The organism is Alistipes sp. HGB5, from assembly GCF_000183485.2.
GTDB classification, from domain to species: domain Bacteria; phylum Bacteroidota; class Bacteroidia; order Bacteroidales; family Rikenellaceae; genus Alistipes; species Alistipes finegoldii.
This window is the reverse complement of sequence record NZ_AENZ01000035.1, coordinates 1-57,671: the sequence shown is the minus strand read 5'-3', so window position 1 is coordinate 57,671 and position 57,671 is coordinate 1. Positions and strand designations below refer to the sequence as shown.

Sequence of the window (57,671 nt, the reverse complement as noted above, 5' to 3'; positions counted from 1 at the left end):
GTTGGGGGCCGGTTCGATGCCCAGCAGCCGGCAGAGGATAAGATACATATTCTGGTTCTGGAACGATCGCTGTCGGTAGCCCTTGCGGAAGGCGGGGCCGGAGCCGTAAAATACCATGTGCATATCCCGGTCGCGGTTGTTGAAGCCGTGCGTGCCGCGCTTGCGTACGGGACGCTCCTGCGGGGCGTAGTCGAGCGTCCAGCCCGTTTCGGGAATGACGATGACGTTCGTCAGGCGGGTGGGGTGGGTGCCGTAGTGGAACCGGCGGGGCATCCGCTCGCGCCGCCATGCCTTCATATGGCCCGTGCGGCGCAGTGTGCGCACGGCTTGGTCCGCATACTCTTCCTTGACTTCGAGACCGAACGGCGTGCCGGGAACGACGCGCACGACCTGCGCCGTGTCGAGCAGCGGCAGCAGGTTGATGTAGCGGTCGGGCGAAAGCTCGGCCATGCCGTGGTCGGCCGTGACGATGAAGTTGATGCGGTCGAAGACGGGCGAGCGGCGTATCTCGCGGAAGAAGTAGCGGAGCACCGAGTCGATATGCTCGGCGCGGCCCACGGCTTCGGGCGATTCGGGACCGTAGGTGTGCATCGCGGCGTCGGGTTCTTCGAAGTACCACATCACCAGCTGCGGGATCTCCGCTTCGGGGCGCGTCATGGCGTCGATCACCCAGTCGGCGCGCTGGTAGTAGTCCGGTTTGGACGAGTAGCGGGTCCAGACGGTCGCCTGACGGCCGCCGATCGGGACTTCGCTGCCCGGCCACATGAAGATGTTGGCCGTAAGCCCCTGCCGTTCCGCCGTATTCCAGATCGGCTCTCCGCCCCAGAATCCCGGCGTGCGGACGTCCAGCGAGTCGAAAACCGAGAGCCGGCGTCCCTGCGTGCGGTCGTAGAAGCCGTTGTTCACGACCCCGTGGTGGTCGGGATGCAGGCCCGTGGCCATGGCGTAATGGCTCGGAAAGGTGTTCGAGGGATAGACTGGGTAGATTTCGGCATAGGTGCCGACGCGGGCGAGCGAATCGAGCGTCGGCGTGTGGCTGCGGCCTGCGAGGTCCCAGCGGAATGCGTCCATCGAAAGAATGACGGCGTATTGTTTCTCCTGCGGAGCGGTTGCGACGGCGCTCCTGCGGGACGTAGCGCATCCGGCGGACAGGAGCGCAAGCAGTATACAGGCGTATCGTTTCATTTCGGGGTGTTTTTGTTGGCGTAAAGATACGAAAAAAGCGCCCGCTGTAACAGGGGCGCTTCTCGATTGCGTAATAATTTATTACTTGCTCATGTAGTTCTTTACGTAGTGGTGGTGCTGGCCGAAACGCTCGAAAGCGGCGCGGTCCAGCTCCTCCTGAGCCGAAGGATCGGCCACCGAGATAATCAGGCGGGCACGCTCCTGCAGCGTCTTGCCGTAGAGGTCTACGGCGCCGTGCTCGGTTACGAACCAGTGGATGTGGTTGCGGGTCGTGACGACGCCTGCGCCCGGCGTGAGCACGGGAGCGATCTTCGAAATGCCCTTGTTGGTGACCGAAGGCATGGCGATGATGGCTTTGCCGCCCTTCGAGAGCGATGCGCCGTATACGAAGTCGATCTGGCCGCCGACGCCCGAATAGAACTTCGTGCCCAGCGAGTCGGCGCATACCTGTCCCGTGATGTCTACCTGCAGGGCCGAGTTGATGGCCGTCACGCGGTCGTTCTTCGAGATGATGTAGGGATCGTTGGTGTAGCCCACGTCCATCATCAATACGGCCGGGTTGTCGTCGATGAAGTCGTAGACGCGCTGCGAACCCATCAGGAACGTCGAGACCATCTTGCCCTTGTCGATATTTTTGGCTTCGCCGTTGATTACGCCGCTCTCCACCAGCGGAAGCACGCCGTCGGCGAACATCTCGGTATGGATGCCGAGGTTCTTGTGGCCGCCCAGCTGCGCCAGCACGGCATTGGGAATGGCGCCGATGCCCATCTGCAGCGTCGCGCCGTCCTCGATCAGGGCTGCGCAGTGCTTGCCGATGGCCGTCTCGGTCTCGTTCGGCTCGGAGAAGTGCGCCTCCATCAGCGGAGTGTCGTCCTGCACGAAGTAGTCGATCTTCGACGAGTGGATCATGGCTTGTCCGAAGGCGCGGGGAACGTGCTTGTTCACCACGGCGAGCACGTAATCGGCGGTCTCCACGGCAGCCAGCGTCGCGTCTACCGAGGTGCCGAGCGATACGAAGCCGTGTTTGTCGGGCGTCGATACCTGAATCATCGCCACGTTGCAGGGAACCGCGCCGCAGCGGTACAGACGCTGCGTCTCGCTCAGGAAAATCGGAATGTAGTCGGCGTAGCCGCTCTGCGTCACTTTGCGGACGTTGCCGCCCACGAAGAACGAGTCGAGCTGGAACACGCCTTCGAATTTCTCGTCGGCATAGGGCGCCGGGCCTTCGGTGTGCAGGTGGTGGATGTGTACATCCTTCAGTTCACCGGCCTCGCCGCGCGCGCACATGGCGTTGATAAGGCACTGGGGAGCCGAAGCCACGGAACTCAGGTGTACGTGGTCGCCCGATTTGATAACCTTGACGGCTTCTTCGGCAGTGGTAAATTTGATCTGGGTAGTCATTTTTACTTTAAGTTTGTATTGGTTTTAGTTAGCTGGTACCTTGTTTGCGTTTTCCTGTACGTAGTTTTTGATGGCTTTGTCGGAGTAGGTCCAGAAGATCGGCACGTTACGCATCGAAATGATGTTCAGCGCGTTGAGCGCCAGACCCATGCTGACGTCCACGCGGTCGAGCCGCTCCACGCCCGGCGCGATGTTGTAGAACGTCACCACGATATGTTCGGGCTGGCCGCTGCGCATCGTGTAGATGCGGCCGTAATGGTCCGACGAAGGGTAGGCGAGACCTTTGGCAAAGGCGTAGGTGCCGTTGCGCTCGCCGCCCATGTAGAGCCGGAAGCCGCCGTAAAGTGGCGTGATGTCGAAATGCAGCATGACGGTGCCGGAGATGTTGTCTCCGGCGCAGATGACGTTCGAGATCCGGAAGTCGTTCACGAACGAAGGGGTGCTGATGTCCGAGGGCTGGTGCTCGCGGGCGAACTGCACGACGGCGTCGTTGCGCAGGCTCTCGAAGCGGCGGGCTTCCTGACGGATCTTCTTCTTCTGAGCCTTCTGCAGCGCCTTCTGCTCCTTCTGCGTGAGGTCGGTCCGGGGCTGAACGGCCGATGCCGCTCCGCACAGGGTGCAGAGCGACATCAGCAAAACAATCAGACGTTTCGGCAGCATAGCGTAGCTATTTGCGTTTCACTTCTACCTGTTCGTATCCCTCGACGATGTCGCCGACGCGGATGTCGTTGAACGATTCGATGTTCAGACCGCAGTCCTGACCGTTGGTGACCTCCTTGACGTCGTCCTTGAAACGTTTGAGCGAGCCGAGCTTGCCCGTGTAGATGACGATACCGTCGCGGATGACGCGGATCGGGGTGTTGCGCTGGAGCCTGCCTTCGCGGACGACGCATCCGGCGACGGTGCCGACCTTCGAGATTTTGAAGATCTCCAGCACTTCGACCGAAGCGACGATCTCCTCCTTCATGACCGGTTCGAGCATGCCCTCGATAGCGTCCTTGATGTCGTTGATGGCGTCGTAGATGATCGAGTAGAGACGGATTTCGATCTCCTCCTTCTCGGCCAGCTTGCGCGCCGAAGCCGACGGACGTACTTGGAAGCCGACGATGATGGCGTTCGAAGCGGCGGCCAGCAGCACGTCCGATTCCGAAATCTGACCCACGGCGGCGTGGATGACGTTGACCTGCACGGTCTCTTTCGAGAGCTTGATGAGCGAACCCGACATGGCCTCGATCGAGCCGTCCACGTCGCCCTTGACGATGATGTTCAGCTCCTTGAACGAGCCGATGGCGATGCGGCGTCCGATCTCGTCGAGCGTCACGTGCTTCTGGGTCATGATGCCCTGCATGCGTTGCAGCTGCTCGCGCTTGTTGGCGATTTCGCGCGCCGAACGGTCGTCCTCCATGACATTGAACGTATCGCCGGCCTGCGGGGCGCCGTTCAGACCCAGCACCTGAACCGGTGTCGAGGGGCCTGCGGACTCCACTTTCTTGCCGTTTTCGTTGAACATGGCCTTCACGCGGCCCGTGTAGGTTCCGGAGAGGATCACGTCGCCCACGTGGAGCGTACCGCTCTGTACGAGGATCGTCGAGACGTATCCGCGGCCCTTGTCGAGCGTCGATTCGATGACGGTGCCCTGCGCCTTCTTGTTGGGGTTGGCCTTCAGGTCGAGCATCTCGGCTTCGAGCAGCACCTTTTCGAGCAGTTTGTCGAGGTTCATGCCCTTCTTGGCCGAAACCTCCTGATCCTGATATTTACCGCCCCACGACTCCACCAGATAGTTCATCTGCGAGAGCTGTTCCTTGATGTGGTCGGGGTTGGCGTTGGGTTTGTCGATCTTGTTGATGGCGAAAACCATCGGCACGCCTGCAGCCTGCGCATGGTTGATGGCCTCGACGGTCTGCGGCATGACGCTGTCGTCGGCCGCCACGATGATGATCGCAACGTCGGTGACGGCGGCGCCGCGGGCGCGCATGGCCGTAAAGGCTTCGTGGCCCGGCGTGTCGAGGAACGTGATCTTCTGGCCGTTCAGCTCGACGCTGTAGGCGCCGATATGCTGGGTGATGCCGCCGGCCTCGCCCTCGATGACGTTGGTCTTGCGGATATTGTCCAGCAGCGAGGTCTTGCCGTGGTCCACGTGGCCCATGACGGTCACGATCGGCGGACGCGGCACGAGGTCCTCCTCCTTGTCTTCGTTGTCGTCGTTGATCGCCTCCTGAATCTCCACCGAGACGAATTCGACCTTGTAGCCGAACTCCTCGGCCACGACCACGAGCGCTTCGGCGTCGAGACGCTGGTTGATCGACACCATCAGTCCCAGATTCATGCAGGCCGTGATGACCTGAGTCGGCGTGACGTTCATCATCGTCGCCAACTCGCTCACGGTCACGAATTCGGTGACTTTGAGCGTCGAACGTTCCATTTCCTCGCGTTCGAACTCCTCGTTCATACGCTCGGCTACGGCGTCGCGCTTGTCCTTGCGGTATTTTGCACTCTTGCTCTTGGCGCCCTTGGCCGTCAGACGGGCAAGGGTGTCCTTTACCTGCTTCGAAACCTCCTCGTCGCTCACTTCGGGGCGTACGATCGGCTTGGGAGCCGCCTTGCCCTTGTTCTTGTTGCGGCGGCCTTCGCCCGGTCTGGGCTGGTTCTGGCCCGGACCTCCGGGACGGTTCTGGCTTCCCTGTCCGCCCTGATTGCCGCCCTGACGGTTGCCGCCCGGCGTGTTGCCTTTCGGGGCCTTGCTCACGTCCACCTTCTCTTTCTGGAGACGTTTGCGTTTATGCTTGCCGCCGGCGACGAATCCCGACACGTCCATCGTGCCGAGCACCTGCGGACCCGTCAGGGTCACGGTTTCGGGGCGGAAGATATTGTCTTTCGGCGCTGCGGGTTCGGGCTTGGGTGCCGGTGCTGCAGCCGCAGCTGGTGCCGCAGCCAGAGTCGTTGCCGGAGTTGCGGCCGGAGCGGGGGCCGCCGCGGGAGCCGGTTTTCCGGTTTCGGTCTGCGCCGCAGTCGCCGCGGCCGCAGCCGGTGCTGCGGGAGCCGCAGGTGCCGTCTTGACTTCGGGAGCTGCCGGTTTCTCTGCGGCGGGTTCGGGCTTCGCCGCGGGTTTCGGCGCTTCGACGGGCGCACCGGCGGGTGCGGGCTGGGCCGCACGGGGCTGTTCGGCCGGTTTCACCGGTTCCGCCTTCGGGGCGGGAGCGGGGGTCGGAGCCGCCTTGGGTTTGGGCGACAGGTCGATCTTGCCGAGGATCTTCGGCTGCTGGATTTCATCCTTGACGCTGATTACGTTGCTTTTGATGACCACCTCTTTTTCCTCCTCGCGCTCCTGCTTTTTAGCTTCTTCGAGAGTGATGGTCGTCTGCTTCAGGGAGATGCGCTCACGGATCGAATCGCGTGCGTTGCCTGCGGCGCGGTTCGCCCCGAACTCCTTCTCCAGAACGGCATAAGTCTCCGAATCGACCAGCGTGTTGGGCGATCCGTCGCTCTTGATACCCTTCTTCTGCAGGAAGTCCGTGATGGTATTCAGTCCCACCTTGAACTCCTTTGCAACCTGAATGAGCCTTAATTTTCTTTCGTTACCCATATCGTGTGTTTTCCTTTCTTTCGCTTGTGATTACTCTTCGAATTCCGCCTTCAGTATCGCTACGACCTTCTGGGCCTGCTCCAGTTCGAGGTCGGCGCGGGCCGCGATCTCCTCTACGGGCAGCTCCAGCACGCTCTTGGCGCTGTCACAGCCGACGCTCTTCAGGGCGTCGATGATCCAGCCGTCGATCTCGTCGGCGAATTCGGTGAGGGCGACGTCCTCTTCCTCCACTTCGCGGTATACGTCGATGTCGTAACCCGTCAGCATCTTCGAGAGACGGATGTTCAGACCTCCCTTGCCGATGGCCAGCGACACCTGATCGGGTTTGAGGTAGACCGAAGCGGTCATCTTCTCCTCGTCGATGGTGATGCTCGAAATCTTGGCGGGATTCAGCGCGCGCTGGATCATCAGCGACGGGTTGGCAGTGTAGTTGACCACGTCGATGTTCTCGTTGCGCAGCTCCTTGACGATCGAATAGATGCGCGAACCCTTCATGCCGACGCATGCGCCTACCGGGTCGATACGCTCGTCGTACGACTCCACGGCGACCTTGGCGCGTTCGCCGGGGATGCGGACGATCTTCTTGATGGTGATCAGTCCGTCGAAGATTTCGGGAACCTCCTGCTCGAACAGGCGTTCGAGGAACTGGTTGGCCGTGCGCGAAAGAATGATGCGGGGCTGGTTGTTGTTCATCTCGACCGACTTGACGATGGCCTTGATGGTATCGCCCTTGCGGTAGAAATCGTTGGGAATCTGCTCCGCCTTGGGCAGAATCAGCTCGTTCTCCTCGTCGTCGAGGATCAGCACCTCTTTTTTCCATACCTGATAAACTTCACCGGTGACGATCTCGCCGACCTTTTCCGAATACTTCTCGTAAAGGCTGGCCTTCTCCAGATCGAGAATGCGCGAGGCGAGGTTCTGGCGCAGCGACAACACGGCGCGGCGGCCGAACGACGAGAGTTTGATCTCGTCGGCGTATTCGTCGCCGATCTCGTAGGTCGGGTCGATGGCCTTGACCTCCGAGACGGCGATCTGCGCATTCGGATCTTCGACCGCGCCGTCTTCGACGACGGTGCGGTTGCGCCAGATTTCGAGGTCGCCCTTTTCGGGGTTGATGATGACGTCGAAATTCTCGTCCGTCTCATACTGTTTTTGCAGTGCGTGGCGGAAAACGTCCTCCAGCACGCCGATCATCGTACTTTTGTCAATGTTTTTCAGCTCTTTGAACTCGGCAAAGTTGCTGATAAGATTGAGATTGTCCATTGTGTCGTTTATCTTGTTTTTAGTTTATGCTTCTGTACCCCGCGGCTTTTTTTCGTCTGCATGCCGGATAGCGTCCCGCTCCGGGGGCTGCTTCTTGTCTGAGGGCCGCTCCAAGCCTGCGTACCGCCCCTCAGCTGCGTTTGCCTCTCATCTGCGTCCTGCTTCCGGTTTTTGTCCTGCTCCCGGTCTGCCTTCTAAGCCTGTGTTTGCTGTCTGCGTTGCCGGACGGCGGCCTATTTGAAATCCAGCCACTCCTTCGTGGACTTGATTTCGTCGAACGCATAGCGGCGCGTGACGGTCACCAGCTGCTTGCGTTTCTTGCCTTCGACGGCCTGCTTCTCCTCGTACGAGATCGTGATGCCCTCGTCGTCGGCAGCATCGAGTTTTGCGAGCATCTTGATCCCTGAATTGAGCAGCACCTCGACCGTGCTGCCGATCAGCTTGCGGTACTGCCGCAGGCTTTTCAGCTCCGAACCGATGCCTGCGGAGGCTACCGTGAGCGAAAAATCCTCTTCGTCGCGGTCGAATTCCGCTTCGACGGCCCGGCTCAGCTCCGCGCACGCTTCGATGGCTACCGACGTGTCGCTGTCGATCAGCAGTTCGATCTCGTTGCCGGGCGTGCAGGTGCAGCCCACGACGAACATATCCGTGCCCTGAAGTTTGCGTTCAGCCGCTTCGATTATCTTTTTCGTGTCGATCATGTTTCTGAAATTCGGTCGTATATGGTATAAAATAAGGGGACTTACCGTCCCCTTACCGCTTCGCTTTGTCTTTCGACACTGCAAATATAATGAAAAATTCCGATATACCAATATTTATACGAAATTTTTACTCCTCTTTGGCCTTGGATTCATAGGGTTTGATGATTCCGCGCTTCGATTCGCGGATGAATTTCACCAGTTCGTCGCGCTCGGCGCTTTGCGGGATCTGCTTTTCGACCTCTTCGCAGCCCGACATGTAGTTCAGTCCGCTCTGGAAGAGGATGCGGCAGGCGTCGTGAATCTCGGCGATGCGTTCGGGCGTGAAGCCGCGGCGCGAAAGCCCGATCTTGTTGATGCCCGCGAAGCGCATCGTGTCGTTGCGCACGATGATGAACGGCGGGACGTCCTGTCCCAGCAGCGCGCCGCCCTGAATCATGACGTGGTCGCCGATATGCGTCCACTGGTGTACGGCCGCATGGCCGCCGATCACCACCCAGTTGCCGACATGCACTTCGCCGGCGAGCGATACGCGGTTGGCGATCACGCAGTTGTCGCCGACGACGCAGTCGTGGCCCACATGGACGTAGGCCATCAGCAGGTTGCGGTTGCCGATGCGGGTCGTGCCCGTCGATGCGGTGCCGCGGCTGATGGTCACGTATTCGCGGATGTCGTTGTAGTCGCCGATCTCGGCCGTGGTCACTTCGCCTGCGAATTTCAGGTCCTGCGGCAGGCAGGAGACCGATGCGGCGGTATGGATCTTGCACCCCTTGCCGATGCGGGCGCCGTCGTGAATCACCGCGCCGGGACCTACCCAGCAGTCGTCGCCGATAACCACGTCGCCCGCGATGCAGGCGAAGGGCTCGACCGTGACGTTGTTCCCGATTTTGGCGTCGGGATGAACATATGCCAGCTTGCTGATCATCTCCTTTACTTTTTATTTTTTACGACCTGCGCCATCAGGACGGCCTCGCATGCGAGCGTTTCGCCCACGAAGGCTTTGGCCTCCACGACGGCCACGCCGCGGCGGATGGGTTCCAGCAGGTGGATTTCGAACTGAAGCGTGTCGCCCGGAACGACTTTGCGCTTGAATTTGACCCCGTCGATCTTCATGAAGTAGGTCGAGTAGTTTTCGGGATCGGGCACGTCGCCCAGCACCAGAATGCCGCTGCACTGCGCCATGGCTTCGACGATCAGCACGCCCGGCATGACGGGTTCGTCGGGGAAGTGTCCCACGAAGAACGGCTCGTTCATCGTGACGTTCTTGATGCCGGCCACGTCGGTGGCGTCGCGGTGGAAAATGCGGTCCACCAGCAGGAACGGCGGGCGGTGGGGCAGCAGGTGGCGGATGTCGTTGATGTCGTAGAGGGGCGGCTTGCGGCAGTCGTACTGGTAGCGGGGCTTCTCGCCGGCCTTGCGGATGGTGTGCTTGAGCTGCTTCATGAACTCCGTGTTGGCGTAATGGCCGGGGCGGGTTGCCCAGACGCGGCCCTTGATGCGTACGCCCAGCAGTGCGAAGTCGCCCAGCAGGTCGAGCAGCTTGTGGCGCGCCAGCTCGTTGTTGCAGCGCAGTTCGAGGTTGTTCAGGTAGCCTGCGTTGATCTCGATGTCGGGCTTGTTGAAGATCTTCTTGAGGTGCTCCAGCTGCTCGTCCGGAACGGGGTTCTCGACCACGACGATGGCGTTGTCCAGATCGCCGCCCTTGATGAGGTTCATCTTCATCAGCGGTTCCAGCTCGTGCAGGAAGACGAACGTGCGGCACGGGGCGATTTTGTCGGCGAAGTTGTCGCCGGGGTTGAAGGTGGCGTATTGGTTGCCGATCACCTTCGAGTTGTAGTCCACGTGCAGCGAGACGGAGAATTCGTCGTCGGGGTAGAGGATGATCGCCACGCCCTTTTCGGGGATCGTGTAGACCATCTTTTCGGTCACGTGGTAGAACTTGCGCTCGGCCGGCTGGTCGGTGATGCCGACTTCGGTGATGGCCTTGGCATAGGCGCAGGCCGAACCGTCCATGATCGGGGTTTCGCCCGCGTCGATGTCGATTACGGCGTTGTCCACGCCCAGCGTCCAGAGCGCCGACATGATGTGTTCGATCGTGCTTACGCGGTGACCGCCGGATTCGATGGTCGTACCGCGCGAAGTGTCTACGACGTTGTCGCACAAGGCGGGAATTATGGGTTGACCCTCGATGTCCGTGCGGCGGAATACGATTCCGGTGTCCGCATCGGCGGGGTTCACGGTCATGGTCACTTTGACACCCGTATGGAGGCCCTTGCCGGAGAAAGAGATCGGGGCCTTCAGCGTTTGTTGTTTTGTCGACATAAGCAGTGTTTCTGAATATTTGCGCCCAAAGATATGAAAAAATCGTTAAAAAACGCTATTTTTGCTCAAAATTATGACAACCTCCGATGGCCGAGAATATACCCGACAATAAACCCAAGACGGTGCGCCGTCCGCGTCTCAAATTGCCGTTCGACAACCGCAAAGAGGATGCCGGCGTGTGGGCCTATGACCACCGCATCGGCTTGTGCGTGACCATTATAGCCTATCTTGTGCTGATGATCGCCTTCGTTTCGTCGAAGATCGTCGTCGGCCGCAGGCCCCACACGCAGGGAATGTTTATCGACCTGCAGACGCTGGCCGAACTGGAGAAGGAGCGCGACCGGCTCGAACAGCAGGTCCGCGAGCGGCAGCAGCAGGACCCGATAGACTGGAAAAGCGTTCAGAATCAGGTCTCCAACGAAAACGCCCTGAACGAGAAACTCCGCGACGACCGCGGCACCAACGCCGCGGCGCTGAACGACGCCGCGGCCGAAGCCGAGCGGCGCATGCAGGCCAACCGCGAAGCCTACGAGCAGGGGCTGGCCGAAGAGCGGGCTATCCGCGAGCGCAACGGCGCGGGGAAGGACGAGGAGCGTCAGGACCGCAAGGTCAAGGGCCGCGTGACGGTCTCCTTTTCGCTGACTGATCCGGTGCGCACCTCGCGCAGCCTCAATATCCCGGCCTACCGCTGCGAGGGCGGGGGCGACGTGGTCGTCGAAATCACGGTCAACCGTGCGGGTGAGGTGGTCAACGCCCGTGTGCAGAGCGGCGGCGACGAGTGCATGCGCGAATCGGCCCTGCGTGCGGCACGGGTTTCGCGCTTCAATATCGACCAGTCGGCCCCTGCGCGCCAGCAGGGGACGATTACGTACATTTTTATCCCGCAATAAGTTCTTTTTGCCCGGCCGGAGTGGGATATTCCGCGGAAATTGTTAACTTTGCCGAAGTAAATTCCGGCTCGGACAGAGCGGTTTCGCCTGCGGCGAACCGATGCGGCCTGCATGCGGCCTGCGCTGTCTCTGTTCCTGCCGCCGACCGAATCGGAGATGCGTAAAATTCTCGTCATACTGTTGGGCCTTTTCGGCTGTCTGCTCTTTTGCGGGGGCGGCGGTCGGACGCTTGCGCATGACGCAGGGCATGTCTCCGTCACGCTTTCGGTCGATCGCGCCTCCGACGCCGTGTGGCTTTGCGAGCGCGAATACAACGCCGACCTGAACCTGCCCCGCGTGCTTGGGGAGGTATCGCCAGCTCCGGCCGCTCCGGTCTTCCAGCGCGGCGGCCATGCCGAATCCGGTCCGGCCGCCGACCGCTATGCCGCGGACCGGCATGCGAGGGGAAGCACGAAAGTAACCTCTGAATTCAAATCGTCTGACCTTTCCGTCGGTCTGCATGCGGTGGATTATTATGTCTACCGTCTGTGCCGGCTCATTATTTAGCCTACGTATTTTTGCCGGTTTCTCTGAAAAAATACTAACGTTAGATAATGAAAAGGATATGGATAAGAATAAAATCTGCGAGGCGTTGTACGCCTTGTCGGGAAATGTTGTGGTAAAACGCCGCAAGTTCCAACTGCTGCCCGCCGTGCTGTTTGTCGCCGGTGCAGCGCTGATCGTAGTGAATAACATGTATGGCGCCGATCTCACGAACAACCTGCGTTCGTCGATCGTGTTCATCGGCGGGATTATGGTCGTCGCAGGCATGATTATGGCTGCGGCCCAGATGTTCGGTTCGGGCGGAGCGCCTTTCCACCGGGAGGAGCGTTGTTTCCTGCTCTACGAGGAGCTCTATTTCGACCGCGGCATCCGCAGCGACGTGATGCAGGCCGTCTCGGACGGAGATGCGGAGCGTCTGCTCGGCATGAAACGTGCGCAGGTTCCGGCGCTGACGGTGGCCCTCTACCGCACGCCCGGCAACCGCTTCGCCGCCATGCAGGCTTTCGAATATGCGGATCTGGAGTACAAGCCGCTGACGGAGCTGAAGATTGCGGATAAGACGGAACTGAAGGTCGCCGATAAAGTGCAAGCGTAAAGAAAAAGATAAGTAATGATAGACATCAGTGGTGAAAATGTAGTATTGGTAGGTGCGTTGCTGCTCTTCGTGGCGGTGATAGCGGGCAAGGTCGCGTATCGTTTCGGCGCCCCCGCATTGTTGCTGTTCCTCGGAGTCGGCATGCTGTTCGGCTTGAATTTCATCTCGTTCCGTTCGGTCGAGATGACCCAGTTCGTCGGTATGATCGCTTTGTGCATCATCCTCTTCACGGGAGGTATGGACACGAAGTTCTCGGAGATAAAACCCATCATCGGACCCGGCGTCGTGCTGGCCACGGCGGGGGTGGTCATGACGGCGTTCATACTGGCCTCGTTCGTGTGGCTGGTGGCTCCGTGGCTGGGTGTCGAGATGCCGTTCGTACTGGCGCTGCTGCTCGCTTCCACGATGTCTTCGACCGACTCGGCGTCGGTTTTCTCGATCCTGCGAAGCAAGAAGCAGGGGTTGAAGCAGAACCTGCGGCCCCTGCTGGAGCTGGAGAGCGGCTCGAACGACCCGATGGCCTATATGATGACCATTCTGCTCATCAGCGTGGTGTCGCACAGTTCTGGCAGCGTGGGGATGGGCATGAGCGTGGTGTTCTTCGTCGTGCAGATGATCGTCGGCGCCCTGTCGGGGTACCTGATCGGCCGTCTGGCCGTCTGGACGATCAACCGCATCAATCTCGCCAACCATTCGCTCTACTCGGTGCTGCTGCTGGCGTTCATCTTTTTCTCGTTCGCCTTCACCGACCTGATCAAGGGCAACGGCTATCTGGCCGTCTACCTTTCGGGTCTGGTCGTCGGAAACTACAAGTTGCAGCAGAAACGTCCGCTGACGGTCTTCTTCGACGGTTTTACGTGGCTCATGCAGATCGTGATGTTCCTCACGCTGGGTCTGTTCGTCAACAGCGACGAACTGCTCGAACCCCGTGTGCTGATTCTGGGCGGACTGGTGGGGGCGTTCATGATTCTGGTGGCGCGCCCGCTGACGGTCTTCATCTGCATGGCCCCGTTCCGCAAATTCACCACCAAGGCGCGGCTCTACGTGTCGTGGGTGGGACTGCGCGGCGCCGTGCCGATTCTCTTCGCCATCTATCCCCTGATGGCGCATGTGGAGAACGCGGGACTGCTGTTCAACGTCGTATTCCTCGGCACGATCATTTCGCTGCTGGTGCAGGGCACCACCGTGAGCGGCATGGCCAACCTGCTGGGGCTGGCTTACGAAGAGCGCGAATCGGCCTTCAGCGTCGATATGCATCAGGATATGAAGTCGGCCCTTACGGAGGTGGAGGTCAACGAGACGATGCTCGAAAGCGGGCACATGCTCAAGGACATCACGCTGCCGGAAAATACGCTGGTGATGATGGTCTGCCGCAACGGCGAGTATTTCGTGCCGCAGGGCAAGACCGAACTGCTGCTGGGCGACAAACTGCTGGTCATTTCGGACCGCAGCGAGGAGCTTGCGACCACTTATAAGGATATGGGTATCGACGACGTGATGAAGCTGGGATAGGCTTCGGCGGCGTCCGGCGCTCCGTATTCCGGAATTATCCTCCCGTGCGTGCAACGCACGGGCAATGTCCGGGATTCAGTGACTTAAACCTTTACGGACATTCTATGGTCCCGGCGGCCTTTCGGTCGCCGGGACTTGTGTTTTCATCGGTTCCGTATGTTCAGGTGTTCCCGGCTGGTTGTTCCCGGCTGGTTGTTCCCGGCTGGTTGTTCCCGGTTGGTTGTTCCCGGCTGGCTGTTCTTGTTCGGCTCCTGTTGTTTCCGCCCGGTTGCCGGCTATTCCCGCCCGGCTTCGGTTGTTCCCGCCCGGCTTCGGTTGCCCTTCCTCGACTTCAGTTGTCCCGCCCCGGCTCTGTTGCCCCCGCCCGGCTTCGGTTGTTCCCGTCCGGTTGTCGGAGCTTCCTGCCGCCGCAGTTTGCAGAAAAAAAGCCGAATGTTTGTGCCGTTCCGTATTTTTTCATATATTTAAGGGTGTCTTTTCGTGCAGGCGGAGACCTGCCGATTTTTGTGCGCCTATGAAAACCAAACGTCGGAAAATTCTATTGTTGTGCATGCAGGTGCTGCTTCCTGTAGTGCCGGGGCTTTGGACCGTGCTGTTCAGGCCCGAAACGGCGGCGCTTTCGCCGCGCATGCTGGTCACTTGGATGCTGTGCCTCAACCTGCTCTTCATCCTCATCTATTGGCGGCGTCTGGGCTGGTCGCGCAGCGAGCGGCTGGACACGGCCCTGCTGCTGGTGCTGTTCTGCTTCTTTCCGCTGCCCGGCCATTGGCTGCTCGACGGTATGCTTGACGGCAGTTTGTGGCTTCAGATCGCATTCTATTGCATGATGCAGGCCGGATTCTATGTGGCGATCGTGCTTGCGCCCGACTGGGTCGGCCGATTCCAGCAGCGCCGCTACGAGGAGCGCGTGTTGTCGGGCCGCGAGAAATTCGAATCCCGCAAGGAGGTGATGAAGGCCCGCGAGGAGCGCGGGAAGTCTGCGAACGGCTCGAAGTCCGGCGAAAAAGATGACTGAGTCCGGTTCTGGATTACCGAGGGGCTGTTAGCCGAGTCCTGACTATATGATTTCACCCGCGCTGCAACACATTGCAGCGCGGGTGAATTGTATTTTCCGGAGGGTAAGCAGCCGTCTCTGCGGGACTGCCTGCCGTGCGGATCGTTTGCCCTTTGCGGCCGTTAGGGAGCGTGTCCGTGCGTGCGGTTTCGGGAAGCGGTTTTGTCTCAGTGTTTCAGCATCCGGCTCGAAAACGGGATGCGCCGGCCTTCGGAGTCGATGATTCCGGCCTCCAGTATGCCGCCGTTGGTGTCGAAGTAGCGCAGCGAGAAGGAGTGCACGCCGCGCCGCAGGGCGGCCTGTCCGCTGCGTTCGGTGCGGGAGTGCAGACCGTCGTTGTCGACGACCGTTCGCCCGTCGATGGCAAGCGTGCTTCCGTCGTCGGAATAGGTGTAAAACGAATAGATGCCGTCGGCCGGAATGTCGATATAGCCGTCGCAGATCAATCCGATGTTGCCCGTCACGCCGTCGGGAATAACGACGCTGTCGGTGATGAAATTCGCCTGCAGGGGCGCTTCGTCGATGTCCGCGCAGTTGTCGCCGTCGTAATCGTACCAGCGCACCAGCAGTCCGTTTTGCAGGTTCCCGGCATCGGCGCTCGGTTCGGCGTAGCGCGTGGGGCGGAACGAGGCCCGGCGAATCTCTGCCGCGACGCCGCGTCGGTTGTAGCAGCGCAGCGTGAGCGTGCAGTAGTCGGTGATGCTGAACGGCGCGGTGTAGCGTTGCGACGCGGTGTCGGGAACCGTTCCGTCGAGCGTGTAGTACAGTTCGGCCGATTCGGGCGGCAGCAGACGTACCGTAGCGGCGCCGATAAAGACGTTGTCGTCGCAGACGCCCTCGACGTCGTCGAGCCGGTAGTTCCAGCCTGCGCGTTCCAGCTGACGCAGGTGCAGGGGGAGACGGCGCCGGAAATCGGCGAAGTCCCGCTTTTCCGGAGCGCTCCATGCCGTCTCGGCCACGGCCAGCAGCCGCGGGAAGAGCCGCTCGCCCGCCGCGTCGGCCGTCGGGACATCCTCGGTCCACATGTTGGCCTGAATGCCGAGCAGGCCCTCTTGCCATGCCCGCAGGGATTCCGGAAGGGGTTCCCAGCCGTAAACCTTGCTGAGCGTGTTGCGGTCGAGTTCGCCGTTGAGGTAGAGAAATTCCGACGGCGACTCAATGACGCGGTGTCCGTTCTGGAGCGCCGCGGTCAGGGTGGAGGGCATCCAGCTGCGCCACCACATCACCGCGCTCTGCGGGGTCAGCCCGTCTTCGGTGATCTCGTCCCAGCCGAGCAGCGTTTTGCCGTGTGCCGCCAGAAACTGCTCCGTTTTACGGGTGAACCATGCCTGCAGTTCGCCTGCGCCTTCCAGCTTCTCGGCCCGGATGCGCCGCTGGCAGTCCGGGCACGTCTCCCACGGCGTGCGCTCCACTTCGTCGCCTCCGATATGTACGTATTGCGACGGAAAGAGATCGAACAGCTCTGTCAGCACGTTTTTGCAGAAGGCGATCGTGCTGTCGCGGCCGATGCAGAGCGGTGTCGAAAAGTGTTTGCCCCAGCCGCCGCGGCCGTCGCACGCCAGCTGCGGATAACAGCCGATGGCTGCCAGCGAGTGCCCCGGCAGGTCGATTTCGGGAATGACCTCGATGCCGCGCTGTGCCGCGTAAGCGACTATCTCGCGGATGTCGTCCTGCGTGTAGTAACCTCCGTAGCGGATTTTGCCCTGTTCGCGGCGTATGTTTTTCTCCGGGAGGAGGAATTTCGGGTCGCGCTCGTCGGCCGCGCGCCGCAGGCAGACACTGTCGTGTTTGTTCGGAGTGCGCCATGCCCCGCGCCGGGTCAGGAGCGGGTAGCGTTTGATTTCGATCCGCCACCCTTGGTCGTCGGTCAGGTGCAGGTGCAGGCGGTTGAACTTGTAGCAGGCCAGCCGGTCCGTCAGCGACATGACCTCCTCCTTGGTGAAGAAGTGGCGCGCGACGTCGAGCATGAAGCCGCGCCATGCGAAGCGCGGGGCGTCGTCGATTTCGAGTGCCGGCAGCGATCCCTTTCCGCTCCACAGGAGCTGGCGCAGTGATGCCGCTGCCGAAACGACGCCCTCGCAGGAGCCGCCGCGCAGTTCGATCCGCGCCGGGGTGATTTTCAGGGTGTAGCCCTGCTGCGGCAGCCGGGGATCGAGTTCGAGCGAAAGATTGGCGTTCCCGGCGTCCTGAGCCGCCGCGACGTCTTCCTCCCGGAGCAGTTGTGCGAGGTAGTCGGCCGCCGGGCGGAGCAGCGGGTCGGCCGGGGCGATGCGGATGCCGCCGCCGAGGTCGAACGTTCCCTGTCCGGCCTTTACGGAGCGGGGCGTCGGGATGATTTCGGTGGCGGGGGAGTCTTTCCGGCAGGCCGCGAAGAGCAGGCAGCAGACCGGAAGCAGGTATGCAAAGTGTTTCATGACGTTATTCGAGTGTTACGGTTGTTTGCAGGCGGATATCTTGCGACGACGAGCCGACGGCGATGACGAAGTCGCCCTTTTCCACCACGCGGCGGCCCTGCGGGTCGATAAGCGCCAGCGCTTCGTCTCCGAGCGTAAAGCTTACCTGCCGCTGTTCGCCCGGTGCGAGCCGGATGCGCCGGAAGCCGCCGAGCTGTCTGGGCGGGCGTACCGTCGAGGCGACCATGTCCGAGATGTAGAGCTGTACGACTTCGTCGCCTTCGCGGTCCGAGGTGTTGCGTATGCGGCAGCTGACTTCGAGGACGTTGTCGCCGCTCTGCCGCGCTTCGAGGCTGCCGTATTCGAATGTCGAGTAACTCAGCCCGTAACCGAACGGATAGAGCGGCGCGGCCGTGAGATCGGTGTAGTCGTGGTTCGCAGGGCGTTTTTTGTTGTAGTAGACGGGAATTTGCCCTTCGGCGCGGGGAATGGTGATGGGCAGACGGCCCGCGGGATTGTTGCGTCCGAGGATCGTCTCGGCGACGGCGTCGCCGCCCCGTGCGCCCGGATACCACGCCATCAGCAGGGCGTCGGCCTGTTCGGAGGCCCTGCGCAGGTCGAGCGGACGGCCTGCGATGCAGACCACGATAAGCGGCGTTCCCGTCGCCTTTATGCGCCGCAGCAGCTCTTCCTGTTCTCCGAGCAGCGCGAGCGTCGCTCGGTCGAAACCTTCGCCGCACTCCATGTCGCGCACCTCGTCGTGCGCGGCTTTGGCCGCGCCCGTTTGCAGGAATTCCGTGTCGAAGTCGCGGGCGCTCGATCCGCCGATGACCACGACCGCCGCATCTGTGCCGCGGGCCGCGGAGACGGCCGCCGCGATTTCCGACCGATCGCCGCCGCGCACCGTACAGCCGCGGCTGTAGACGACGCGGTCGCGCCCCAGCAGTTTTTCCAGCCCGTCCCGGACGGTGTTCGCCGCTGTCTGCTGGGCCGTATAATCCCCTAACTGGTTGTAGATGTTGTCGGCGTTGGGACCGATGACGGCTACCCGCCGCAGGCGCCGGGGATCGAGCGGCAGGGTGCCGCTGCGGTTTTCGAGCAGCGTCACCGACTGCCGAGCCGCTTCGAGCGCCAGCTCCGAGTGGGCGGCGCATCCGACCTCCGCGGCGGCAGCTTCGTCGATATAGGGGTTCTCGAACAGTCCCATTTCGAACTTCAGGGCCAGCACGCGCTCCACGGCCCGGTCGATCTCCGCTTCGGCGACGTCGCCCGCTTCCGCGGCCTCGCGGAGTGAGGCGAAGGCGCCGCCCTTCAGGTCTGCGTCCACGCCCGCCCGCAATGCCTGCACGGCGGCTTCCCGGACGCTTCCGGCCACGCCGTGCGTCTCGTGCAGCCCTTCGATGCTCAGCAGGTCGGAGACCACGAAGCCGTCGAAGCCCCATTCGCCGCGCAGGATGTCGGTCAGCATGCGGCGGTTGGCCGTGCAGGGAATGCCGTCTACCGAGTTGTAGGCCGTCATCACCGAGCGCGCTCCGGCCTTTACGGCTGCTTCGAACGGCGGCAGGTAGGTCTCGCGCAGTTCGCGTTCGCCCAGCAGGTTGCTTCCGCCGTTCTGGCCGCCCTCCGATGCGCCGTAGGCGATGAAGTGCTTGAGTGTCGAGAGGGCGTGCCGCGACTGTGAGAGGTCGCCGGAACCCGTGCCGCGGACATAGGCTTCACCGATGCGCGCCGTCAGGTAACAGTCCTCGCCGTAGCTCTCTTCGGTGCGCGACCAGCGCGGGTCGCGGACGATGTCCAGCACGGGACCGTAACAGATATGTCCGCCCTGCAGGCGGATTTCGGCGGCGATGACCTTGCCCATGCGTTCGATCAGCTCCGGGTTCCATGTCGAAGCCTGTCCCGGCGCCGTGGGGAATGTCGTGGCCCCGATGGCCATGTGGCCGTGGGGGGCTTCCTCAGCGAGGAAGAGGGGAATGCCCAGCCGCGAGTGCTGCACGGCGTAGCGCTGCATTCGGTTGGCCAGCCGCGCCGCCAGCTGCGGGGTCAGCCCCGTCCGCAGGTCTTTCTGCGTCCACGGATCGGCGCGGAACGTACCCCACAACATGCCGATATGTCCGTTTTGCACCGCTTCGCGGAAAGCGTCGGTCAGACGGACCGAGTCGCCGTGCCGTTCGTACATCTCCCAGCCGTAAGGCGACGTCAGCTGTCCGATCTTCTCGTCGAGCGTCATCTCGGCCGTCAGTAGTTCGGCCCGTTTCTGCGGCGGAAGGCTTGTGTCGCGCCAGTCGGCGCTGCATGCCGCGGCGGCCGCGCACGCCATCAGCAGTAAAAGTCGTTTCATAGGGGTTGCTGTTTTGTCCAGTCTGCGGGTTCGGGACCCATTTCGAAGCGGAGTTCCCCGCCTGCGGCGATCTCCGCGTAATCGATGTAATATTTCCGGTACGCTTCGCCGTTGAGCGTAATGCGCTGTATGTAGATGTTCTCCGGCGAGTTGTCCGCAGCCGTGATGCGGAATTCCCCGCCGCGGACCCGCAGCGTCGCGCCGTCTACGGCGGGCGAGCCGAAGAAGTAGCGGCCGCCGGCCGGCTCCGCCTGATACATGCCCAGCGCCGAGAGTACGTACCATGCCGACATCTGCCCGACGTCCTCGTTGCCGCAGAGTCCTTCTGGACGGTCGTGGTAGAGTTCGCCGAGGATGCGGCGCACCTTCTCGGCGCATTTCCACGGTTGCCCGATCATCGTGTAAATATAGGTTATGTGGTGGCTCGGCTCGTTGCCGTGGGCGTACTGGCCGATCAGCCCCGATATGTCGGGCGAAGCGTGCGCGCCCATGTCGCCTTCGGCGAGGAACAGCGAGTCGAGCTTCCCGACGAAGCGTTCCCGGCTGCCGAAGCACTCCATGAGTCCTTCGATGTCGTGCGGCACGAGCCATGTGTACTGCCATGCGTTGCCTTCGGTGTAGTCCTGCTCCATGTGGCGCGAGTGGAACGGATCGAAAGGCGTGCGCCATGCGCCCGACGCCGATCTGCCGCGGATAAACCCGGTCGAGGGGTCGAAATAATGGCGGTAGGCCTTGCTGCGGGCGAGGAAATAGTCGTAATCCTCCCGTTTGCCTTCGCGCTGCGCGGCCTGCGCCAGTGCCCAGTCCGCGATGGCGTATTCGAGACAGTATCCGACCGATTCGTTGAACTCATAGGGAATATATCCGTACCTCTTGTAGAGGTCCAGCCTCCGGTCGTCGCGCATGGCCGAACTCTTCATCGCTTCGTAGGCTTTCGCCCGGTCGAAGCCGCCGAATCCTTTCAGCAGGGCGTCGGCCACCACGGGGATGGCCGGATTGCCGACCATGCAGTCGGTTTCGCAGCCCATCAGGTGCCAGACGGGAAGTTTGCCCTGCTGTTCGTGGATGCGCAGCATCGTATTGATCAGGTCGCCGACCTTTTCGGGATGGATGAGCGTCAGCAGGGGATGCGCCGCGCGGTAGGTGTCCCAAAGCGAGAAGGTGGTGTAATTGGTGAAGGTCGTGTCGCGGCGGACCGCTCCGTCGGCGCCGCGGTAGTCGCCGTTCACGTCGCAGAAGAGCGACGGCGCGATCATGGTGTGGTAAAGCGCTGTGTAGAAGATCCGTCGCACCGCCGGATCGGCTGTTTCGATGCGGATTTTCGACAACTCGCCGTTCCATGCCCTGCGGGTGGCTTCGCGCACGGCTTCGAAATCCCAGCCGGGGCACTCCGCCTGCATGTTCCGCCGGGCATTTTCCGCGGAAACGGCCGAAAGCCCGACCTTGACGGTGATGCGTTCGTTCTCCTCCGTCCGAAAACCGAAGCGTCCGTAGAGTTTCCGCCCGCGGGCCGAGCGGCCGTCGGCGGAGAGCGTATCCGCGCCGGTGAAGACGATCCGTTCGAAGGGCTTCGAGAATTCGGCGTGGAAGTAGACGCGCTGGTCGTCGGCCCAGCCCGTCGAATATCGCCAGCCCTCGACCGTACGGTCGCTGCATGCGGTGATGCCGCAGTCGGTGGAGCGGTCCCAGCCCTGCCCGTTTTCGAGGTCGAGGACGATACCCGCGTCGTCCGATGCGGGGAAGGCGTAGCGGCTCATTCCGACGCGCGGCGAGGCGGTCAGCTCGACGCCGATGCCGTAGCGCAGCAGGCGAGTGGCATAGTAGCCCGGCGCGCACCGTTCGTCGGCGCGGCTGAAACGGGACCACATGCCCGACGACGGATCGCCGGCCGTGCCGCGTCCCGGCGTGACTTTGCCGACGACCGGCATCAGCGAGATGTCGTTCAGGTCGCCGATGCCCGTGCCGCTCAGGTGCGTGTGACCGAACCCGATGACGGTCGTGTCGGCGTAATTGTAGCCGGAGCACCAGTCCCATGTCTGCGGGATGCTCGTCGGACCGAGCTGTACGAATCCGAACGGGACGTTGGCGCCCATGAAGACGTGTCCGTGGTCGCCCGTGCCGATGTAGGGATCGACGTATTGCGTGTAATCCTCCGGCACGGCGGAACTGCATGCGCCGCAGAGCAGCGCGGCGATTGCCGGGAGAAAGATGATGCGTTTCATAATTCGTGTCGTTATACAGCGGATGCGGCGGACGCAGCCGCGCCGGCCTTCGCGGGTCCGGCGGCATACGGCCGCAGTCCGTGTCGTGAGCACGGTCGCGCTGTTATGTTTTTTATTGCCGTCTACCGGCCGACGATCTGTCCCTTGACCTCTACCGGGATCTCTTCGTCCTGCGTGCTGACGGTGCATTTCAGGACGAATTGTCCGTCCGGCATGTTTCGGGGATTGAGCGTGAATTCCAGCACCGCTTCCTTGCCGGGGGCGATTTCGCCGGGACCCGACAGGGCGAGGTGTCCGCTGTCGGTCCGGTAAGCCAGCCGCAAGGTTTTCGCGGAAGTGTTCAGCAGCCGGAGCTGCCGTGTGCGTTTGGGGTCGCTGCGGCTCAGCTGCCGCATGCCGATCGCCTTGTTGTCGGCGCGCAGCGCCGCGGAGAGTGCATAGGGATACCTGATTTCGGCTTCGGGAATCCGGCTGATTACGTAGCCCTTGACGACCAGCGTGTTGAATTTCCGGTAATTGCCGTTGCCCGCGATGACCGTCAGCCCGATGGAAAAATCCCCGTATCGGTCTTTGGGGTCGAAAGTCACTTCGACGATTCCTTTGTCGCCCGGCTTTACCGGCTTGCGGCTGAATGCGGGTTGCGCACAGCCGCATTGGGTATGCACGTCGAGCAGCGTCACCTCCTTGTCGGCGATGTTCGTGTATTCGAAGCGCAGTTGTACCGTTCCGTCCGTTTCGGCTACCTTTCCCAGATTCTTCACCGGCTCTTCGAAGCGCAGCAGGCGCGGATTGGCGGCAGGAGCCACCTGCGGAGCCAGTATTGTCGCGATGAGAGCCATCGCCTTGAGGATGCGCATGGATTTCCTGTTTTTTAAGGGTTGCGGGCGGCCGCTTTTCCGGCGGCCGCCCGACCCGTTGATTCGTTAGCTGTTTAGGTTAGTCTACGACGGGGCACTTGATTTCGCCGGTCCAGATGGGATTCGACGAAGCCTTGCCGTGGTATCCGTTGCCGGAGAGGTCGGTAAACGTCCTACCGTCGTCTTCGACCTGATCCAGACGCCAGTAGCCGATAAGCCCTTCGGCGGTGGCCGGATCGACGTAGCACTGGTTGTTCTTGAGTTCGGTGGGCGTCAGGGCGCGTTTCCACACCCGCGCCTCGCTGACGTAACCGTTGAAGTAACGGACGTCGGCGGCGGACATGCCGATGGCGAACGGACTGTTGTAGTAGAATCCGAGATTGATGGCCTTGCTGCTTGACGAGTCTACGCTGATTTCGGCGTTGCCGTCGATGTAGATCGTCATTTCGGAGCCGTTGTCCACCACGGCGATGTGGTACCAGCGTCCCAGACTCAGGGCGTTCGGAGCCGTGATCGACGTTCCTCGTCCGGCGAGCTGCAACTGCGCGGGATTCTTGATGCTCTCGTCGCCGACGCGCAGCAGGAAGTTCTCCTCGACGCCGATCAGCGACGAGATCATATGTCCCGAAGTTCTCCAGCCGTTGGCATACATGCGGATTTCCATCGTGCAGGCCGGCAGATCTTTCAGCGCGGGATCGTCCACCATGCCGTCCATGGTTATATACCAGCTGTTCTTCAGGTTGATGCCGCGCGTGGTGGTGATCTGGCTGATGAAGATATACTGCGTTCTCGACGCTTCCAGAACGCCCATGCCGTTCGAGGTGCCCGTGATCTTCAGCGGTACGCAGTAGTGTGCGCCTTCGTCGAAATCGTCCATGGAGACGATTTCGAACGAGGAGGGCGTCGAGACGTTGGTGCCTTCGGCGATGGTTACTGCGTCGTCGGAGAGCCGGTAGCTGCCGGCGGGCAGCATCCGGTAGTCCGTGCCGTGCAGGGCGTTATAGGCATCGACGGCCGCGGCATCGACCGCCAGCGCAACCTGCACGTCGGCCGCCATCTTGCACGAGGAGGTGACGGTGACGCCCATGGACGAAGGACCGTCGACGTACATGTTGGTGATGTTCGAATTCTCGGTGCCCGTGAAATAGACCACGTCGGAATATTCCAGCGATTTCTGGCAGCCGGCGGCCAGCACGGCCGCGGTGAGCGCCAATCCGGAAAGAATATGATTGAATTTCATAGCTCTGTTTAGGTTTATTTTGCGTAAATGTTGAAGTCGCCGACGCCCATGTTGCTGCCGTACGATGCCGTGATACGGATGTACTTCATCTTCTGCGAACCGTAGAGCGCGACGTAGGACGAGGGAACGTTTTTCACCAGACTGCCGTCGGCGCTGGTCGCCGTACCGAGTTCGGTGTAAACTTCGCCGTCGAGACTGTATTCGATGGTTATGGCGTTGGGCTGGTAGTTTTGGTAGGAAGCGTTGTCCGTACGGGCCGTGATGCGGAGCCCTGTCATCTCGTACTCTTTGTCGAAGGTTATCGTAAACATGATGGGGCTTCCCCACGGACGCATGAAGGTGTCCGTGCTGTCGTCGATTACCTCCGGCCAGCTTCCGCTGTGGTAATCGCCGCCGGTGATGCTCCAGCCCGAACGGTCGGCCACGAGCGCGCCCGTGATGTCGGCCACGGTGAAGTTCTTGCGGAAAAGCTCTTCCGCCGGGGTGATGACGAGGTAGACCACGCCGCGGCTGCTGCTGGTCACCGCGTCTTGCGCCGAGAGTTTCAGCGGCACGAGATAGCCTTTGGCATTGGTCAGGCCCGTCAGGTCGCCCGTGAGTGAGGCCTTGATTTGTCCGTCGGACTTGTTGTTGTTCGGGCCGATGGCGCAGGGGTTGTTCTCCAGCAGCAGATGCCCGTCGGGAAGTGCGGCGTAAGAGGTGCCGTTGGCCGAGTTGTAGGCTGCGATCAGCGAGTTGTCGGCCGTTGCCGATACCGAATATCCGCTTGCCGAGGATACCGTGCAGTAGACGTTGAACGCCGCGTTGAGTCCGTTGAACGAACCGCCCGGCGTGTGGGCTATGGCGCCCGTCAGCACGTTGTCGCTGCCGCACATGGCGTAGACCGTGGGTTCGTCGCTCTCGATCTCATAGATGTTGAATTCGCTGATGTACTTGCTCCAGCTGCTTGAGAAACTGATGGTCAGGCGCAGGTAGCGGGCTTCGAGGTAGTCGTAGAAGGCGATGTAGCGGTCGGAACCCGACGTCGCGTATTCGTTCGATGCGGGAGTGCCGGCCGTCAGGAAGGTCTGTCCGTCGGTGCTGTATTCGAACGAAACGGACGAGATGCCTGCACTGTTGAGGTCGATGCCGGTCACCATATGCGTCGATTTCATGTCGATGGTCACCACGTTGTCGTTCTGGTCGGTGAAGTTGGTCCGCGTCGAGGCGCTGCCGTCGAACAGGTTGGCGTAATCCGGGCAGTCGGCCGTCCATGCGGTGCGGCCTGCGGCGGGGAATCCGACCATGTCGTCTGCCGACGTGATGGGGCGGATCTTGTTCCGCTCGACCTTCACGGCCAGATAGACCACGCCGCGGCCGGCGCTGGTGCCTGCGCCCGAAGAGGAGAGTTTCAGCGGTGCGAGATAACCGTTTAGGTCGCTCAGTCGTGTCAGGTCGCCCTTGAGCGAAACCCTCACTTCGCCTTCGGATTTGTAAGCCCCGGCGGCGATCGTCAGCGTGCTGTTGTCCAGTTGCAGGTATTCGGCTGAAAGCGCCGCGTACGAAGTGTCGTGGGCCGTGTTGTAAGCGGCGACCAGCGAGTTGTCGGCTGCGACCGACACCGTGTAGCCGCTCGCCGAAGCTACCGTCGCATATGCGCTGAACGAAGCGTTCACGTCGCTGGTCGAACCGGTCTGCCGGTGCGTGATTTTACCCGTGATGAGGTTTTCCGTGCCGGTTACGGCATAGACGGTCGGATCTTCGCTGTCGATCTTGTAGATGTCGATTTCGGAAAGGGTTTTGCTCCAGCTGCTCGAAAAGCCGATGGTCAGCCGCAGGTAGCGGGCTTCGATATGTCCGTAGAATGCGGCGTACATTCGGGAGCCGCTCGTCACGTATTCGCCCGATACGGGAGTTCCGGCCTGCGAGAACGTCTCGCCGTCGGCGCTGTATTCGATCGACACCGAGGGCACGGAGCCGTATCCCAGACAGAGTCCGGTCACCAGTTGCGGCTCTTTCATGTCGATATTGAGCACGTTGCCGTACTGTTCCGGAAAATCGACCGACGTCGAAGTGCTGCCGTCGAACAGATTGGCGTAATTGCCGCAGTCGGCCGTCCACGCGCTGCGGCCCGTGGCGGTGAAGCCGACCATGTCGTCGGTGGATTCGATGGCGCGGATGAGGTTGATCTCGGTCGCTACGGCCACATAGACCGCTCCCATGACTTCGCTGGCGTCGATGCCCTCGGCCTTGATGCGCAGCGGCGCCAAGTAGTTGCGTTCGGTCAGCAGCGAGAGGTCGCCCGTGAGCGTCACCTTGACCGAGTCGGCCGATGCCGTCGCGTTTTCAGGCACGGTCAGCGTCGTGTTTTCGAGCGTCAGGTACTCGGCGGGCAGCGCCGCATACGAGGTCTTGTGCTCGGCATTGTAGCTCTCGACCAGCGAAGCGTCGTAGACGAAGGTCGCCTTGACGCCCGCATGGCGCGTGGTGTTGCAGCGGACGGGGAATTCGGTGAAGAATTCGCCGGTCGAGCCGGTGGGCTTGTGTACGACCCGGATCGTGTAGAGGTTTTCCGTGCCGGTCTGGACGTAAACCAGTCCCGGAGTGCCGTCGATGGTCTTGTCGAAGTCTTCGAACTCCTGACACGCCGTGAGCGACGAGAACGCCGCTGCGGCCGCGAGTATGTATTTCGTGATATTTTTCATGGTTCAGGTTCTGTTTCAGGTTATTTCGTTACGGCAGGGTTCTGCAGCTGAATCGCGCGGCGCAGGTGGCCGTAGGGTATCTCCTTGTCGGCGCCCGAATCGGAAGTGTGGTAGTCGCGCAGGCAGAAGAATGCGCCGAAACCGCCCTTGAAATGGCCTTCCGGGGCCTTGGCCGCCGCCTGCGCCTCCATGCCGCCGCCGGTCTGCCAATAGGCGCCGATGTTCTCCGTGAATACCTGCTTCTCATAGGGGAACGTCGAGGTGAAGGAGACGCTGCTGCTGCCGTAGTTCTGTTTCACATAGTAGTCGAGGTAAGGCTCCGTCTCTGCGGGCGGGGTGTGTCCGTCCACGATCAGCAGTTTTTCGGGGTTGGGCGACATCGGGCCGATGAACTGGCCGAGATACTGCACGAACAGGGTCATGCGATCGCCGTAGATTCCGTAGTTGCGTTCGTCCGAGGATTCCGGCTCGTAGTCGAGATCCAACCCGTCGATGCCGTACTCCCATACGTCTTTGAGCAGGTGGTTGCCGTAGAGCACGCACCAGTCGGGATAAACGCCGTCGGGGTCGATCGTGGTCGTCTGATTGACCATGTCTTCGTATGTGAGTCCGAAGTTGGCGAAGTTGTCGTTCTCCATGATTCGGATGATCGTGGGCATCACCAGCCGGGTGCCCTTCTTGTTGCGCATCTCCCACATCTCCTTGTAGGCCAGCGGATTCTTGACCGGATCGGGGTAGCCGCCCCAGAGCGAGCAGATGTCCACGCTGTCGGGAAGCCCCGCGAAGCGGTAAGCCATCGAGTAGCTCTGGTCGTAGTCCGAGAACCATACGAAGCAGAGCGAGCGTTCCTTGAAGGTATCCTTGTAGGCGCGCAGGTTGGCGTAATATTCTTCCGAGTATTTGTAAGCCGGCTGCAGGTTCAGCGGCTCGGCGTCCGTGTCGCATGCCGTAAATCCGGCGCATACCGCAAATATGACGGCAAGGGTCGTTATTGTCTTTTTCATGGTTGTTCAGGTTTTCGGTTTATAATCTCGGATTCTTGTCCCACCATACGCTCGTGCCGCCGTTGTCGCCCGTGGGGTTCGACGATTCGCTGTTGAGTGTGTGCGTGGCCGTTGCGACGGCTTCGGCGTTGGTGCTGTACTCCGTCGAGGGGTAGTTCAGGCGGCGGATCTGCTTGGAGGTGCTGATCTTGCCGCCACTGTTGTTGACGAGGACCGGCAGGATGCGCGGATAACCCGTGCGGCGGAACTCCGACCAAGCTTCCTGCCCTTCGGGGAACATGGCCAGATACTTCTGGGTGATGATCTGTTCGAGATGGGTCTCGAAGTTGCTGCCCGCTTTCCAGCAGATGGGAATCGAGGCGAGCGGGCTTTGATTCGAGTTGCCGCCGGTGACCATGTCGGTATAACTGCCGGGCGTCAGCTCCTTGTCGGCGATGTAGTCTTCGGCTCCGCTGGCGCCGAGCGTCGAGAACGAAGTGCGGATACCTTCGGCGTAATAGGTTGCCGCGTCCGACTCGGAACCCCAGCGCAACTCGTATTCGGCACGCAGGAACCATGCTTCGGCGGGCGTCATCCACATAATGTTGTCGTTGTTGGTGCAGTTTACGCGCGAAAGGTCTTCCGAATCGGCATAGGACGAAGTCGGCGTGATGCCGGTGCGTACGCCGTGGTACTCACCCTTGGCCGTCGCCACGAAGTACTTGCCGCGGCGCGGGTCCTGATAGCCGTTCATGTAGGCTTCGATCGTGGCGCCGATGCGCGAGTCGTCGAAATTGTACTGGATCATGTAAAGCGGGTATTCCCACGAACCGGTGGCGGGTTTGTGCAGCTCCGCGAGGTCGGCGGCGCCGGTCATCAGGCCGACCGGATTGCCGATGGCGGCCGCAGCCTGCTCTTGGGCCAGCGCCGCGTCGGCATAGACCACGCGCATGGCCAGACGCAGGCGCAGCGTATTGGCGAATTTGATCCAGCCGCTCACGTTGCCCGAAAAGACGTTGTCGTAAGCCTCCAGCAGTTTGGTGCCGGGTTGTGCCTCGTAAAACGCGGTCAGTGTCGTGATGGCGGCGTCCAGCTCCTCGAAGAAGCGTTTGTAAACCGCCTGCTGCGGATCGTAGGCCTTGTTGATGTCCCCGCTGCTGATGTTGAGGTAGGGGATGGGGCCGTAGGTATCGGTTACGCGGTGCATCGCGGCGACCTTCACGATGTCGGCGAGGGCGACCACTTCGGGGAATTCGCCGCGCTGGGGATCGAGCTGGTTCCATGCGCTGATGACGCGGGTGTAGGCGTCGTTGAACATGGCGTTGTACCAGTCCTTGCCCGTGACGTTGTAGAGGTTGTTGCCCGTGAAGCTGGTGTTGATGACTCCGGTGTAGCCGGCGAAGATGTTGCCCGCGAGGTCCTCGATGACCTGATAGTTGGCGCTGCCGTACTCCTTGTCGCCGACCAGCTGGAAGGAGGGGATGACGTTCTTGGTCATCTGCGCGAAGGCCGAACCCGTTGAGAGGTTGTCCCACGACAGCATCTCGTCGGTCGCTTGGTCGGGGTTGGTGTTTTTATTCAGAAAATCGCCCGTGCAGGCCGCGGTCGCCATAAGACCGGCCAGCGTCAGGAGTTTTATGCCGTTAGCTTTTTTCATAAGACTGTAATGTTGAAGTTAGAAGGTCACTTTTACCGAGAATCCGAGGTTGCGCGTACTCGGCTGCATGAAGTAGTCGATGCCGGAGGAGAAGGTGCCCGTACCGGCGACCGTTTCGGGATCGAACGGCGCTTTGCAGTAGAGCATCCAGAGGTTGCGGCCGATGAACGAGACGTTGAGTCCCTTGATCCACTTGCACCACTTCTGGACGGGGATGTCGTAGCCGAGGGTCAGCTCGCCCAGCCGGACGTTGGTCATCGAGTAGACATAGCAGGCGCCGATGGCGTCGGCACCGTTGCCGCCGATGGTCTGGTAGTAGTTTTCGGCCGGAATGCGCTGGCCGTTTACGAGCGCGCCGCCGTTCAGACGGTCGGTGGCCGTGCGTTCCGAGACGCCGAAGTAGTCCATCGCGGCCTGCGTGAGCGATACGCCTACGCCGCCTACGCGGGCGTTGAACATGAAGCCCAGCGAGAGACCTTTCCAGTTGAATTCGTTGCGCCACGAAAGCGTGTAGCTCGGATTGCTGTTGCCGGCGTATATCCATGTGTCCTTGGCCGGGGCGACGTTGCTGCCGGTGGGCGATACCCAGATTGCGCCGTGCTCGTCGGTCTTGAGCGTATTGACGTAGATGTCGCCGATCTGGCCGCCTTCGCGCAGCACCATCTTGACGCCCGTCGTACCGCCCATGACCATCGAATCCTGCGAAATCACCGTGCCGTTCGACAGTTTGTAGGAGTCGAGCATGTCGACCACCTTGTTGCGGTTGCGCGAGTAGACGAGGTTCGAAGACCACTTCACGGGACCGAGGTTCTGGTTCAGCTCGGCCGACACCTCGACGCCCTTGTTGTCCACGCGGCCGGCGTTGACGTAGAGGCTGCTGTAGGTCGATGTCGATGAGATGTCGGGGTTGAAAACCTGATTGTAGGTGCGCGAACTGTAGTAGGTTGCGTTGAGTATGAGCTTGTTGCCCCACAGACGGACGTCGGCGCCGACCTCCCACGATTTGGTGCGTTCGGGTTTGAAGTCGTCCGAGGTGAGGTAGGTCGATGTCTGCGGCGTGCCGTCCGATACGGGGTAGGTCGGAATGGTGATCCAGCGCATCGGGGCGTTGCCCACTTCGGCGTACGATGCGCGGATCTTGGCGAACGACAGTACGCGCGAATCGACCTTGAAGATGTCGGTCAGCACGGCCGAAAGACCTACCGACGGGTAGAACATCGACGTCTTGGAGGTATTGGCCAGCGCCGTCACCCAGTCGTTGCGCGCCGTCACGTCGAGGAATACCATATTCTTATAACCCAGCTGCAGTGTGGCGAAAAGCGACTGCGTCTGGTCGTTGATGGTCTCCTTCGCCTGACTCTTGTTGGTGGTCATGTTGGCCAGCGTGAAGAGGTTGGGCACGCCCGTCAGGTCGCCGCCGAGCAGTATCGCGCGGTGCTTGTAGTCCTCGATCGAGGCGCCGAGGGTGGCGTTGAGCGAGAACGCTCCGTCGGCGAAGGTCTTGTGGACGTTGGCCAGCACGTCGGCGTAACGTTGCGAGGTGGTGTAGGTGTTGTTGTAATAGCGGCCCTTGTCGCCGGCGAAGAGTCCCAGCGTCGAAGCGTAGTTCTTCTGCTCGGCCGTGATGTGCGTGTAGTCGATGCGGGCGCGTCCCGTGATGTCGAGCCAGTCGGTCACGTCGTATTTGAGCGAGGCGCCGAACAGGAAACGGTCCTTGCCCGTGTTGAACATGTTGCGGTTGGTGATCCAGTAGGGGTTCTGCATCTGCAGGCTCTGCGATCCCCACGGCCAGTACTGCACCGGGAAGTTGCGCGAAGCGTTGTAACGCTCGTAGACGGCGTATTTGCGGATGTCGTCGCTCGGCGACATGAGGTAAACCGGTATCATCGGGTTGTAGTACTGGCCCGACGAGAGCATGTTCTGCTCATTGACGTTCATGTACATGCCCAGCACGCTCAGGTGCATGCGCTCGTCGAGGAACGACGAGCTGTGGTTGGCCGTGAAGTTGTAACGGTTGTATTCGTTGTTCGGAATGATGCCCTCGGCCGTCACCACGCCCGCCGAAACATAGGTCTGGCTCTTCTTACCGCCGAAGGAGAGTCCCACCGAGTTCGAAGTGTTGTATCCCGTCTGGTAGAAGTCGGTCGGCGTCCACGACTGCTTGGTGACGAGCTTCGAACCCCACGAAGCGTAATAACCGTCCTTGGCTCCGTAGGTGTTCTGGAAGGCCGGGGTTAGGAACGGCGACATGAAGGTCGTGTTGTTGCTGTAATTGACCGAGACGCCCTCTTCTCCGCTGCGTGTGGTGAGCATCAGCACGCCGTTGGCAGCCTGCGAACCGTAAAGCGCGGCGGCCGAAGGGCCGGTCAGCGCGGCCATCGACGCGATGTCGTCGGGATTGAAGTTGGAGATGCCGTCGCCCGTGAGGTTGTTCTCGCGCATGATGGTGAACTCGTCGCCGGGGTTGGTCAGCGAGAGCGACGGCAGCGGAATGCCGTCGAGCACGTAAAGGGCGTTGTTGCTGCCGGCGATGGATTTCGAACCGCGCATCACGACCTTCGTTTCGCCGCCGACGCCTGCGGCGCTGGCGTTGATGGTTACACCGGCGATCTTGCCCGCGAGGCTGTTGACCATATTGGCGTCGCGCGTCAGGAATACTTCGTCCGATATGTTCTGCACGTTGTAGGATACGGCGCGCTCCTGCCGTTTGATGCCCAGCGCCGTCACCACGACCGCTTCGATCTGCTGGTCGTCCTCTTCGAGCGTGACGGAGAGCGACGTGCGGTTGTTCACGGAGATGCGCTGCGGCTTGTAGCCGATGAATGAAACGTCGAGGACCATGCCGGCCGGCGAGACGTTGGACTGGAGTGCGAACGTTCCGTCGACGCCGGAGGTCGTACCCTGCGTGGTGCCCGAAATCATGATCGTGGCGCCGATGACGGGCACGCCGTTCTTATCGACGATCCTGCCGGTGATCTGGCTGGCCTGCTGTGGCTGCGCGCCCCCGCGGGCCGAGAGGATGATGCTCTTGTTGTCGATCGAATAGCTGACGTTGGTGTTGCGGAACAGTTCGTCGAGTGCGGCGCGGATGTCCTTGTTCGCGACCGAAAGGGTGACGTTCCGGTCAAGCGGAATATCCTTGGTGTTGTAGAAGAAGGTGTAGCCGCTCTGCTCCTCGATCTGCTGCATCACCGTCGAAACGGGGGTGTTCGAAGCCTTGAGCGTGATGTTTTTTACCTGAGCCTGTACGGGGACGGCGGCGATTGCGAACGCCATGCACAACGCCAGTGCATACGACCGGACCGAGCGGCTGACTCCGGCTGCCGGGGTACGGTGTAAATTTCCCCCCCCCATAATTTGGGTGGAAAAGATTTTTTTCATAAGTTTGTAAGAATTGAGTTTTAGGTTAGTCCGGCCGTTTCATGCGGCCGGGTGATCTTAACGATTCGGCATACGGGAGGACGTGCAGGTCTTTCCGTATGTTTTTTTGTGTCAGGTCGGTGTCATGGTGTCATTCGGTTTTTTGGTTTATGGTTGTAGGCAAATCGGTTCGTGCGGTTTTTCAGTAGACTTCGAATACGGCCCGGCCCGCCGAGGCTTTGTCGCCGGCCGTCTGGTCGATCCGTCGGAATTTGATCTTCGACGAAATGGAGAAGTGTTTGAGGATCAGGTCGAGACTCTGGTTCGAGAACGTACCCGTGAAGGTGTTTCCGAGCAGTTCGTCGTTGCGGATGTTGAACGAGACGTTGTATTTGTTGCCGATCATGCGCAGGGCGTCCTTGAGTGGGGTGTTGCTGAGGACGATCTTGCCCTCTTTCCACGAGGTGTTGCACGGAATGTTGGCCGTGTTGAGGTAGATTACCCCCGTGCGGGCGTTGTAGGTTATCTGCTGGTCGGGCATCATCTGCACCAATTGGCTGCGGTGGTTGGCATCGTCGTACTTCATGCCGATGCGCCCCGACACGAGCGTCGCGCGGATGTATTCGTCGTCATAGGCTTCCACGTTGAACTCCGTGCCGTAAACCTCTATCTCGGTCGATTGCGCTTCGACCACGAATTTGCGTTCGGGGTCTTTGGTCACGTCGAAGTAGCCTTCGCCGTAGAGCACCACGCGGCGCTCCTTGCCGGTGAATTTGGCGGGGTAGCGCAGGTAGGAGTTGGAGTTGAGCCATACGCGCGTGTCGTCGGGAAGGGTGACGGAGCTGACCATACCCGTTGTGGAGCGGATTTCGACCATGCTGTTGTATTTGTATCCCACCTGCATCAGCAGATAGGCCGACAGGCCGACCAAGGGCAGCAGCATGACGGCGGCCGCGCGCTCGACCTGCCGGAGTGTCCGGCGCCATTTTTCGGCCCGGATGCGGCCTTTGACCTTCCGCAGTGCGCCGGCGGTGTCGAGGGCGGCTTTCGCCTCCTGCGTTTCGGCGGCGAAACAGATGTAATAGACTTGTTCGGCGATTTTGCGGTTCTCCTCGCTGGCGGCGATCCACGCCGCGACGCGGGCCGTCTGGTCGAACGGCAGTTCATCGTTGTAATATCTGACAAGGAGTTTTTCTATGTTCGGGGTGTTCATGTTTTTTCTGCTTTTTATATTACAGACTATTCAAAAACAAAAGTTCCTAAACGAAAACCACAAAATTTCAATTTTTTTTATTCCGGGGAATCTAAATCCGAATTTTTATTAATTTCGCATCATGCCCGAACGGAAAAAGATATCCGACACCTGCTTGCTGAACCGGTTGGTCGACGGTGAGATGAAGGCGTATGAAGAGATTTTCGTACGTTATTATCCGACGCTCTGCACCTATGCCCGCATGTATGTCAAGCGGGAGGAGACCGCCGAGAATATCGTGCAGGACCTGATGCTGTGGCTGTGGGAAAACCGCACGGTATTGTGTATCAGCACTTCGCTCCCAAAATATCTGTTCGGCGCCGTGCGCAATAACTGCCTGACCTATCTGGGGCACGAGTCCATCGAGCGGCGCGTGCTGGGCAATATCCGCAATAAGATGTGCGAGCAGTTCGAAGTCCCCGACTTCGACGTCGTCGAGGAACTGCGCGAAAATATCCGGGCGGCCGTGGCCGATCTCCCGGCCTCCTACCGTGAAGCGTTCGAAATGAGCCGTTTCCAGCGCAAAACCTATGAAGAAATCGCCGCCGTGCTGGAAGTTTCGCCCAAAACGGTGGATTACCGCATCCAGCAGTGTCTGAAAATCCTTCGTGTCAAACTCAAGGATTACCTGCCTTTGCTGACGATGCTGCTGGTCGTGAACGAATAGGCGGTTTTACGGTCTCACCTTGGCTGAAAAAAACTTGTCGGACTATTTCGATCTCACCCGGCGCGATCAATTCGGACCGGATGCTTGTGTCTGACGCGGAAAATTGCTAATTTTGAAGATTGGAGCGCAAAACGGCTCCCGGCTGTTTTTATGATTAGAACTTTTCTGCTGATTGCTTGTCTATTGACCTCCGTTGCCTGCAGGCAGCGGGGTGGAACTCCGGCCGATGCCAATATCGTTGCCAATGCCGGAAATCACTCCGCGGAGACGATCCGGCCCGATACGGTGGCACGTCCGCCTTTGGCGTTCGGCCATGAAACGTGGGATTTCGGGACGATTCCCGAAACGGGCGGTCCTGTCGTGCATGTGTTCCGCTTCACGAACAGCGGTACGAAACCCGTCGTCGTCGAGCGTGTCGGCGTGACCTGCGGATGTATGAAACCGACCTTTTCGCAGGCGCCGGTCCTTCCCGGCGGCAGCGGCGAAATCGGGATAGCTTACGATCCGGCGGACCGTCCGGGAGCTTTCGACAAGGCGGTATACGTCTATACCGACGGCAGCCGCATGATGCCGCTCCGTATCCGCGGCAGTGTGGCGGCGCGTCCCGAAACGGCTGCCGACCGCTTTCCCGTGGAGTTTGGCGGCGGAATCCGCCTTAGCGTTAAGGAGGTCAACTTCCGCATGGTGGAGCAGCGGCATGACCGGCGTCTGACGTTGCGCTGTCTCAATACGTCACCGTACGAGGTGCGGCTGAGGGCGGAATTCGCTGAACCGCTTCCCTTTCTGCGGGCCGAAGCTCCTGCCGTACTGGCGCCCGGTGCGGAGGGAGAGATCGCTTTCATCTGTGACTTGTCCGCTGCCGAGGTGTGGGGAACGTTCGTTGATTCGTGTTATCTGACCGTTTCCGGACGGCGGCTCGAAGGGGCGGTCGTGGTGCGCGGAACCGGTATCGGTGACTTGGCCGAATTGCGCGAAATGCCGCGCGGGAAACGTCCGCAGGCGGAAATTGCCGAATCGTTGCTGGATTTCGGAACGTGCGCCGCCGACGGCACGGCCGAGTGCCGGTTTACGTTGGAAAACAAGGGCGGTTCGCCGCTTAGGATCTATGCGGTGAAATATCCCGAAGGGGTGACGGGGCAGATTGCGGCGGGCGAAGAGATTGCGGCGGGCCGGGCGAAAACGTTCGTATTGCGCGTGGACGGCCGCACGGCCGGGAGCGGGAATTACTTCGTGCATGTCGAACTGCTGGTGAGCGATGCGCTCAGTCCGTTGTGCGACCTCCGGGTGCGCGGCCGCTTCGAGTAATCCGAAGCCGGAAATCGGAAAAATAAACAAGCTGCCCGAAAAGGCAGCTTGTTTGTTGTTCGTATTACGTCGGTCGTCATTCGGGACAGCGGACGTTGTCCACCCATTTCATGGCCGAGCTGGAGTAGGTTGCCTTGTATCCGTGTCCGGTCAGGTCGTCTTCCACCTTTTTGCCGTCGGCTTTTTCGTTGAAGCGCCAGTATGCCAGCAGGCCGTCCGTCGCCGGGTCTACATAGCACATGTTGTTCTTCAGGTCGTTGCCGTTGAGAGCCTTGGCCCATACGCGGGCTTCGCTGATGTAACCCTTCAGCTGGCGGCCGTCGTTGCACGAATTGGCGATGCGGAACGAGTCGTCCTGATATACCTGCGTGAGGTCCAGCGAAGTCTTGTTGGTGTCGGCCGAGCAGGCGAGTACGCCGTCGATGTAGATGCTCACCTTCTTGTTCGGACCGTCGAATACGGCCGCCACATGCGTCCACTTGTTGAGGCTCACGGCGATTCCGCCCGTAGGAACCATCAGTGTGCCGCCCCATCCGGAGAGCTGCAGCTGACCTTTGAAGTCGTCCTGTACGAAACGCAGGCAGAAGTTCTCTTCGAGGCCCATCACCGTATTGCACCAGCCGCCCCAGCGCTGCAGGTTGATGCGGGCTTCGTAAGTGACTTCGCCCAAGTTGTAGATGTCGTATTTGTCCTGCTCGCCCTCGGCGAAATCGACCTTGAAATAGGTGCTGCCCGAACAGTCGGCAGCCGGGCCGATGATGATACGGCCGATTTCGACGAATACCGTCCGGAATCCCTCCTTGACTTTCAGATCGCCGTCCACGCTTTCGATACTCAGCGGAATGACATAGCTGACGCCCTCCTTAAGCCCTTCGTCTTTGGTTACGCTCACTACGAGCGGTTCGGCTGCGGAAAACGAACCTGCTGGAATGGTCAGTTCGGTGTTCTTGAGCACGAAGTTCGTTTCGGGGAGCATTACGCCCTTCTTACCGTACTGTGTGTTGTACTCTTCGATTTTCGAAGGGTCGGTTACGAGCCGGACTTTGGTGTCGTGTCCGACGACGATCGACGACGAGACCTTTACGCTCAGCTCTTTGGGAAACTGGTCGTCGAGTGTGAGCGACAGGGTGGGGACTTCGCCTTCGGCTCCGGCGATGTAGACCACATCGTCGTAAACCGGAGCTTTCTGGCAGCCTGAGACCGCCAATGCGATCAGTGCGAATAAACTATATTTCAGTTTCATGGCAATTTCTTTTTTTGTCCGTTAAACGATTACTTCCGGGCGGGATTCTGAATCTGTATCGCCTCGATCAGGAACTTGTAAGGTTCGGGATTGCGGTATTCGTACTCCATATGATAGGTTCCGCAGCCGCCTTTCATCACCTTTTCTCCGTCTATGATCGGCTGCCACTGCGCCATGCCGGCCACCGATTTCATCGACTCGCCGTCGCGGGTCGTGTAGTTGGCACCGCCGTTGGTGCGGTAGGTGATGTTCTCGAAATTCTCGGTAACGATAAACCTGCGGGCAACGTCCTTGAACGGAACCTCCGAGAAGTAGTTGGCACAGCTCTGCAGACGTCCGTCGAGGTTCGAATCGCCGCTGCATCCGTACGCCTGCGAGATGAAGTAGTCGAAACACTTGCCGAATTCGCGGGGCATGTTGGCGTTCAGCTCGCCGTCGATGGCCAGTATGCGTCCCGTGCCCGAAGTGCGGCCGAAATAGGTGACTACGACATCCATGAAGACTTTGTAGCGGTTGGGGAAGCCCGATATGCCGTAGGGTTTCTTGCCGGTGCCGATGTTCGGCTCGTTGTCGATATCAAGTCCGTCGTATCCGTTGTCGATGATGCGTTGGCAGAAAGCATGCGCAAAACGCTGGATAGCCGCGATATTGCCTTCCGTGAGGTTGTCGTTGCCGTATGAGCGGTAGGGACCTTCCCAGCCCCAGTAGGCCAGCATCTCCTCTTCGGTGGCCGCCGTCGCGCCGTCGGGCGCCACGCCCATTTCGAATCCGTCGAAAAGCGAAGTGGCGATCACTTTCAGACCGCGCTTGTGCTGGGAATCCTCCATATCCTTACGCTGGGCTTCGGTGATTGTCTGCCAGCCGCCCCACAGACCGACCATGTCGATGCTGTCGGGGAGGGATTTCATGTAGTTGGACGCCGAGGCTCCCGTGGCGCTCCAGTTTCCGAACCAGCCGAAGACGATTTCATGGTCGCTGTTCTTATAGTCGCGCAGATCGGCGTAGTACTGATCCGACTTGGGGTAGGGCTTGACAATCTCCAGTTTTTCGGGATCGGTCTCACACGAGAACAACAGGGTGCCTGCCAATGCGATACATCCTAATTTTATGAGTTTGTTCATGGTTTTCAGACTTTTTGAGGTTCGTAATTTATTTGGCATCCCACCAGAGTTTCTGCGCGCAGTTGTCGTTGCCGCCGAGGAATTCATTTACAGCTTTGGCCACCTGCTCGGCATTGCCGTCGTACTCCTGCTGCGGCAGGGGCACGCGGCGGATCGTCGCGCCGGAGGGCAGTACGCCGCCGCTGCGGTTGGTCTGCGAGGGGAATACCTTCGGGTAACCCGTACGGCGGATTTCGCTCCACGCCTCCTGTCCGTTGGGGTAGAGTGCGATCCATTTCTGCACCATGATGCGTTCGAGTTCACGGCCGTCGGCGGCCCACTTGACGGTGACGCTGCTCGGACTCTCGATCGAGCCGACCTGCCCCAAGCCGGGATATTTCATCGGAGTGCTTTTGCTGTCGGACAGATATTTGTCGGCATTTGGCGCGCCCCATTGGGAGAACGACGTGCGGATACCTTCGTTGTAGAGGTTTTCGGCCGTGCCGCCCATGTTCCAGCCGAGGAGTGCACCCTCGGCCCGCAGGAAGCAGACTTCGGCGGCGCACATCCATGTCAGCGGCGAGGTGAAGCCCACTTTGGGACAGCTGGCCAGCGACTGGTAGTCCTTGGGGTTGGAGATGATGCCGTTGGGGATTCCGTGGTAGGCGCCGTCCTTTTCGGCGGGCGAGAAGTAGCTTTCCAGACGCGGATCGCCGTATCCCGACAGGTAGCTCTCCATGGTTGCGCCCATGCGGCATTCGTTATATTCGCCCCATAGGTATTCGAGCGGGTGTTTGTACGAGAAGCCGATGCCCGTGCGGGTGAGCAGCTGGGCCGAGTGGGTATTGTCGGTCATCACGCCGATGTTGTAGGCTCCGAACTGGAAATTTACGGCCTCCTCGGCCCAAGTCTGGGCATCGCCGGGAGCGGCGAAGCGTGCGCGCATGGCCAGACGCAGCTTGAGCGAGTTGGCGAAGCGGATCCACTTTTCCAGATCCGAATCGAACACCACGTCGAAGTCGGCGATGGGCTTCGCGCCCGAATCGGCTTCGTATGCGGCCTTGAGCGTTTTCAGCGCATGGTCCAGCTCCTTGATGAAGGTGCGGTAGACGGTCTCCTGCGAGTCGTAGGGCAGGCCGCTCGACATTTTGCCGAAGGCGGTGTAGGGCAGCGGACCGTAGATGTCGGTCACACGGTGCATGGCCTGCACCTTGACCACCTCTCCCAGCGCGAAGACCACCGATGCGGAATCGACCTTCTGGCGCAGGATGTTCCATGAACTCATCACGTTATTGTAGGCCTGCTTGTAGGGTTCGTCCTTCCATTTGGCCGTGGGAAAGGCGTAGCAGGTCGAGTTGCTGCCGCTGTCCCAGTCCTGCGCCTGCCCGAAATATCCGGCATAGCTGTCGCCCAGCAGGTTGTCGGCCAGCTGGTAGGCGTTGGCGCCCTCGGCGAAGACGTTACGCTGCATGGTTTGGATGAACGCCGCCCATGCGTTGTCGCGGTCCACGTCTTCGGGGGTGGGTTTGTCTTTGCTGGTGTTGATATTGTCGAAGTCGCCCGTACACGAAGTCAGGCCCGTTGCCAAGAGTGCGAGTGCCGCAACTCCGCAAGCGATCGTATTGCGTAATTTTTTCATAACCTGTCTCTCCTGATTTAGAAATTAACTTTTACGCCGAAACCCCATGAACGCAGCGACGGCGGCATGAAATAGTCGAAGCCCTGATAGTACGTCCCGGTGTTAGAGGTCAGTTCTGGATCGAACGGCGCCTCGTTGTGGAGCATCAGCACGTTGTTGGCAATGAGCGAAAGGGTGATGCGCAGGCGTTCGCGGGCCAGTGCCGGGAGCGTGTAGCTCAGCGACAGTTCGCGCAGGCGGACGTTGGTCGCGCTGTAGACGTAGTTCGAAAGTACGCCCGTGGTGCCGCTGGCGGCTACCGAATAGAACGTCTTGGCGTCCATGCGTCCGCCGTTGACGATCGCGCCGCCGTTGTCGCGGTCGCGGGCCGTCGATTTCGATACGCCGTACTGGTCCATCATCGCCTCGGTGCCCGACACGACCACGCCGCCGACGCGGGCGTCGATCAAAAATCCGAGGTTCAGCCCCTTCCATGAGAAGGAGTTGTGCCATCCCAGCGTGTATTTGGGGTCTATCGAGCCGACCTTGACATAGGAGTTAGGCTCGATTTCGATGCCGTTGGTCATTGGGTTCACATAGATGTAGCCGTTGGGGTCCTGCTTGAGGTGTGTGGCGTAGATGTCGCCCATCGTGCCGCCCTTGGTCAGCACCATGCGGTACGACTCGGCCGTCGAAACGATGAATTCCTGCGGCGCCTTGACCGTGGTGCCCGTTACGGGGTCGGTCACATATTCGTCGAGCAGTTCCTTGATCTCGTTGCGGTTGCGCGTGTAGGTCAGCGTCGTCTCCCATTTTACGGGACCGATGTTCTGGTTGAAGCCCGCTTTCAGCTCGATACCGCGGTTATTGACCTTGCCGGCGTTGGCGTAGGCATAGGAGTAACCCGACGACGAGGGAATCTCATACTTGAAGAGCTGGTTGTGGGTGTTGGTGTTGTAGTAGGTGAATTCGAGACTCAGCTTGTTGTTGAACATGCGCAGCTCCGTACCGATCTCGAACGATTTGGTAAGCTCCGGCTTGAGGTGCGAAGCGGCAGCGAAACCGTCGGTGCTGATGTTTTGGTCCTCCAGCGGAATGTAGGTGTAGGTCAGGTAGGGCGACGGGGGATTGCCCACGCCGGCGTACGAGCCGCGGATTTTCCAATAGTTGAGGATCTTGTTCTGCGGAATCAGCTCCGAGAGGATCAGCGATGCACCGACCGAAGGATAGACCGACGACATGGAGGGCGTGCCGGCCAGCGTCGAGAACCAGTCCGAGCGGACCGACGCATCGACGTAAACGAAATTCCGGAAGCCTACCTGCACCGATCCGTAGACGGCCTGCGTCTGCTGGCGGATGTGTTCACGGGTCATTTCGGTCGTCGGGTCCGACATGTTGATGTTGCTGACGTGGAAGAAGTTGGCAAGACGCAGCAGGTTGCCGCTTTGTCCCATCATGTCGTATTTTTCGTCGTAGAGGCTGGCGCCGATGTTGGCCGTCAGGCGGAAATCGTCGCTGAGCTGTTTGTCGATGTTGAGCAGTACGTCGGCGTAGAGCGCGTTATTGGTCATCTTCTGCTCGCGGTAATGGCCTTTCGACTGGCAGAACAGTCCCGGCGTCGATGCGTAGAGTTTACGCTCGTAGTCGGTGTCGGCATGGTCCATGCGGATACGGCCCGAAAGGTTGATCCAGTCGGTGATCTTCCACTTGAGCGAGCCGCTGACGATATAGCGGTTCTGCGTGGTGTTGAACATGTTGCGGTTGGTGATCCAATAGGGGTTCTGGCTCAGGGCGTCGAGTCCCGTATTGCTGTAGGGCCAATACATCGTGGCGAAGTTGCGGCCTGAATCGTAGATTTCGTAGGTCTTCAGACGCTCGAAATTCTCCGAAGGCGGGAATAGGTAAACGGGCAGCAGCGGATTGTAGTAGAGTCCCTGCGCCACGCCGTTCTGCGACTCGCTCTTGGTGAAGAAGAAGTCGGTGTCGAGTTCGAGTTTGTCCTTGACCAGCTCGCGTCCGTGGCGGATCGTGAAGTTGTAACGCGAATATTCGTTGTTGGGAATGATACCGCGCGAATTGACCGAACCGGCCGAAACGAACGACTGGCTGCGCTCCGAACTCGATGCCACGCTGACGGTGTTCTGCGTGTTGTAACCCGTCTGGAAGAAATCGTTGGGGTCGTACGACGAGGGCTTGCCGAGCTTCTCGCCCCAGCTTTTGAAATCGCCCGACTGACGGCCGTAGGTGTTCTGGAACTGATGGGTGACGAACGGATTCGAAAAGGTCGTGTTGTTGGAGTAGGAGACGTGCGTCGAGTGGTCCGCACTGCCTTTCTTGGTAGTGATGAGGATCACGCCGTTGGCGCCGCGGTTGCCGTAGAGCGCTGCGGCCGAAGCCCCCGTCAGCACCGACAGCGACTCGATGTCGTCGGGATTGATGCTCGAAATGCCGTCGCTGTCGCCGACGCCCGCACCTTCGTAATAGTTGTCCGACTGGGTCGAGCGGAGCGACATCATCGGAATGCCGTTGAGTACGTAGAGCACGTTGTTGTCGCCGAAGAGCGATTTGGCGCCGCGCATTACCACGCGGGTTGAACCGCCGGTACCCGACGACGACTGGTTGATGCGCACGCCGGCCACCTTGCCGACCAGACTGTTCACTACGCTTACGTCCTTGACGATGCTGATGTCGTCGCCCGCAATCTGCTGTACGTTGTATGTCAGTGATTTCTGATCGCGCTTGATGCCGAGCGCCGTTACCACGACCGCGCCGATCTCTGCGGTGCTTTCCTGCAGCGCAAGGTTGATGACCGTCTGCGAGCCGACGATCCGCTGCTGGCTCTGATAGCCGATATAGGAGTAGACGATTTCGGCTCCGCTGCCCGGAACTCGGACCGTATAGCCGCCGTTGACGTCGGTCACGGCGGCGAAATTGGTGCCGGTGACCAGAACCGTCACGCCGACCAGCGGCAGCCCGGCCGCGTCGGTGACTTTGCCGGAGATCGAACGCTCCTGATCGTCTGCGGCGTCACCCCCCCCCACGAACAGGACTACCCGGTTGTCCGTAATCCTATGGGCGATGTCGGTTCCCTTGAGGACGGCCGTGACGACCGAATTGATGTCGCTGCTGGCGATGTGCGCCGAAACGCTCTGCGTTACGTCGATGTCGTTGTTGTAGAAGAAGGTGTAGCGGCTTTGCGTTTCGATGCTTTTCAGCACCTGCGACAACGCCGCATCGTTGAAGTCGAGCCGTATTTCCTGCGGATTATTCTGCGCGGCGGCTTGTGTGGCGAAAGTTGTTATTGCTGTAATTGACAGGCTGATGCGAACAGCGAGTCGGGTCTGAACGCAAAATTTTCGGCAATAAGTCTTGAACTTATCAAAATTTGTCATACCTTTACTGATTGATGGATTGATAGATCCGTGCGGGTAGCGGCCCGCCGGGTTTGTGTTTGATTCATTAAGGGAGCGGGAACTTCGGCAGAGGTTCCCGTGTTTTTTTTATGACAGGCTTATTTCATAGGCAGGTTCGGGTTTTAGGTTGTTTGCAGTAGGTTCGGTTTTTATTTGAGGATGATCGTATCCTCCTCGCGTTCGTAAGTGAACGGTGTGGTTATTCGGATGACTTCGAGGATCGATTCCAGCGAATCCCCGAAACGGAACTCTCCGGTAAATTTCTTCCCGATGAACTTGTCGTTCATAATCACGATCTTGACATTGAACATCTGTTCCAGCCGGTGGCATACTTGTGTGAACGGCGTCTGGTGCAGCACCCAGACGTTGTCTTTCCAGCGTACGGGCTCTTTCGAGTCGGAGATCGTGCTGAGTTTCATTTCGCCGCTCTGAATATCATACGAGAGCTGCTGGCTGGGAACCATGCGGATACACTCTCGGCTGAGCCGGCTCTCCACTTCGACGGAACCCTCCAGCAGCGTGGTGGTGATGGTCTCCGAATCGGGGTAGGCCTCGATATTGAATTTCGTACCCAGCACCTTGATCTTCAGATCCCCGGCCCGAACGATAAAAGGATGTTTTTTGTCGTGTGCCACGTCGAAATAGGCTTCTCCCGACAGGAATATCTCGCGGGTCCGGCCGGCGAATTTTTCGGGATAGATCAGTTGTGCGCCGCGGTTGAGCGTAAGCTGCGTGCCGTCGGCAAGCGTCAGGTTCTCCACCTTTTCCCATGCGTTGTTGCGGATGAGCATTTCGGGTGCGGGACGCAGGGCGGTCGCCAGCCAGCCGGAAGTGAGGAAAACGATCATGAGCGATGCCGCGGCCAGCCAGATGCGGTAGGCTTTGGTGTAGTTGCGCTCCGGCCGAGCCTTATTGACTGCGTCGGCGTGGATGCGCGTCATCAGGCGCGCGAAGGAATTCCCTGCGCTGTAACGCTCGTCTGCACAAGGACTTTTTACCTGAATACGGGTGAATAATGAATTGTTGTCGTTCGTATGTTTCGAATCAGTCATTGGGTTCCGTCTATTGTCCGTTTACAAATAAGACAAGACGGACCTGAGAAACCACTAAGCCGATTTGCGATTTTTTCAGATTTTTTTCAGGAAAGGGGCTGCGGCGGCCTTCAGACGGCGCATGGCGATGGCTAGCTGTCCTTCGACGGTGCTTGGGGAGATGTCGAGTGCCGCGGCGATCTCTCGGTGGCTCATGCCGTCCTCCTTGGCCAGCTTGAAGATGATGCGGCAGCGTTCGGGGAGCTGTTCCACAGCGTCGGTCAGCGCGCTGTTCAGCAGTTGGAAGTCAACCGCCTCGTCCGCCGGGACCGCAGGATCGATGCAGACCTGCAGTTGTACCTGTGTAAAGCCGGACATACGGTTCCGGTAGCCGCTCAGCAGGTAGTTGGTACAACTGTTGCGCACGGCGCGGTAGATATAGGCATTGAAGTTTTCGATGCCGCCGAGCATTCCGCGGCTTTTCCACAGTTGAAAAAAGAGATCGGCAACGACGTCTTCGGCCGCCTGCTGCTGGTGCAGATACATGCGTGCGAATTGGAAAAGCCGGTCGTGATAGTGCAGGTAGAGTTGCTGGAATGCCTCTTCGTTCCCTTCGGTGACTTGCCGGAGAACGTCGTCGAACGCTATTTGTGCTCTTTTTTTTGTCATGGATCGGCCCTTAGATCGCATAAGGGTAATTACAAATTTAATTATTTTATTCCGGTTCGCAAATTTTTTACAGATGTAGGCTTCCGTCTGCAGCCGCATATCGTTTTCTCCGGTATTCCGGCCGCAGCGTTTTTTCATCGGCAGAATCCGGGCCTATAGCCGGTATTTTGCAGTTGACTGCGGATTGCCGCAGCTTTTTTTCGCCGGACGAACCGGAAGCGGTTATCATATATATAAGAATGGGACGGGGAAGGGGACGGACGCATGCCATTCAGCGATTTCAGGCGGAAATCAGGAACCTTCCGTGCCGCTTTATCCAGTCGGGGAGGGGGCCGGCGGAGATTCTTGGGGGCAACTTTTTCGGAACCGGGTTTTCTAGTCTGAAAATAATAAGCTATTTTTACTCCATTGAATTTTGCAATCCCACGATGAAAGACCGCAACGTCATTACCCCCCCCCTGCATAAGGAGGCCGAGTTCGGCGAGCTTTATAAACGCTACAAAGCCCGTTTCGAAAGTTTTGCCGTCGGATATGTGCAGGACCGGCTCATCGCCGAGGATGTCGTCACGGATGCTTTCATCTACTATTGGGAAAACCGCTCCCGGCTCGATGCGGACTGCAATGCCGCGGCCTATATCCTCACGACCATACGCCACAAATGCCTGAATTACCTGCGGGCCCTGCAGGTGCGGATGCGGGTCCACAACGAAGTGGGGGACCTTCAGCGTCGCGTGGTGAGCGAGAATATCCGCTCGCTGGAGCTTTGTGATCCTCAACACCTTTTTGCCGGCGAGATCGAGAAACTGGTGCGTGATTGCATGGCTGAAATGCCGGAACTGACGCGGCAGGTTTTTACGGCCCGGCGCATCCACGGCAAGTCCTACCGCGAAATCGCGGCCGAGTGCGGGATCACCGAGCGCCGTGTGGAGACCGAGCTTGAGAAAGCGCTCGGAAAACTGCGCGAAGTCCTGCGTGATTACCTGCCACTGGTGCTTGCCGCAGGCGTTCTGGAGCGCATTCTGCGATAAAATCAAAAAAAATGTTCTTTTTTCCGGGAAACCGGGCCGCCGGGGTGCTTTATTAATGTAAAGCCCCGGAACGGGCGTGTCGTAATATGGAAAAAGAAACCTTATATCGTTTTTATAAAGGCGAAGCCACCTCCGACGAACAGCGGCGTCTGATGGAGTGGCTCGATGCCGATCAGGAAAACCGGCGTATCTTCGACCGCGAACGCGGAATGTACAATGCATTGCTGCTGTTCGCTCCGGAGGAAAAGGCCGCGCGCGGCCGTCTGCTGAATTGGCGCCGTGTAACGAGGTATGCCGTACAGGCGGCGGCCGTCGTTATATTGGCCGTCGGCATCGGTTGGGGATATGTTTCCTATAAGGAGCGGAGCTGGGCGAATCTTATGACCCGCGTGGCTGCGCCCGAAGGACAGCGCATCAATCTCACGCTGCAGGACGGTACCAATGTGTGGCTCAATTCGGGGGCCGAGATCGAATATCCGTCGCTTTTCGCAGGAAATTCCCGGCAGGTACGGCTTTCGGGCGAGGCGCTGTTCGATGTCAGCCGTGACACCCGCCGGCCGTTCGTGGTTGAGACGTTCGCCTGTAAGGTTGAGGTGCTCGGCACGCGCTTCAACGTCAATGCTGACGAGCGGCACGATGTATTCTCTACGGCGCTCATGCGCGGCAGCGTCCGGGTGAGTTCCATTGCCGACCCGCAGCAGCAGGTCGTGCTCAAACCCCACGAAAAAGTGCAGTTGAGCGGCGGGCAACTGTCGCTCCGTACGTCGGACGATCCCAACGAATATCTCTGGGCCGAGGGCCTTATTTCGGTGAGCGGTCGCAGTTTTGCAGATATACTCCACCGGTTCGAACACTGTTACGGCGTGCGTTTCGATGTGAAGCTCGACCGTATGCCCGATATTGAAGCGATGGGTAAGATCCGTATTTCGGACGGCATCGAACACGCCCTGCGCATCCTGCAGCGCAGTTGCTCTTTCCACTACGCATACGACCAAGAAACCAGCACGATAACCATATACTGACCGAACGTATAACTTTAAAACTTTGCCTGCCTATGAGATAATCCCGCATTCTATCTTTTGCCGTTATCCCGGAAAAGGAAGCCCGAAACTGTTGGAGCAGTTCCGGGCGGAAAGGACAACGGTCTCTCGCATGATTTGCGACTAACCAAAACTATTATCCTTTAATCTACAAAGATATGAAGAAAAAAAGTATCAGGCAATCAAAGAACCTGATAATCTCCCTTTTTGCTGCGTTTTTGTGCCTTGCCGCCGGGACCGTCCGGGCGCAGGCAGGCCGTGTGACTATTGATATGCAACAGGTGAAAATGACGCAGATAATGGATGAGATCGAAAAACAAACCAAATTTCTGTTTATTTACGACAAGAATATCAGCGTTGACCGCACGGCCAGCGTGCAGGTGCGCGAACAGCCGGTTGCCGAGGCTCTCGCGCAAATGCTCGCAGGCACCGATCTGACGTATGAGATCAACAGTTCGAACATCATTCTTTCGAAGCGTTCGGCGGATGCGGCGGCATCCTCATCCCTGCGCAATGTCGCGGGTGTGGTGCTCGATGCACACGGACAACCCATTATCGGCGCGTCGGTCGTTATCAAAGGTACGACGATCGGTATCAGCACCAATGTCGACGGCAGTTTCGGACTGCAGATTCCCGCTTCGGTGAAGGACCCGGTGCTCGTGGTCAATTATTTGGGCTGCGAACCGCAGGAGATCGCTGTGGGAAGCCGCGCCGATTTCCGTATCACGATGGTCGAATCGGCCGTCGCGCTGGATAACGTGGTGGTGACGGCCCTCGGTATCAAACGTCAGGAAAAGGCGCTCTCGTACAACGTCCAGCAGGTGAAATCCGAGGACATCGTTACGGTTAAGGACGCCAACTTCATGAACGCCCTCAACGGCAAGGTCGCCGGTGTGCAGATCAACTCCTCGGCGGCGGGCGTCGGCGGCGCGGCCCGCGTGGTGATGCGCGGTGCCAAATCGCTTTACAAGGACAACAACGCCCTCTATGTGATTGACGGTATTCCGATGTCGAACGTCAGCTTCGGCTCGAATGACGACGGCCTGCAGGGCAATTACATGGGGTCGGACGGCGTGGCGGACATCAACCCCGACGACATCGAGTCGATTTCGGTACTGACCGGCCCTTCAGCCGCGGCTCTCTACGGTTCGGACGCTGCCAACGGCGTGGTGCTCATCAACACCAAGAAGGGACAGGCCGACAAAACGTCGGTGACCTTCTCCAACAGCACCACCTTCTCGTCGCCTTTCGTGATGCCCCGCTTCCAGAATACCTACGGCAATGTTTCCGGGTCCTACCAGAGCTGGGGCGACAAAACCTTGCGCCGCTTCGATCCCGAAGGATTCTTCAACACGGAGTCGAACGTCAACAACTCCCTGACCTTCTCGACGGGTACGCAGAAGCATCAGACCTATTTTTCGGCCGCGACGACCAATGCCCGCAACATCCTGCCCAACAGCGGCTACAACCGCTACAACTTCACGTTCCGCGACGTCACCAAGTTCCTCAAAGACAAGCTGACCGTCGATCTGAGTGCGAGCTACATCCTGCAGGACAACAAGAACATGATCGCAGCGGGCAAATACTTCAACCCGTTGCCGGCGCTCTATCTCTTTCCGCGCGGCGACGACTTTGACAACGTGCGTCTCTACCAGCGTTGGGACGAATCGCGCAACCTCTATACGCAGGCATGGGATTACGGTTCGGGCGACATGTCGTTCCAGAACCCCTACTGGATCATGAATAAGATGATTAACCAGACTAAAAAGCGTCGTTATATGCTCAGTGCCAACCTCAAGTACGACGTAACCGATTGGCTCGACGTGACGGGCCGCGTCAAGGTCGATAACGCCGATATGGACATTACCGAGAAGCGCTATGCCGGCACCGACACCAACTTCGCAGGCGAGAAGGGTATGTATTCGATCATCAAGCGTAACGACCGTCAGATCTATGCCGATGCCATCGCCAACATCGATCTTACCTTCGCCGGGGACTACCACCTGAGCGCCAATGTCGGTGCGTCGCTCAAGGACGTCCGCATGGATTTCATGGGCTGGGGTGGCGACCTGCGCAAGATTCCCAACTTCTTCTCGATTACCAATATATCGACCACCAACTACAAGGAGCGTGAGGACGGTTCGCACATTCAGTCGCAGAGCATCTTCGCCAACGTCGAGCTGGCGTGGAAGAGTATGCTTTACCTGACCGTCACCGGCCGCAACGACTGGGAATCGGCTCTCGCCTTCTCGAAATACAAGTCGTTCTTCTATCCTTCGGTCGGACTTTCGGCCGTCGTTTCCGAGATGGTCGATATGCCGGAATGGTTCTCCTTCCTCAAGGTGCGCGGTTCCTATTCGGCCGTAGGCTCTTCCTATGCGGCCTACCTGACCAAACCCTACTATGATTACAAGGGACAGACGCACGAATGGGACTCGCTTCACCGCTTCCCCAACGAGAACCTCAAGCCGGAGAAGACCAAATCGTGGGAAGTAGGTCTCAATGCCCGTTTCTTCGGCGGCAAGCTCAACTTCGACGCTACATGGTATCGTTCGGATACCTTCAACCAGACCTTCGAATCGACCCCTTCGTCCACGTCGGGTTATTCGTCGGTACTCGTGCAGGCCGGTCAGGTCCGCAATTCGGGTCTCGAAATGCTGCTGAACTACCATAATACGTGGCGTGACTTCACATGGAACACGAGCGTGACCTACACGATGAACCGCAACAAGATCATCAGGCTCGCCAACGGCGTCATCAGCCCCGTCGACGGACAGCCTATCGATATGCCCTATCTGGAGAAGGCGACCCTCGGCGACGCCGGTTCGCCGCAGGTCATCCTCTACGAAGGCGGCACGATGGGCGACCTTTACATCAACCGCGAACTGCGCACCGACCTCAACGGAAACATTTATGTCGATCCGCAGACCAACAAGGTAGAACTGACCACCACCGAGCGCCGCAAGGTCGCCAGCCTGCTGCCCAAGGGCAATATCGGCTGGAGCAACAGCTTCGCATGGAAGGGGCTGAACCTGAATGTGATGTTCGCGGCCCGTCTGGGCGGTTCTGTCGTTTCGAATACCGAGGCGTTCCTCGATTACTACGGCGTTTCGGAACGTTCGGCGGCAGCCCGTGAGGCCGGCGGCGTGCGGATAAACAACGGCATGGTCGACGCTCAGAATTACTATCAGACCATCGGTGCCGGCACGGGTGCCGGCGCATACTACATTTACGATGCGACCAACGTACGTATGCAGGAGCTGTCGCTGGCCTATACGCTGCCCAAGCGCTGGTTCCGTCAGAAGATGGCAATGACCATTTCTCTCGTGGGCCGTAATCTGTGGATGATTTACAACAAGGCTCCGTTCGACCCCGAACTGACGCCCTCGACGGCCGACAACTTCCTGCAGGGCGTGGACTACTTCATGCTGCCCAGCTTGCGGAACATCGGATTTACTGTGAAGTTACAATTCTAAAATCCTGACCAAGATGAAAGCAAACACTATAATTCGTCGGTTCGGCCGTTTTGCGGCTTGTGTGGCCATGCTCGCCGCCGCGGCCTGCACCGGTAATTTCGAAGATTACAATACCAAACCTTTCCGCCCGTCGGACGACGACCTGAATGGCGACAACGTCGGCGTGGGCATTCTTTTTCCCGCGATGATGGAGTTCGTCACCCATTTTCAGGTCAATGCTTCGCAGATGCACGATGTGCTTGTGGCCGACGAACTGGGCGGTTACGCCTCTGCCGTGAAGTCCTACCAAGGACAGAACATCGCTACCTACAATCCGTCGGACAAATTCAACGACTATATTTTCGAGCAGACATTCGCCAATTTCTACGGCAATTACTTCAAGGTCGAGACCCAGACCGGCGGCGAGGGTCCCGTTTACCAGCTGGCCCGTATCCTGCGCGTGGCGGCCATGCTGCGCGTGACCGACGCCTACGGTCCGATTCCCTATTCGAAGATGCAGAACGGCACCTTCTCGGTGCCTTACGACAGCCAGCGCGATGTCTACATGGCGATGATCGACGATCTGGATGCGGCGATGGAGACGCTCTACACGTTCGCGTCGGCCGGAGACGGCATTCTGATGCGCGATTTCGATATCAGCTCTTTCAAGGGCGATTCGCGGCTGTGGGTGAGCTTCGCCAATACACTCAAACTGCGGATGGCCATTCGCATGAGCGGTGTGGAGCCGGAAGCGCGCCGCATCGCCGAAGAGGCTGTGCGCGATATGGCTACATACGGTCTGATAGACGCCAATGCCGAGAACCTGAGCTTCTCGTCCGATTCCCGTCAGAATCCGTTCTACACGCAGGCGACCAGTACTTCGTGGCAGGACCTGCGGTCGAACGCCAGCATCGTGATGTACATGAACGCCTACGAGGATCCGCGCCGGGCTTCCTATTTTTCGAAGTCGGGCTACGACGGGATCTACGTCGGTGTGCGTGCGGGCATTCAGAATGTGACGCCGACCGACTATGCGACCTACTCTTATCCGCTCTTCGCCGAAAAGGACCCCGTGCCGGTGATGTACGCTTCGGAAAGCTGGTTCCTGCGCGCCGAGGGCGCTCTGCTGGGCTGGACGATGGGCGACACGGCCGAAAACCTCTATAACACGGGTGTCAAAACCTCGCTCGAACTTTGGGGAAACGGCTCTTCGTACGAGACTTATATCGCTTCCGAAACGGCTCCCGCGCTCTCCTATGCGGATCCGCGCAACAAGCATAACGTTTCGGATTTCGGTACGGCCGTATCGGTCAAATGGGCTGACGACGGCAACGAACTGGTGCGCATCATCACCCAGAAATGGATCGCCAACCATATGATCGGCCACGAAGCATGGGCTGACGTGCGCCGGACGGGCTATCCCCGCCTGTTGCAGGTGGTCAACAACCTGAGCGGCGGCATGTGGGGCAATGTAGACAGCAGCAAGGGGATGCGCCGCCTGCACTATCCCCAGTCGGAGTACGACAACAACCGCGAGAACGTACTCAAGGGCGTCGAATTGCTCGGCGGCAGTGACCTGCACGGCACCGATGTGTGGTGGGCGAAGAAATAAGACCTTAAAATGAAAATACCAAGTGTGATATGAAAAAGAAGATAATTTCCCTGATGATAGCGGTCCTCGCGGCCGGGGCCTTTGTCTCGTGCAGCGACTGGACCGAACCCGAAGCGCGGGACTTCACGCAGCACAAGCCCGCATCCTATTACGAGAACCTGCGTGCATGGAAAGCCGACAAGAGCCATCCAATCGCCTTCGGCTGGTTCGGCGGCTGGGACCCCACGGGGGCCACGACGGCGACCAGCCTGATGGGGATTCCCGACAGCGTTTCGCTGGTGGCCAACTGGGCGACTTTTTCCCTTACGCCCGAACAGATGGAAGAGGTTGTTCAGGTCAAGAAGCTGAAAGGTACCGACGTGGTCGTGACCATCCTGCTGACCAACGTCGGCGCCAAGGCGACGCCCGAAGAGGTGACCGCCGGTGTCGAGGATACATGGGAGCAGGTGCGCCTGATGCGCGAGTATTGGGGCTGGACGGACGATGCAGATGCCGCCCAGATCGAGGCGGCCATCCGCAAATACGCCAACGGGTTGGTCGACGAGGTGCTCAAATACGGTTATACGGGTCTCGACCTCGACTATGAACCCGGTTTGGGGTCTTACCACAACGGCAATATCGTGATGAATCAGTCCCAGCAGGGCGATATCTATGCCGGCACCTCCCCCTCGCAGCGTACGACGTGGTTCGTCGATGAATGCTCCAAACGTCTCGGTCCGAAATCGGGAAGCGGCAAACTGCTGATCGTTGACGGACTGGTGTCGTCGATGCCTAAGGAGACAATCGAATGCTTTGATTACTATATTCTGCAGACATACGCTTTGACAGCCCAGTCTTCGCTGGATTCCTACCGTTTGGCCGGGCTGGTCAACGCCTTCGGTGACATAATCGACGAGGAGACCATCACCAACCGCACTCTTGTTACCGAGAATTTCGAACCCGAAGCGATGTGGAAATACGGTGGAACGAGCTGTCGCCTTCCGGACGGGACCTACACCAATTCGCTGCAGGCCATGGCGCTCTGGCAGCCGGCCAACGGATTTCGCAAGGGCGGCATCGGCGCTTACCAGATGCAGAACGACTTCAAGAATGACTGTTACAAATATTTCCGCGCCGCCATCAACGCCATGGACAAGTTGGAAAAGGGCGGAACGGAAGCTGACGACCAGCAATAATAAAACCGAATGAGATTATGAAAAATATGCTGAATATCCGCATCTGCCGGGCCTTATTCGCAGGTGCGCTGCTGACCGGGCTCGTTACCGGCTGCGACAATGCCGATCTCGGTGCGCTCGACAATGCCGCCTATATCAAAGAGGCTCAGAAAGCGTCGAGTACGACCGTCAAGGTCGAGGATGACGGCGGTAAGACTTCGCTTACCGTTCGTCTGGGCGGTAAGGGCGATACAGAGACCGCTTTCCGCTTCGAGATGAATCCCGACGTGCTGGAGCGTTATAATGCACTTAACGGAACTTCGTACGTACAGTTGCCGGAAACCTGTTTTGAACTGCCTGCCGATCCTGTCATAGTTCCGGCCGGCGAAGTGGCTGCCGCACCTGCGCAAATCGACATCCTGCCCTTCTCCGAAGAGATGGATGATTCGGGTTCTGTCTACGCTCTGCCCGTGACGCTGCGCTGTGTAAGCGGCGGTATGAAGATGTTGGGCGATGCGTCCGATTTCCTGATCGTCTGCGAGCGAAAGAAGATCATTCCCGTTCCGATCTTCAATAGCGAATACCGGACCGGAGGCTCCAGCAAACTGAACCGTGTGATGCTGAACATGAAGGATGCGCCCATCACCTTCAATGCCTATACCATCGAGTTCAAGATGTACAAAGAGGAGTTCACGGCCCGTAACTACATGATCGTCGGTTTCGACAACGGCGAGGGAAATATCAACAACCGTATGTGGGTCCGCTTCGAGGCTTCGTCCACCACTTCGGATGTGGTGAACCGTTGGATGCAGATGAACACCATGGCCCAGCCCGGCCAAACTGCCGTGACGCCCTGCGAGGCGAAGAAGTGGCAGCATGTGGCCATCGTCTTCGACGGCGCTGCGACGAGCCTTTACCTCGATGGTGAGCAGGTCGTACAGAAATCGGCTCCGCGCAATACCGTTACGTTCAAGTATTTTGCCCTGCTGCCGCAGCCCAGCTACTGCAATACGACCATCTCGTTCAGCGAAGTGCGCCTGTGGAACGTGGCCCGCACCTCCACTCAGCTCAAGAACAACGTGAATAACGTCGATCCCAAGAGCGAAGGCCTGCTGGGCTACTGGAAGATGAACGAAGGCCATGGGTACACGTTTGAGGACGCCACTGGCAACGGCAATACCGCCGAATGCGAATATTCGCGTGCCGGCGACTTGTGGGACCCGCAGTCTTACGGCCCTGCGACCGGATTGGAATGGGCGCCCGACATGGACAATATGTAACTCTTGTTCCGTTCGCTCTTTTTTGCTAATTTAGAACCGAGTTAATGGAGCGCAGGGGCCCTGCAATACGCCCCTGCGCTTTTTCAGCGATAAAAACTACTGGAATATGGAAAAAAGACTCTTTCTGCTCGGCGGACTGGCCGCCGTCGCTGCGACGGGATGCGCCCGGCAGTCCGAAGCGCCGGCCCGTCCAATGAACATCCTCTATATCATGACCGACGACCATACGGCGCAAATGATGAGCTGTTACGATACGCGTTACGCTTCGACGCCCAATCTCGACCGCATCGCCGCCGAGGGCGTGCGTTTCACCAACAGTTTCGTCGCCAATTCCTTGAGCGGTCCCAGTCGCGCCTGTATGCTTACGGGCAAGCATTCCCACAAAAACGGTTTTTACGACAACACGACCTGCGTCTTTGACAATACGCAGCAGACTTTCCCCAAGCTGTTGCAACAGGCCGGATACGAAACGGCCGTCGTCGGCAAATGGCATCTCGAAAGTCTGCCCACCGGGTTCGACCATTGGGAGATCGTTCCCGGACAGGGCGATTACTACAATCCCGATTTTATCCGCCAGACAGGTGATACGGTGCGTTCCGAAGGGTACATTACCAACCTTATTACCGACAAGAGTCTCGATTGGCTGCGTTCGGGGCGTGATCCGGAGAAACCTTTCTGCCTGCTGGTGCATCATAAGGCCCAGCACCGCAATTGGATGGCCGACACCTGCAATCTGGCGCTTTACGAAGAGCTGGACTTTCCGCTTCCCGATACTTTTTTCGATGATTACGAGGGGCGTCCGGCCGCCGCAGCGCAGGAGATGAGCATTATGAAGGACATGGACCTGATCTATGACCTCAAAATGTGGCGGCCCGATAAGCGGAGTCGCCTGAAAGGCACCTACGAAGCGTTTGTCGGGCGGATGAATCCCGAACAGCGGGCGGCGTGGGACCGATTCTATACGTCGTTGATCGAGGATTTCTACCGCCGCAATCCGCAGGGCCGAGAACTGGCTCAATGGAAATTCACGCGTTATATGCGTGACTATATGAAAGTACTGAAATCGCTCGATGACAATGTCGGTCGCCTGCTGGATTATCTCGACGAGTCGGGGCTGGCCGAAAACACGCTGGTGGTCTACACTTCCGATCAAGGTTTCTACATGGGTGAGCACGGCTGGTTTGACAAGCGTTTCATGTACGAGGAGTCGTTCCGCACGCCGTTGGTGATGCGTCTGCCGGGCGGTGTCCGCGGCGACATCGCCGAAATGGTGCAGAATATCGACTATGCGCCGACATTCCTCGAACTGGCCGGAGTCGCCGTGCCCGACGACATACAGGGTGTTTCGCTGCTGCCGTTGCTGCGGGGCGAACATCCTGCTGGCTGGCGGCGCTCGTTGTACTACCATTTCTACGAATATCCGGCCGAACACATGGTCAGGCGCCATTACGGCGTGCGTAACGACCGCTGGAAGCTGATCCATTTCTACAATGACATCGACCAATGGGAGCTTTACGACCTGCAGGAAGATCCGCACGAACTGCGGAACCTTTACGGCCTGCCGGAATATGCTGCGCCCCGGCGGGAAATGACGGATGAGCTGGTGCGCCTGCAGACTCAGTACGGCGATACGCTGGCTCTGCGCAGGAACGGACGTGTAACGGCCGCAAACGGCAATTGATCGTGACCGGGCGCATGACACTTGTTCGCATTTATGCTGCGTTGGCTGTGGGAATGTGGCTCATGGCCTGCACCGGGCCTGCGCCGGATGAACGGCCCGTGCTGATTCCCGCTCCGCAGAAAACGATATGGGGCGACGGGACCTACCGGCTCCCTGAACGGTTGCAGTTGGGCATCGCCGATACGGTTCTCATCGCCGCGGCCGGCTACGTGAACGAGGTGCTGGCGCCTTATGGCACTGTCGCCGTAGATCGGTGCGACCGGGGAGATATCGTGTTGGAACTCGATTCGGCCGCCTTGCCGCCTGAAGGGTACCGCCTGTCGGTGACGCACGCCGGCGTACGGATCGGGGGCGGTTCCTACCGGGGCGTCGTCAATGGCATCGCCACGCTGCGGCAGCTGTTGCCAGCGAAAGCCGGAAGCGGAGCGAAGATTCCTTATGCGGAGATCGCCGATCGGCCGGCGTTCGGATGGCGCGGCGTGATGCTCGACGTGAGCCGGCACTTTTTCGACAAAGAGGAGATTTTTACGCTGCTGGACCAGATGGCCCGGCTCAAGCTCAACAAATTTCATTGGCATCTGACCGACGATCAGGGCTGGCGGATTGAGATTCCGTGTTATCCCGAACTCACGCAAGAGGGGGCATGGCGGCTTTTCAACCGGCAGGACACGTTGTGTATGGGCCGCGCGGCGCGGGAACAAAACGACGATTTCCTGCTTCCCGTCCGGCGGCTGCGGACCGATGGCGCCGACACGCTTTACGGGGGATATTATACACGGAAGGATATCCGCGAGGTGGTGGCCTATGCCGCGGTTCGGGGTATCGACGTGATTCCCGAAATCGACATGCCCGGCCATTGCTTGCAGGCCATCGACAGCTATCCGTGGCTGGCCTGTTTCGGACGCGGTTCGTGGGGGCAATCCTTCTCCTCGCCGCTGTGCGTGGGCAAGGACCGGACGCTGGCGTTCTGCGAAAGTGTCTGGGAAGAGCTTTTCGAACTTTTCCCCTATGAATATGTTCACATGGGCGGCGACGAGGTCGATAAGAGCAACTGGAAACGTTGTCCCGACTGTCAGACCCGTATGCGTGCCGAAGGGCTGCCCGACGAAGCGGCTCTGCAGGCGTGGTTCATGCATCGTATGCAGCGCTTTTGCGAAGCCCGCGGACGCCGCATGATCGGCTGGGACGAGATACTGGAAGGCGGAGCCGTTCCCGGTGCTACGGTCATGTGGTGGCGGCCGTGGGAACCGCAGTCCGTGAGTGCGGCCACCCGGCAGGGCTGTGAGGTCGTCCTCTGTCCGCAGTCGTGGTTCTATTTCTCGCTGGAAGAGGACGCAAAC

The 57,671-nt window shown here is 59.4% G+C and carries 39 protein-coding genes (1 of these 39 running past the window's edge); 15 read left to right on the top strand and 24 right to left on the bottom strand.

The window, feature by feature from the left end; genetic code table 11:
- From HMPREF9720_RS05760 to HMPREF9720_RS05725, 8 genes are all read right to left on the bottom strand, one after another.
- Positions 1–1,185, bottom strand: the 5' portion of a protein-coding gene (locus HMPREF9720_RS05760; protein WP_009597281.1) for an alkaline phosphatase family protein. 45 nt of this gene lie to the left of the window's left edge; 1,185 of the gene's 1,230 nt are visible here — the first part of the coding sequence; its start codon is at positions 1,183–1,185; the stop codon falls past the left edge of the window.
- An 81-nt stretch (positions 1,186–1,266) separates the two neighbouring features.
- Positions 1,267–2,586, bottom strand: a complete 1,320-nt coding sequence (locus tag HMPREF9720_RS05755; protein ID WP_009597260.1) for an acetyl-CoA hydrolase/transferase family protein — start codon at positions 2,584–2,586, stop codon at positions 1,267–1,269.
- A 24-nt stretch (positions 2,587–2,610) separates the two neighbouring features.
- Entirely contained in the window at positions 2,611–3,246 is a 636-nt protein-coding gene (locus HMPREF9720_RS05750) for a hypothetical protein (protein ID WP_009597301.1), read from the bottom strand.
- 7 nt (positions 3,247–3,253) lie between these two features.
- Positions 3,254–6,169: a translation initiation factor IF-2 gene (infB, locus tag HMPREF9720_RS05745; protein WP_009597292.1), complete on the bottom strand. Its 2,916-nt coding sequence runs from the start codon at positions 6,167–6,169 to the stop codon at positions 3,254–3,256.
- A gap of 30 nt (positions 6,170–6,199) precedes the next feature.
- Positions 6,200–7,432, bottom strand: a complete 1,233-nt coding sequence (gene nusA / locus HMPREF9720_RS05740; protein ID WP_009597272.1) for a transcription termination factor NusA — start codon at positions 7,430–7,432, stop codon at positions 6,200–6,202.
- Between the two features lie 233 nt (positions 7,433–7,665).
- Positions 7,666–8,133, bottom strand: coding sequence for a ribosome assembly cofactor RimP (gene rimP / locus HMPREF9720_RS05735; RefSeq protein ID WP_009597264.1), 468 nt, complete (start codon positions 8,131–8,133; stop codon positions 7,666–7,668).
- Between the two features lie 127 nt (positions 8,134–8,260).
- The gene (gene lpxA, locus HMPREF9720_RS05730; RefSeq protein ID WP_009597261.1) at positions 8,261–9,055 is read right to left on the bottom strand and encodes an acyl-ACP--UDP-N-acetylglucosamine O-acyltransferase; all 795 of its coding nucleotides are present in this window, start codon (positions 9,053–9,055) and stop codon (positions 8,261–8,263) included.
- A gap of 5 nt (positions 9,056–9,060) precedes the next feature.
- A complete protein-coding gene (locus HMPREF9720_RS05725) occupies positions 9,061–10,452 on the bottom strand; it encodes a bifunctional UDP-3-O-[3-hydroxymyristoyl] N-acetylglucosamine deacetylase/3-hydroxyacyl-ACP dehydratase (protein WP_009597269.1) in 1,392 nt (463 codons plus the stop codon).
- Between the two features lie 86 nt (positions 10,453–10,538).
- Between HMPREF9720_RS05725 and HMPREF9720_RS05720 the strand changes: the two genes are divergently transcribed.
- From HMPREF9720_RS05720 to HMPREF9720_RS05700, 5 genes are all read left to right on the top strand, one after another.
- Positions 10,539–11,342 carry an energy transducer TonB family protein gene (locus HMPREF9720_RS05720; protein WP_009597254.1) on the top strand — a complete coding sequence of 268 codons (804 nt, stop codon included), beginning with the start codon at positions 10,539–10,541 and terminating at the stop codon, positions 11,340–11,342.
- 156 nt (positions 11,343–11,498) lie between these two features.
- Complete coding sequence (locus HMPREF9720_RS05715) at positions 11,499–11,888, top strand: hypothetical protein (RefSeq protein ID WP_039940000.1); 390 nt, start codon at positions 11,499–11,501, stop codon at positions 11,886–11,888.
- A 58-nt stretch (positions 11,889–11,946) separates the two neighbouring features.
- Complete coding sequence (locus HMPREF9720_RS05710; protein WP_009597294.1) at positions 11,947–12,480, top strand: hypothetical protein; 534 nt, start codon at positions 11,947–11,949, stop codon at positions 12,478–12,480.
- 15 nt (positions 12,481–12,495) lie between these two features.
- On the top strand, positions 12,496–13,992 hold the full coding sequence (locus HMPREF9720_RS05705; RefSeq protein WP_009597256.1) for a potassium/proton antiporter: 1,497 nt from the start codon (positions 12,496–12,498) through the stop codon (positions 13,990–13,992).
- A gap of 514 nt (positions 13,993–14,506) precedes the next feature.
- Positions 14,507–15,007: a hypothetical protein gene (locus HMPREF9720_RS05700; RefSeq protein WP_009597276.1), complete on the top strand. Its 501-nt coding sequence runs from the start codon at positions 14,507–14,509 to the stop codon at positions 15,005–15,007.
- Between the two features lie 206 nt (positions 15,008–15,213).
- Here the strand turns inward: HMPREF9720_RS05700 and HMPREF9720_RS05695 are convergent, their stop codons facing one another.
- From HMPREF9720_RS05695 to HMPREF9720_RS05650, 10 genes are all read right to left on the bottom strand, one after another.
- Entirely contained in the window at positions 15,214–17,460 is a 2,247-nt protein-coding gene (locus tag HMPREF9720_RS05695; protein WP_009597278.1) for a family 20 glycosylhydrolase, read from the bottom strand.
- Between the two features lie 4 nt (positions 17,461–17,464).
- On the bottom strand, positions 17,465–19,780 hold the full coding sequence (locus tag HMPREF9720_RS05690; RefSeq protein WP_009597284.1) for a glycoside hydrolase family 3 N-terminal domain-containing protein: 2,316 nt from the start codon (positions 19,778–19,780) through the stop codon (positions 17,465–17,467).
- Positions 19,777–22,002: a GH92 family glycosyl hydrolase gene (locus HMPREF9720_RS05685; RefSeq protein ID WP_229100441.1), complete on the bottom strand. Its 2,226-nt coding sequence runs from the start codon at positions 22,000–22,002 to the stop codon at positions 19,777–19,779. Before HMPREF9720_RS05685 ends, HMPREF9720_RS05690 begins: the two co-directional genes overlap by 4 nt.
- A 122-nt stretch (positions 22,003–22,124) precedes the next feature.
- Positions 22,125–22,859, bottom strand: coding sequence for a DUF1573 domain-containing protein (locus HMPREF9720_RS05680; protein ID WP_009597259.1), 735 nt, complete (start codon positions 22,857–22,859; stop codon positions 22,125–22,127).
- 79 nt (positions 22,860–22,938) lie between these two features.
- Complete coding sequence (locus HMPREF9720_RS05675; RefSeq protein WP_009597265.1) at positions 22,939–24,099, bottom strand: DUF1735 and LamG domain-containing protein; 1,161 nt, start codon at positions 24,097–24,099, stop codon at positions 22,939–22,941.
- A gap of 14 nt (positions 24,100–24,113) precedes the next feature.
- The gene (locus HMPREF9720_RS05670; RefSeq protein ID WP_009597285.1) at positions 24,114–26,783 is read right to left on the bottom strand and encodes a BT_3987 domain-containing protein; all 2,670 of its coding nucleotides are present in this window, start codon (positions 26,781–26,783) and stop codon (positions 24,114–24,116) included.
- Positions 26,784–26,803: 20 nt separating this feature from the next.
- Positions 26,804–27,787: a glycoside hydrolase family 18 gene (locus HMPREF9720_RS05665; protein WP_009597267.1), complete on the bottom strand. Its 984-nt coding sequence runs from the start codon at positions 27,785–27,787 to the stop codon at positions 26,804–26,806.
- 19 nt (positions 27,788–27,806) lie between these two features.
- Positions 27,807–29,423: a SusD/RagB family nutrient-binding outer membrane lipoprotein gene (locus HMPREF9720_RS05660; protein WP_009597263.1), complete on the bottom strand. Its 1,617-nt coding sequence runs from the start codon at positions 29,421–29,423 to the stop codon at positions 27,807–27,809.
- Positions 29,424–29,441: 18 nt separating this feature from the next.
- Positions 29,442–32,804, bottom strand: coding sequence for a SusC/RagA family TonB-linked outer membrane protein (locus HMPREF9720_RS05655; protein ID WP_139022466.1), 3,363 nt, complete (start codon positions 32,802–32,804; stop codon positions 29,442–29,444).
- A gap of 181 nt (positions 32,805–32,985) precedes the next feature.
- Positions 32,986–33,996 carry a FecR domain-containing protein gene (locus HMPREF9720_RS05650; protein WP_009597271.1) on the bottom strand — a complete coding sequence of 337 codons (1,011 nt, stop codon included), beginning with the start codon at positions 33,994–33,996 and terminating at the stop codon, positions 32,986–32,988.
- Positions 33,997–34,117: 121 nt separating this feature from the next.
- On the opposite strand from HMPREF9720_RS05650, the gene HMPREF9720_RS05645 reads away from it, so the two are divergent.
- Entirely contained in the window at positions 34,118–34,702 is a 585-nt protein-coding gene (locus HMPREF9720_RS05645) for an RNA polymerase sigma-70 factor (RefSeq protein WP_009597302.1), read from the top strand.
- A 150-nt stretch (positions 34,703–34,852) separates the two neighbouring features.
- Positions 34,853–36,007, top strand: a complete 1,155-nt coding sequence (locus HMPREF9720_RS05640) for a DUF1573 domain-containing protein (protein ID WP_014774324.1) — start codon at positions 34,853–34,855, stop codon at positions 36,005–36,007.
- 76 nt (positions 36,008–36,083) lie between these two features.
- Here the strand turns inward: HMPREF9720_RS05640 and HMPREF9720_RS05635 are convergent, their stop codons facing one another.
- The 6 genes from HMPREF9720_RS05635 to HMPREF9720_RS05610 all read right to left on the bottom strand — a co-directional run bounded on the left by HMPREF9720_RS05635 (position 36,084) and on the right by HMPREF9720_RS05610 (position 45,081).
- The gene (locus HMPREF9720_RS05635) at positions 36,084–37,250 is read right to left on the bottom strand and encodes a DUF1735 and LamG domain-containing protein (protein ID WP_009597286.1); all 1,167 of its coding nucleotides are present in this window, start codon (positions 37,248–37,250) and stop codon (positions 36,084–36,086) included.
- A 29-nt stretch (positions 37,251–37,279) separates the two neighbouring features.
- Positions 37,280–38,371, bottom strand: a complete 1,092-nt coding sequence (locus HMPREF9720_RS05630) for a glycoside hydrolase family 18 (protein ID WP_009597289.1) — start codon at positions 38,369–38,371, stop codon at positions 37,280–37,282.
- Between the two features lie 28 nt (positions 38,372–38,399).
- Positions 38,400–39,989, bottom strand: a complete 1,590-nt coding sequence (locus HMPREF9720_RS05625; RefSeq protein ID WP_009597279.1) for a RagB/SusD family nutrient uptake outer membrane protein — start codon at positions 39,987–39,989, stop codon at positions 38,400–38,402.
- Between the two features lie 17 nt (positions 39,990–40,006).
- Positions 40,007–43,360, bottom strand: a complete 3,354-nt coding sequence (locus HMPREF9720_RS05620) for a SusC/RagA family TonB-linked outer membrane protein (protein WP_009597282.1) — start codon at positions 43,358–43,360, stop codon at positions 40,007–40,009.
- A 170-nt stretch (positions 43,361–43,530) separates the two neighbouring features.
- Complete coding sequence (locus HMPREF9720_RS05615) at positions 43,531–44,433, bottom strand: FecR family protein (protein ID WP_009597280.1); 903 nt, start codon at positions 44,431–44,433, stop codon at positions 43,531–43,533.
- A gap of 75 nt (positions 44,434–44,508) precedes the next feature.
- On the bottom strand, positions 44,509–45,081 hold the full coding sequence (locus tag HMPREF9720_RS05610; protein WP_227042738.1) for an RNA polymerase sigma-70 factor: 573 nt from the start codon (positions 45,079–45,081) through the stop codon (positions 44,509–44,511).
- Positions 45,082–45,509: 428 nt separating this feature from the next.
- On the opposite strand from HMPREF9720_RS05610, the gene HMPREF9720_RS05605 reads away from it, so the two are divergent.
- The 8 genes from HMPREF9720_RS05605 to HMPREF9720_RS05570 all read left to right on the top strand — a co-directional run.
- On the top strand, positions 45,510–46,109 hold the full coding sequence (locus HMPREF9720_RS05605; protein ID WP_009597299.1) for an RNA polymerase sigma-70 factor: 600 nt from the start codon (positions 45,510–45,512) through the stop codon (positions 46,107–46,109).
- An 86-nt stretch (positions 46,110–46,195) separates the two neighbouring features.
- Positions 46,196–47,131 carry a FecR family protein gene (locus HMPREF9720_RS05600; protein WP_009597287.1) on the top strand — a complete coding sequence of 312 codons (936 nt, stop codon included), beginning with the start codon at positions 46,196–46,198 and terminating at the stop codon, positions 47,129–47,131.
- A 176-nt stretch (positions 47,132–47,307) separates the two neighbouring features.
- Positions 47,308–50,625 (top strand): SusC/RagA family TonB-linked outer membrane protein, encoded by a 3,318-nt coding sequence (locus HMPREF9720_RS05595; protein WP_009597257.1) that lies wholly within the window; start codon positions 47,308–47,310, stop codon positions 50,623–50,625.
- Positions 50,626–50,638: 13 nt separating this feature from the next.
- The gene (locus HMPREF9720_RS05590) at positions 50,639–52,216 is read left to right on the top strand and encodes a SusD/RagB family nutrient-binding outer membrane lipoprotein (RefSeq protein WP_009597266.1); all 1,578 of its coding nucleotides are present in this window, start codon (positions 50,639–50,641) and stop codon (positions 52,214–52,216) included.
- A gap of 29 nt (positions 52,217–52,245) precedes the next feature.
- The gene (locus HMPREF9720_RS05585) at positions 52,246–53,391 is read left to right on the top strand and encodes a glycoside hydrolase family 18 (protein WP_009597295.1); all 1,146 of its coding nucleotides are present in this window, start codon (positions 52,246–52,248) and stop codon (positions 53,389–53,391) included.
- Positions 53,392–53,408: 17 nt separating this feature from the next.
- Positions 53,409–54,650: a BT_3987 domain-containing protein gene (locus HMPREF9720_RS05580; RefSeq protein WP_009597291.1), complete on the top strand. Its 1,242-nt coding sequence runs from the start codon at positions 53,409–53,411 to the stop codon at positions 54,648–54,650.
- A gap of 106 nt (positions 54,651–54,756) precedes the next feature.
- Positions 54,757–56,331 (top strand): sulfatase family protein, encoded by a 1,575-nt coding sequence (locus tag HMPREF9720_RS05575; protein ID WP_009597274.1) that lies wholly within the window; start codon positions 54,757–54,759, stop codon positions 56,329–56,331.
- Positions 56,332–56,345: 14 nt separating this feature from the next.
- A partial coding sequence (locus HMPREF9720_RS05570) for a beta-N-acetylhexosaminidase (protein ID WP_039939995.1) occupies positions 56,346–57,671 on the top strand: 1,326 nt, incomplete at its 3' end.

Coding starts and splice junctions, on each gene's coding strand:
- HMPREF9720_RS05670 (WP_009597285.1), bottom strand. CDS start 26,783: ATGAAAAATATCACGAAATACATACTCGCGGCCGCAGCGGCGTTCTCG.
- HMPREF9720_RS05700 (WP_009597276.1), top strand. CDS start 14,507: ATGAAAACCAAACGTCGGAAAATTCTATTGTTGTGCATGCAGGTGCTG.
- HMPREF9720_RS05660 (WP_009597263.1), bottom strand. CDS start 29,423: ATGAAAAAAGCTAACGGCATAAAACTCCTGACGCTGGCCGGTCTTATG.
- HMPREF9720_RS05635 (WP_009597286.1), bottom strand. CDS start 37,250: ATGAAACTGAAATATAGTTTATTCGCACTGATCGCATTGGCGGTCTCA.
- HMPREF9720_RS05625 (WP_009597279.1), bottom strand. CDS start 39,989: ATGAAAAAATTACGCAATACGATCGCTTGCGGAGTTGCGGCACTCGCA.
- HMPREF9720_RS05595 (WP_009597257.1), top strand. CDS start 47,308: ATGAAGAAAAAAAGTATCAGGCAATCAAAGAACCTGATAATCTCCCTT.
- infB (WP_009597292.1), bottom strand. CDS start 6,169: ATGGGTAACGAAAGAAAATTAAGGCTCATTCAGGTTGCAAAGGAGTTC.
- HMPREF9720_RS05680 (WP_009597259.1), bottom strand. CDS start 22,859: ATGCGCATCCTCAAGGCGATGGCTCTCATCGCGACAATACTGGCTCCG.
- HMPREF9720_RS05620 (WP_009597282.1), bottom strand. CDS start 43,360: ATGACAAATTTTGATAAGTTCAAGACTTATTGCCGAAAATTTTGCGTT.
- HMPREF9720_RS05705 (WP_009597256.1), top strand. CDS start 12,496: ATGATAGACATCAGTGGTGAAAATGTAGTATTGGTAGGTGCGTTGCTG.
- nusA (WP_009597272.1), bottom strand. CDS start 7,432: ATGGACAATCTCAATCTTATCAGCAACTTTGCCGAGTTCAAAGAGCTG.
- HMPREF9720_RS05650 (WP_009597271.1), bottom strand. CDS start 33,996: ATGAACACCCCGAACATAGAAAAACTCCTTGTCAGATATTACAACGAT.
- HMPREF9720_RS05615 (WP_009597280.1), bottom strand. CDS start 44,433: ATGACTGATTCGAAACATACGAACGACAACAATTCATTATTCACCCGT.
- HMPREF9720_RS05675 (WP_009597265.1), bottom strand. CDS start 24,099: ATGAAATTCAATCATATTCTTTCCGGATTGGCGCTCACCGCGGCCGTG.
- rimP (WP_009597264.1), bottom strand. CDS start 8,133: ATGATCGACACGAAAAAGATAATCGAAGCGGCTGAACGCAAACTTCAG.
- HMPREF9720_RS05655 (WP_139022466.1), bottom strand. CDS start 32,804: ATGAAAAAAATCTTTTCCACCCAAATTATGGGGGGGGGAAATTTACAC.
- HMPREF9720_RS05575 (WP_009597274.1), top strand. CDS start 54,757: ATGGAAAAAAGACTCTTTCTGCTCGGCGGACTGGCCGCCGTCGCTGCG.
- HMPREF9720_RS05585 (WP_009597295.1), top strand. CDS start 52,246: ATGAAAAAGAAGATAATTTCCCTGATGATAGCGGTCCTCGCGGCCGGG.
- HMPREF9720_RS05755 (WP_009597260.1), bottom strand. CDS start 2,586: ATGACTACCCAGATCAAATTTACCACTGCCGAAGAAGCCGTCAAGGTT.
- HMPREF9720_RS05710 (WP_009597294.1), top strand. CDS start 11,947: ATGGATAAGAATAAAATCTGCGAGGCGTTGTACGCCTTGTCGGGAAAT.
- HMPREF9720_RS05720 (WP_009597254.1), top strand. CDS start 10,539: ATGGCCGAGAATATACCCGACAATAAACCCAAGACGGTGCGCCGTCCG.
- HMPREF9720_RS05590 (WP_009597266.1), top strand. CDS start 50,639: ATGAAAGCAAACACTATAATTCGTCGGTTCGGCCGTTTTGCGGCTTGT.
- HMPREF9720_RS05605 (WP_009597299.1), top strand. CDS start 45,510: ATGAAAGACCGCAACGTCATTACCCCCCCCCTGCATAAGGAGGCCGAG.
- HMPREF9720_RS05715 (WP_039940000.1), top strand. CDS start 11,499: ATGCGTAAAATTCTCGTCATACTGTTGGGCCTTTTCGGCTGTCTGCTC.
- HMPREF9720_RS05665 (WP_009597267.1), bottom strand. CDS start 27,787: ATGAAAAAGACAATAACGACCCTTGCCGTCATATTTGCGGTATGCGCC.
- HMPREF9720_RS05640 (WP_014774324.1), top strand. CDS start 34,853: ATGATTAGAACTTTTCTGCTGATTGCTTGTCTATTGACCTCCGTTGCC.
- lpxA (WP_009597261.1), bottom strand. CDS start 9,055: ATGATCAGCAAGCTGGCATATGTTCATCCCGACGCCAAAATCGGGAAC.
- HMPREF9720_RS05600 (WP_009597287.1), top strand. CDS start 46,196: ATGGAAAAAGAAACCTTATATCGTTTTTATAAAGGCGAAGCCACCTCC.
- HMPREF9720_RS05690 (WP_009597284.1), bottom strand. CDS start 19,780: ATGAAACGACTTTTACTGCTGATGGCGTGCGCGGCCGCCGCGGCATGC.
- HMPREF9720_RS05610 (WP_227042738.1), bottom strand. CDS start 45,081: ATGACAAAAAAAAGAGCACAAATAGCGTTCGACGACGTTCTCCGGCAA.
- HMPREF9720_RS05695 (WP_009597278.1), bottom strand. CDS start 17,460: ATGAAACACTTTGCATACCTGCTTCCGGTCTGCTGCCTGCTCTTCGCG.
- HMPREF9720_RS05630 (WP_009597289.1), bottom strand. CDS start 38,371: ATGAACAAACTCATAAAATTAGGATGTATCGCATTGGCAGGCACCCTG.
- HMPREF9720_RS05645 (WP_009597302.1), top strand. CDS start 34,118: ATGCCCGAACGGAAAAAGATATCCGACACCTGCTTGCTGAACCGGTTG.
- HMPREF9720_RS05750 (WP_009597301.1), bottom strand. CDS start 3,246: ATGCTGCCGAAACGTCTGATTGTTTTGCTGATGTCGCTCTGCACCCTG.
- HMPREF9720_RS05725 (WP_009597269.1), bottom strand. CDS start 10,452: ATGTCGACAAAACAACAAACGCTGAAGGCCCCGATCTCTTTCTCCGGC.
- HMPREF9720_RS05580 (WP_009597291.1), top strand. CDS start 53,409: ATGAAAAATATGCTGAATATCCGCATCTGCCGGGCCTTATTCGCAGGT.
- HMPREF9720_RS05685 (WP_229100441.1), bottom strand. CDS start 22,002: ATGAAACGCATCATCTTTCTCCCGGCAATCGCCGCGCTGCTCTGCGGC.